57 protein-coding genes, 1 tRNA gene, 1 other RNA gene and 3 pseudogenes (1 of these 62 cut by a window edge) are annotated in these 55,489 nt (G+C 68.2%); 36 read left to right on the forward strand and 26 right to left on the reverse strand.

Annotation, left to right across the window (positions count from 1 at the left end; genetic code table 11):
* Window positions 1–534: 534 nt before the first annotated feature.
* The 7 genes from JWQ81_RS14685 to JWQ81_RS14715 all read left to right on the forward strand — a co-directional run bounded on the left by JWQ81_RS14685 (window position 535) and on the right by JWQ81_RS14715 (window position 5,933).
* A tRNA-Met gene (locus JWQ81_RS14685) sits at window positions 535–608 on the forward strand.
* Between the two features lie 446 nt (window positions 609–1,054).
* Window positions 1,055–1,555: a helix-turn-helix transcriptional regulator gene (locus JWQ81_RS14690; protein WP_297541707.1), complete on the forward strand. Its 501-nt coding sequence runs from the start codon at window positions 1,055–1,057 to the stop codon at window positions 1,553–1,555.
* 121 nt (window positions 1,556–1,676) lie between these two features.
* Window positions 1,677–2,780 (forward strand): peptide chain release factor 2, encoded by a 1,104-nt coding sequence (gene prfB, locus JWQ81_RS14695; protein WP_297541709.1) that lies wholly within the window; start codon window positions 1,677–1,679, stop codon window positions 2,778–2,780.
* A 69-nt stretch (window positions 2,781–2,849) separates the two neighbouring features.
* On the forward strand, window positions 2,850–3,539 hold the full coding sequence (ftsE, locus tag JWQ81_RS14700) for a cell division ATP-binding protein FtsE (RefSeq protein WP_297541712.1): 690 nt from the start codon (window positions 2,850–2,852) through the stop codon (window positions 3,537–3,539).
* A gap of 66 nt (window positions 3,540–3,605) precedes the next feature.
* Complete coding sequence (gene ftsX, locus JWQ81_RS14705; RefSeq protein ID WP_297541714.1) at window positions 3,606–4,505, forward strand: permease-like cell division protein FtsX; 900 nt, start codon at window positions 3,606–3,608, stop codon at window positions 4,503–4,505.
* A 55-nt stretch (window positions 4,506–4,560) separates the two neighbouring features.
* The gene (smpB, locus tag JWQ81_RS14710; protein ID WP_297541716.1) at window positions 4,561–5,040 is read left to right on the forward strand and encodes an SsrA-binding protein SmpB; all 480 of its coding nucleotides are present in this window, start codon (window positions 4,561–4,563) and stop codon (window positions 5,038–5,040) included.
* Window positions 5,037–5,933 carry an amidohydrolase family protein gene (locus JWQ81_RS14715; RefSeq protein ID WP_297541718.1) on the forward strand — a complete coding sequence of 299 codons (897 nt, stop codon included), beginning with the start codon at window positions 5,037–5,039 and terminating at the stop codon, window positions 5,931–5,933. The genes smpB and JWQ81_RS14715 overlap by 4 nt, the downstream gene beginning before the upstream one ends.
* Here JWQ81_RS14715 and JWQ81_RS14720 read toward each other — a convergent pair.
* The 4 genes from JWQ81_RS14720 to JWQ81_RS14735 all read right to left on the reverse strand — a co-directional run bounded on the left by JWQ81_RS14720 (window position 5,930) and on the right by JWQ81_RS14735 (window position 8,827).
* Complete coding sequence (locus JWQ81_RS14720) at window positions 5,930–6,157, reverse strand: hypothetical protein (RefSeq protein WP_297541720.1); 228 nt, start codon at window positions 6,155–6,157, stop codon at window positions 5,930–5,932. The two genes, JWQ81_RS14715 and JWQ81_RS14720, sit on opposite strands and share 4 nt — an antisense overlap.
* A 130-nt stretch (window positions 6,158–6,287) precedes the next feature.
* A complete protein-coding gene (locus tag JWQ81_RS14725) occupies window positions 6,288–6,932 on the reverse strand; it encodes a response regulator transcription factor (RefSeq protein WP_297541722.1) in 645 nt (214 codons plus the stop codon).
* A gap of 60 nt (window positions 6,933–6,992) precedes the next feature.
* Window positions 6,993–8,132, reverse strand: a complete 1,140-nt coding sequence (locus tag JWQ81_RS14730) for a sensor histidine kinase (RefSeq protein WP_297541724.1) — start codon at window positions 8,130–8,132, stop codon at window positions 6,993–6,995.
* The gene (locus tag JWQ81_RS14735; RefSeq protein ID WP_297541726.1) at window positions 8,129–8,827 is read right to left on the reverse strand and encodes a sensor domain-containing protein; all 699 of its coding nucleotides are present in this window, start codon (window positions 8,825–8,827) and stop codon (window positions 8,129–8,131) included. The genes JWQ81_RS14730 and JWQ81_RS14735 overlap by 4 nt, the downstream gene beginning before the upstream one ends.
* Before the next feature lie 175 nt (window positions 8,828–9,002).
* On the opposite strand from JWQ81_RS14735, the gene ssrA reads away from it, so the two are divergent.
* Window positions 9,003–9,376, forward strand: a transfer-messenger RNA (tmRNA) gene (gene ssrA, locus JWQ81_RS14740).
* Between the two features lie 211 nt (window positions 9,377–9,587).
* On the opposite strand, the gene JWQ81_RS14745 is transcribed toward ssrA, so the two are convergent.
* Both JWQ81_RS14745 and JWQ81_RS44935 read right to left on the reverse strand, forming a co-directional pair.
* Window positions 9,588–10,505 (reverse strand): MFS transporter, encoded by a 918-nt coding sequence (locus JWQ81_RS14745; RefSeq protein WP_297541728.1) that lies wholly within the window; start codon window positions 10,503–10,505, stop codon window positions 9,588–9,590.
* 82 nt (window positions 10,506–10,587) lie between these two features.
* Window positions 10,588–10,965, reverse strand: a pseudogene (locus JWQ81_RS44935) (amidohydrolase family protein); the annotation flags it as partial.
* A 195-nt stretch (window positions 10,966–11,160) separates the two neighbouring features.
* Between JWQ81_RS44935 and JWQ81_RS14750 the strand changes: the two are divergent.
* Together JWQ81_RS14750 and JWQ81_RS14755 are read left to right on the forward strand one after the other, a co-directional pair.
* Window positions 11,161–11,889 carry a class I SAM-dependent methyltransferase gene (locus JWQ81_RS14750; protein ID WP_297541730.1) on the forward strand — a complete coding sequence of 243 codons (729 nt, stop codon included), beginning with the start codon at window positions 11,161–11,163 and terminating at the stop codon, window positions 11,887–11,889.
* 533 nt (window positions 11,890–12,422) lie between these two features.
* A complete protein-coding gene (locus JWQ81_RS14755; RefSeq protein WP_297541732.1) occupies window positions 12,423–12,641 on the forward strand; it encodes a hypothetical protein in 219 nt (72 codons plus the stop codon).
* 25 nt (window positions 12,642–12,666) lie between these two features.
* On the opposite strand, the gene JWQ81_RS14760 is transcribed toward JWQ81_RS14755, so the two are convergent.
* The gene (locus JWQ81_RS14760; protein WP_297541734.1) at window positions 12,667–13,458 is read right to left on the reverse strand and encodes an IclR family transcriptional regulator; all 792 of its coding nucleotides are present in this window, start codon (window positions 13,456–13,458) and stop codon (window positions 12,667–12,669) included.
* 72 nt (window positions 13,459–13,530) lie between these two features.
* Between JWQ81_RS14760 and hutH the strand changes: the two genes are divergently transcribed.
* From hutH to hutI, 5 genes are read left to right on the forward strand one after another with little or no spacing between them, the layout of a single operon-like run.
* Window positions 13,531–15,066 (forward strand): histidine ammonia-lyase, encoded by a 1,536-nt coding sequence (gene hutH / locus JWQ81_RS14765; RefSeq protein ID WP_297541736.1) that lies wholly within the window; start codon window positions 13,531–13,533, stop codon window positions 15,064–15,066.
* Complete coding sequence (gene hutU, locus JWQ81_RS14770) at window positions 15,066–16,739, forward strand: urocanate hydratase (RefSeq protein ID WP_297541738.1); 1,674 nt, start codon at window positions 15,066–15,068, stop codon at window positions 16,737–16,739. The genes hutH and hutU overlap by 1 nt, the downstream gene beginning before the upstream one ends.
* The gene (locus tag JWQ81_RS14775; protein WP_297541740.1) at window positions 16,736–17,935 is read left to right on the forward strand and encodes an allantoate amidohydrolase; all 1,200 of its coding nucleotides are present in this window, start codon (window positions 16,736–16,738) and stop codon (window positions 17,933–17,935) included. The genes hutU and JWQ81_RS14775 overlap by 4 nt, the downstream gene beginning before the upstream one ends.
* Window positions 17,932–19,230 carry a formimidoylglutamate deiminase gene (locus JWQ81_RS14780; protein WP_297541742.1) on the forward strand — a complete coding sequence of 433 codons (1,299 nt, stop codon included), beginning with the start codon at window positions 17,932–17,934 and terminating at the stop codon, window positions 19,228–19,230. Before JWQ81_RS14775 ends, JWQ81_RS14780 begins: the two co-directional genes overlap by 4 nt.
* Entirely contained in the window at window positions 19,218–20,363 is a 1,146-nt protein-coding gene (gene hutI / locus JWQ81_RS14785) for an imidazolonepropionase (protein ID WP_297541744.1), read from the forward strand. The genes JWQ81_RS14780 and hutI overlap by 13 nt, the downstream gene beginning before the upstream one ends.
* A gap of 150 nt (window positions 20,364–20,513) precedes the next feature.
* Here hutI and JWQ81_RS14790 read toward each other — a convergent pair whose 3' ends face one another.
* Both JWQ81_RS14790 and JWQ81_RS14795 read right to left on the reverse strand, forming a co-directional pair.
* Window positions 20,514–21,203 (reverse strand): hypothetical protein, encoded by a 690-nt coding sequence (locus tag JWQ81_RS14790; RefSeq protein WP_297541745.1) that lies wholly within the window; start codon window positions 21,201–21,203, stop codon window positions 20,514–20,516.
* A complete protein-coding gene (locus JWQ81_RS14795) occupies window positions 21,200–21,418 on the reverse strand; it encodes a hypothetical protein (RefSeq protein ID WP_297541747.1) in 219 nt (72 codons plus the stop codon). Before JWQ81_RS14795 ends, JWQ81_RS14790 begins: the two co-directional genes overlap by 4 nt.
* Window positions 21,419–21,491: 73 nt before the next feature.
* Between JWQ81_RS14795 and JWQ81_RS14800 the strand changes: the two genes are divergently transcribed.
* Both JWQ81_RS14800 and JWQ81_RS14805 read left to right on the forward strand, forming a co-directional pair.
* Entirely contained in the window at window positions 21,492–22,205 is a 714-nt protein-coding gene (locus tag JWQ81_RS14800) for a dienelactone hydrolase family protein (RefSeq protein ID WP_297541749.1), read from the forward strand.
* A gap of 13 nt (window positions 22,206–22,218) precedes the next feature.
* A pseudogene (locus tag JWQ81_RS14805) lies at window positions 22,219–22,539 on the forward strand (response regulator transcription factor); the annotation flags it as partial.
* Between the two features lie 89 nt (window positions 22,540–22,628).
* On the opposite strand, the gene JWQ81_RS14810 reads toward JWQ81_RS14805, so the two are convergent.
* From JWQ81_RS14810 to JWQ81_RS14850, 9 genes are all read right to left on the reverse strand, one after another.
* Window positions 22,629–23,204: an ABC transporter permease subunit gene (locus JWQ81_RS14810; protein ID WP_366942290.1), complete on the reverse strand. Its 576-nt coding sequence runs from the start codon at window positions 23,202–23,204 to the stop codon at window positions 22,629–22,631.
* Window positions 23,205–23,417: a hypothetical protein gene (locus tag JWQ81_RS14815; RefSeq protein WP_297541751.1), complete on the reverse strand. Its 213-nt coding sequence runs from the start codon at window positions 23,415–23,417 to the stop codon at window positions 23,205–23,207.
* 5 nt (window positions 23,418–23,422) lie between these two features.
* Window positions 23,423–24,349, reverse strand: a complete 927-nt coding sequence (locus tag JWQ81_RS14820; protein WP_297541753.1) for an ABC transporter ATP-binding protein — start codon at window positions 24,347–24,349, stop codon at window positions 23,423–23,425.
* Between the two features lie 96 nt (window positions 24,350–24,445).
* Window positions 24,446–25,402 carry an NlpC/P60 family protein gene (locus tag JWQ81_RS14825; RefSeq protein WP_297541755.1) on the reverse strand — a complete coding sequence of 319 codons (957 nt, stop codon included), beginning with the start codon at window positions 25,400–25,402 and terminating at the stop codon, window positions 24,446–24,448.
* 13 nt (window positions 25,403–25,415) lie between these two features.
* On the reverse strand, window positions 25,416–25,898 hold the full coding sequence (locus JWQ81_RS14830) for a poly-gamma-glutamate biosynthesis protein PgsC/CapC (protein WP_297541758.1): 483 nt from the start codon (window positions 25,896–25,898) through the stop codon (window positions 25,416–25,418).
* Window positions 25,895–27,070 carry a poly-gamma-glutamate synthase PgsB gene (gene pgsB / locus JWQ81_RS14835; protein ID WP_297541760.1) on the reverse strand — a complete coding sequence of 392 codons (1,176 nt, stop codon included), beginning with the start codon at window positions 27,068–27,070 and terminating at the stop codon, window positions 25,895–25,897. The genes JWQ81_RS14830 and pgsB overlap by 4 nt, the downstream gene beginning before the upstream one ends.
* Before the next feature lies 1 nt (window position 27,071).
* Complete coding sequence (locus tag JWQ81_RS14840) at window positions 27,072–29,240, reverse strand: methyl-accepting chemotaxis protein (RefSeq protein WP_297541762.1); 2,169 nt, start codon at window positions 29,238–29,240, stop codon at window positions 27,072–27,074.
* 347 nt (window positions 29,241–29,587) lie between these two features.
* Window positions 29,588–32,014, reverse strand: a complete 2,427-nt coding sequence (hrpB, locus tag JWQ81_RS14845; protein WP_297541819.1) for an ATP-dependent helicase HrpB — start codon at window positions 32,012–32,014, stop codon at window positions 29,588–29,590.
* Entirely contained in the window at window positions 32,014–32,841 is an 828-nt protein-coding gene (locus JWQ81_RS14850) for a glutamate ABC transporter substrate-binding protein (protein ID WP_297541764.1), read from the reverse strand. Before JWQ81_RS14850 ends, hrpB begins: the two co-directional genes overlap by 1 nt.
* 92 nt (window positions 32,842–32,933) lie before the next feature.
* Between JWQ81_RS14850 and JWQ81_RS14855 the strand changes: the two genes are divergently transcribed.
* The 3 genes from JWQ81_RS14855 to JWQ81_RS14865 all read left to right on the forward strand — a co-directional run bounded on the left by JWQ81_RS14855 (window position 32,934) and on the right by JWQ81_RS14865 (window position 35,819).
* Complete coding sequence (locus tag JWQ81_RS14855; RefSeq protein ID WP_297541821.1) at window positions 32,934–33,449, forward strand: MauE/DoxX family redox-associated membrane protein; 516 nt, start codon at window positions 32,934–32,936, stop codon at window positions 33,447–33,449.
* Between the two features lie 5 nt (window positions 33,450–33,454).
* Entirely contained in the window at window positions 33,455–34,279 is an 825-nt protein-coding gene (locus tag JWQ81_RS14860) for a thioredoxin domain-containing protein (protein ID WP_297541766.1), read from the forward strand.
* A 265-nt stretch (window positions 34,280–34,544) separates the two neighbouring features.
* Window positions 34,545–35,819 (forward strand): trypsin-like peptidase domain-containing protein, encoded by a 1,275-nt coding sequence (locus tag JWQ81_RS14865; protein ID WP_297541768.1) that lies wholly within the window; start codon window positions 34,545–34,547, stop codon window positions 35,817–35,819.
* Between the two features lie 87 nt (window positions 35,820–35,906).
* On the opposite strand, the pseudogene JWQ81_RS14870 reads toward JWQ81_RS14865, so the two are convergent.
* Window positions 35,907–36,203 (reverse strand): annotated as a pseudogene (locus JWQ81_RS14870) (macro domain-containing protein); the annotation flags it as partial.
* 134 nt (window positions 36,204–36,337) lie between these two features.
* Window positions 36,338–37,684, reverse strand: a complete 1,347-nt coding sequence (locus tag JWQ81_RS14875; protein ID WP_297541770.1) for a hypothetical protein — start codon at window positions 37,682–37,684, stop codon at window positions 36,338–36,340.
* Here JWQ81_RS14875 and JWQ81_RS14880 point away from each other — a divergent pair.
* From JWQ81_RS14880 to bla, 4 genes are all read left to right on the forward strand, one after another.
* Window positions 37,683–37,826 (forward strand): hypothetical protein, encoded by a 144-nt coding sequence (locus JWQ81_RS14880; RefSeq protein ID WP_297541771.1) that lies wholly within the window; start codon window positions 37,683–37,685, stop codon window positions 37,824–37,826. The two genes, JWQ81_RS14875 and JWQ81_RS14880, sit on opposite strands and share 2 nt — an antisense overlap.
* A 153-nt stretch (window positions 37,827–37,979) precedes the next feature.
* Entirely contained in the window at window positions 37,980–38,129 is a 150-nt protein-coding gene (locus tag JWQ81_RS14885; protein ID WP_297541773.1) for a hypothetical protein, read from the forward strand.
* 97 nt (window positions 38,130–38,226) lie between these two features.
* Window positions 38,227–39,615, forward strand: coding sequence for an alkaline phosphatase family protein (locus JWQ81_RS14890; RefSeq protein ID WP_297541775.1), 1,389 nt, complete (start codon window positions 38,227–38,229; stop codon window positions 39,613–39,615).
* Window positions 39,616–39,724: 109 nt separating this feature from the next.
* A complete protein-coding gene (bla, locus tag JWQ81_RS14895) occupies window positions 39,725–40,642 on the forward strand; it encodes a class A beta-lactamase (protein WP_297541776.1) in 918 nt (305 codons plus the stop codon).
* Window positions 40,643–40,703: 61 nt separating this feature from the next.
* On the opposite strand, the gene JWQ81_RS14900 is transcribed toward bla, so the two are convergent.
* The 3 genes from JWQ81_RS14900 to JWQ81_RS14910 all read right to left on the reverse strand — a co-directional run bounded on the left by JWQ81_RS14900 (window position 40,704) and on the right by JWQ81_RS14910 (window position 41,698).
* Window positions 40,704–41,054: an MmcQ/YjbR family DNA-binding protein gene (locus tag JWQ81_RS14900; RefSeq protein ID WP_297541778.1), complete on the reverse strand. Its 351-nt coding sequence runs from the start codon at window positions 41,052–41,054 to the stop codon at window positions 40,704–40,706.
* A gap of 39 nt (window positions 41,055–41,093) precedes the next feature.
* On the reverse strand, window positions 41,094–41,378 hold the full coding sequence (locus JWQ81_RS14905) for a prolyl oligopeptidase family serine peptidase (RefSeq protein ID WP_297541780.1): 285 nt from the start codon (window positions 41,376–41,378) through the stop codon (window positions 41,094–41,096).
* A gap of 101 nt (window positions 41,379–41,479) precedes the next feature.
* Window positions 41,480–41,698 (reverse strand): hypothetical protein, encoded by a 219-nt coding sequence (locus JWQ81_RS14910; RefSeq protein WP_297541782.1) that lies wholly within the window; start codon window positions 41,696–41,698, stop codon window positions 41,480–41,482.
* Window positions 41,699–41,708: 10 nt separating this feature from the next.
* Here JWQ81_RS14910 and JWQ81_RS14915 point away from each other — a divergent pair, with 10 nt between their 5' ends.
* The 5 genes from JWQ81_RS14915 to JWQ81_RS14935 all read left to right on the forward strand — a co-directional run bounded on the left by JWQ81_RS14915 (window position 41,709) and on the right by JWQ81_RS14935 (window position 46,392).
* Window positions 41,709–42,407: a class I SAM-dependent methyltransferase gene (locus tag JWQ81_RS14915; protein ID WP_297541784.1), complete on the forward strand. Its 699-nt coding sequence runs from the start codon at window positions 41,709–41,711 to the stop codon at window positions 42,405–42,407.
* 51 nt (window positions 42,408–42,458) lie between these two features.
* Window positions 42,459–43,298: an alpha/beta hydrolase gene (locus JWQ81_RS14920; RefSeq protein WP_297541786.1), complete on the forward strand. Its 840-nt coding sequence runs from the start codon at window positions 42,459–42,461 to the stop codon at window positions 43,296–43,298.
* 119 nt (window positions 43,299–43,417) lie between these two features.
* Window positions 43,418–44,242 (forward strand): alpha/beta hydrolase, encoded by an 825-nt coding sequence (locus tag JWQ81_RS14925; protein ID WP_297541788.1) that lies wholly within the window; start codon window positions 43,418–43,420, stop codon window positions 44,240–44,242.
* Between the two features lie 73 nt (window positions 44,243–44,315).
* Window positions 44,316–45,737, forward strand: a complete 1,422-nt coding sequence (locus JWQ81_RS14930; RefSeq protein WP_297541790.1) for an MFS transporter — start codon at window positions 44,316–44,318, stop codon at window positions 45,735–45,737.
* Between the two features lie 64 nt (window positions 45,738–45,801).
* On the forward strand, window positions 45,802–46,392 hold the full coding sequence (locus JWQ81_RS14935; RefSeq protein ID WP_297541792.1) for a TetR/AcrR family transcriptional regulator: 591 nt from the start codon (window positions 45,802–45,804) through the stop codon (window positions 46,390–46,392).
* Between the two features lie 72 nt (window positions 46,393–46,464).
* Here JWQ81_RS14935 and JWQ81_RS14940 read toward each other — a convergent pair whose 3' ends face one another.
* Window positions 46,465–47,220, reverse strand: coding sequence for a LysR family substrate-binding domain-containing protein (locus JWQ81_RS14940; protein ID WP_297541794.1), 756 nt, complete (start codon window positions 47,218–47,220; stop codon window positions 46,465–46,467).
* Between the two features lie 58 nt (window positions 47,221–47,278).
* On the opposite strand from JWQ81_RS14940, the gene JWQ81_RS14945 reads away from it, so the two are divergent.
* Window positions 47,279–47,671: a DUF5997 family protein gene (locus JWQ81_RS14945; protein ID WP_297541796.1), complete on the forward strand. Its 393-nt coding sequence runs from the start codon at window positions 47,279–47,281 to the stop codon at window positions 47,669–47,671.
* 76 nt (window positions 47,672–47,747) lie between these two features.
* Here JWQ81_RS14945 and JWQ81_RS14950 read toward each other — a convergent pair whose 3' ends face one another.
* Window positions 47,748–47,951: a hypothetical protein gene (locus tag JWQ81_RS14950; protein WP_297541797.1), complete on the reverse strand. Its 204-nt coding sequence runs from the start codon at window positions 47,949–47,951 to the stop codon at window positions 47,748–47,750.
* A 117-nt stretch (window positions 47,952–48,068) separates the two neighbouring features.
* Here JWQ81_RS14950 and JWQ81_RS14955 point away from each other — a divergent pair, with 117 nt between their 5' ends.
* From JWQ81_RS14955 to JWQ81_RS14975, 5 genes are all read left to right on the forward strand, one after another.
* The gene (locus tag JWQ81_RS14955) at window positions 48,069–48,668 is read left to right on the forward strand and encodes an RNA polymerase sigma factor (RefSeq protein WP_297541799.1); all 600 of its coding nucleotides are present in this window, start codon (window positions 48,069–48,071) and stop codon (window positions 48,666–48,668) included.
* Entirely contained in the window at window positions 48,661–49,983 is a 1,323-nt protein-coding gene (locus tag JWQ81_RS14960; protein WP_297541801.1) for a hypothetical protein, read from the forward strand. Before JWQ81_RS14955 ends, JWQ81_RS14960 begins: the two co-directional genes overlap by 8 nt.
* A 191-nt stretch (window positions 49,984–50,174) precedes the next feature.
* On the forward strand, window positions 50,175–50,954 hold the full coding sequence (locus JWQ81_RS14965; protein WP_297541803.1) for a hypothetical protein: 780 nt from the start codon (window positions 50,175–50,177) through the stop codon (window positions 50,952–50,954).
* A complete protein-coding gene (locus JWQ81_RS14970) occupies window positions 50,951–51,676 on the forward strand; it encodes an HAD family phosphatase (protein WP_297541805.1) in 726 nt (241 codons plus the stop codon). Before JWQ81_RS14965 ends, JWQ81_RS14970 begins: the two co-directional genes overlap by 4 nt.
* Complete coding sequence (locus JWQ81_RS14975; RefSeq protein WP_297541807.1) at window positions 51,673–52,713, forward strand: LacI family DNA-binding transcriptional regulator; 1,041 nt, start codon at window positions 51,673–51,675, stop codon at window positions 52,711–52,713. The genes JWQ81_RS14970 and JWQ81_RS14975 overlap by 4 nt, the downstream gene beginning before the upstream one ends.
* Before the next feature lie 75 nt (window positions 52,714–52,788).
* Here the strand turns inward: JWQ81_RS14975 and JWQ81_RS14980 are convergent, their stop codons facing one another.
* Window positions 52,789–53,721, reverse strand: coding sequence for a DUF1996 domain-containing protein (locus tag JWQ81_RS14980; RefSeq protein WP_297541809.1), 933 nt, complete (start codon window positions 53,719–53,721; stop codon window positions 52,789–52,791).
* 250 nt (window positions 53,722–53,971) lie between these two features.
* Here JWQ81_RS14980 and JWQ81_RS14985 point away from each other — a divergent pair, with 250 nt between their 5' ends.
* Window positions 53,972–55,489: the 5' portion of a discoidin domain-containing protein gene (locus JWQ81_RS14985; protein WP_297541823.1), read on the forward strand. The gene runs 651 nt beyond the window's last position; only the first 1,518 of its 2,169 coding nucleotides appear in the window; its start codon is at window positions 53,972–53,974; its stop codon lies beyond the right edge, outside the window.

Genomic DNA, 55,489 nt, shown 5'->3' on the forward strand with positions numbered 1-55,489 from the left:
TCGGACACGTCACCGAGCCAGGCACTCCACTCACCACACTGGCCCAGTTCCACGACTACCTGACCGCTTCGGGCATCACACCGGAAGACCCCAACAAACCAACGCTTTAATTATCGGCAAGACCTTAAAGGGGGTCGGGGTGGTCGGTTCTGTCCACAGCAGCAAGGACCGGGGCGAGTGGGTGCTGGTAGCGGAACTGAGGGCCAGTCACGTCGTGCGGGTGGCGCTGGTGATGGCGATGTGACTGCTGGGGCTCCCGAAGGCACTCTCGGTAGGGCAGAGACGTCGTCAAGGCCTAGTTGAGTACGCCTTACGCCATGAAGGTGGCCTTCACGACACGTCACAACGCAGCGGAGGGGCAGTCGGGGGCGCCTCGCGTGGGCGGCTTGGCCCGCGTCCTTGCTTCTGTGGACTGGAGGTTGGGAATTCAGGTGCGGCGCGTGAACGGGGGTTTGGGCTGATGGGAAGGGGTATCGGGGGGTCGGTGGAAAGAGGTTTGGACCTCGTGTAAAGTATCTCTTGTACGGAAAACGGCGCGGGGTGGAGCAGCTCGGTAGCTCGCTGGGCTCATAACCCAGAGGTCGCAGGTTCAAATCCTGTCCCCGCTACAAAGACGGAGACCCCTATTCGCGGAATGCGCGAATGGGGGTCTTTTTCGCATACCCTGGGGGTGCGACCCCCAGACCCCGCCCAAGGAGGGCTCCGCCCCCTTGGATCCCCCGTGGGGCTCCGCCCCTTGCCCCCGGGTGACGTGGGCACCTGGGTGGGAACGTGCGGGTTGGTGTGTGGCGTGGCGCCTGGGGGGCGTCCGGCTTGGTGAGGTGGGGCACTGGGCGGGGGTGGTCGGGGCGGGGGAGTCGGGGGTGGGGGAGTGGGTTGGGCCGTTTGCGTGGGGGGTGGGGTTATCGGGTGGAGTAGTTGTGGTTGCGGTGCGTGGTCGGGTCCTTTGTGGACAGGGGTCGGATTGGGCCGAACGAGCGGAACTCACTAGCCACAATGGACAGATCCGCTGGCCACTGTGGACACAGGGGCGCAGAAGTGGGAACGTAGAGGGGTGTCCGAATTGAATGCAACTGCCGCCGCACTACTCGGTCTCCTCCACGACGGTCCCGCCACAGGTGGGCAACTCGTCGCCGGAGCGGGCGAGCGGTTCGGTGCCTTCTTCAGCGTCACTCGCAGCCAGGTCTACCGCGAGCTCCCCGCGCTGTCGAAGGAAGGCCTGGTCCGCCTCGGCAAGCAGGGCCCCCGTTCCAGCCAGCAGTACGTGATCACCGCCGCCGGAAAGAAGGCCTTCAAGACCTGGCTGTCTTCCGACCCCGGCCCTGACCACCTGCGTAGCCCGCTCATCCTGCGGCTCGTGCACGCCGCCTCGCTGACGGCGAAGCAGCGCACCGCGCTGCTCGACTCGGCCCGCGCGACCTACACCCAGGAGCTCGACGAGGCCAAAGCCTCGACGAAGGCCGCGGAGGACCCGTACGCCAAGGCGGTGTCCGAGTTCGCCCAGGCACACGCCAAGGCCGCCATCAAGCTCCTCGAATCGATCCCGCAGGCCTAAGCCCAAGAGCGCATCTCCGCCCTCTCGCCGCCGGTGGACAGCCCCCTCAACAGGGCCGTCCGCCGGCGCCGGGGTATTCCCGGATGAGATCGTCCCGCCTTTTGCCGTAATGTGGACCGATGTGAGCTTCGAGTTTGAGACAGATCTGAAGGACCTGGCGGGCAAGCTGTCGCAGGTCGAGTCCGTGATGGATCTGGACGACCTGCGCGCGCAGGTGGACGCCCTGGAGCAGGAGGCGTCGCTCCCGAACCTCTGGGACGACCCCGAGACCGCCCAGCGGGTCACCAGCCAGCTTTCCCACAAGCAGAGTGAGCTTCGGCGCGTGTCCGAGCTGCGGTCCCGCCTGGACGACGTCGGCGTGCTCTACGAGCTGGCCCAGGACGAGGGTGACGCCGCGAGTCTCGCCGAGGTTGAGGGTGAGTTCGCGCAGCTGTCCAAGGACATCGACGTGCTCGAGGTGCGGACGCTCCTCAACGGCGAGTACGACGACCGTAACGCGGTGGTGACGATCCGTTCCGAAGCCGGCGGCGTCGACGCGGCGGACTGGGCCGAGATGCTCATGCGGATGTATATCCGCTGGGCCGAGCGCCACGGGTACCCCACGGACGTCTACGACATCTCCTACGCGGAAGAGGCCGGCATCAAGTCGGCTACTTTCAAGGTCACCGCGCCGTACGTCTACGGCACGCTCTCGGTCGAGCAGGGCACCCACCGGCTCGTCCGGATCTCGCCGTTCGACAACCAGAGTCGCCGCCAGACCTCCTTCGCCCACGTCGAGGTGCTCCCCGAGGTCGAGGAGGTCGACCACGTGGAGATCCCCGAAAAGGACATCCGCGTCGACGTCTACCGGTCGTCCGGCCCCGGCGGGCAGAGCGTCAACACCACGGACTCCGCGGTGCGGCTCACCCACATCCCGACCGGCGTCGTGGTCTCTTGCCAGAACGAGAAGTCGCAGCTGCAGAACAAGGTCGCCGCGATGAAGGTCCTGCAGGCGAAACTGCTGCAGCGCAAGAAGATCGAGGAACGGGCCGAAATGGACGCGCTGAAGGACGGCGGCTCCAGCTGGGGCAACCAGATGCGCTCCTACGTCCTGCACCCGTACCAGATGGTCAAGGACCTGCGGACCGAGTACGAGGTCGGCAACCCGTCCGCGGTGCTCGACGGCGACATCGACGGCTTCCTCGAAGCCGGGATCCGCTGGCGCAAGCAGTCCACCCTCGCGTAATCGTTTGCCGGACCCCTTCGGCCCCACGCAACCAGGGCTTAACGGGCGGCATGGGTAGGATGCCGAATCGTGATCCGGCTCGAAGAGGTATCCAAGGCCTACAAGACCTCGACCCGTCCTGCCCTGGACAAAGTCTCGGTCGAGATCGACAAGGGTGAGTTCGTTTTCCTCATCGGTCCTTCGGGATCGGGAAAATCGACCTTCCTTCGGCTCCTCCTGCGCGAGGAGGTGCCCAGCAGGGGTCGCGTGATGGTGTCCAACTTCGACGTTGCCAAGATGCCCCGGCGCCGGGTCCCCCGCCTGCGCCAGACGATCGGCTGCGTGTTCCAGGACTTCCGGTTGCTGGCGAACAAGACCGTCGCGGAGAACGTGGCGTTCGCGCTCGAGGTCATCGGCAAGCCGAAGCTGACCATCCGCAAGGTGGTGCCCGAGGTCCTCGAGCTCGTCGGCCTCGACGGCAAGGCGGACAGGCTGCCCAACGAGCTCTCCGGTGGTGAGCAGCAGCGTGTCGCGATCGCCAGGGCGTTCGTCAACCGGCCGCTGGTGCTGCTCGCCGACGAGCCGACCGGAAACCTCGACCCGGACACCAGCCAGGACATCATGCTGCTGCTGGAGCGGATCAACCGCACCGGCACGACCGTGCTGATGGCCACGCACGACCATTCCATCGTCGACTCGATGCGTCGTCGCGTCGTCGAACTGCAGCTCGGCAGGGTGGTCCGCGACGACGCGCGAGGGGTCTACGGCGTCGGCCGCTAGTCCCGCTCTCCCAACCCCCGCCACCCCGCTCCACCAGCCCCCGACCCACAAGGGACATCCACCCCGATGCGTGCCAGTTTCGTGTTCAGCGAGGTCCTCACCGGTCTTCGCCGGAACATCACGATGACCATCGCGATGATCCTCACCACCGCGGTCTCGCTCGCCATGCTCGGCGGTGGCCTGCTGATCGTGCGAACCATCGACAAGATGAAGACCAACTACATGGCCGACGTCGAAGTGGCCGTGTACCTCGTCGACGACATCAGCGCCAACGACAAGAACTGCGCGCAGGAGCTCTGCCAGTCGATCCGCCAGCAGCTGGAGAACAACCCGGCCGTCGACTCCGTCGTGTTCGAGAACCGTGACGCGGCGTACGAGCGGTTCAAGAAGATCTTCGAAAGCCAGCCCGAACTGGTCGCGCTGGCCCGCCCGGAGGCCCTGCCGGCGTCGTTCCACGTCAAGCTCAAGGACCCGCAGCGCAGCGCGGTGATCGTGCAGCAGTTCACCGGCAAGCCCGGTGTCAGCAAGGTCGACGACCAGAACAAGTTCCTCGACCGGTTCTTCAACAGCCTGAACACCGTCCGCAACATCACCTTCTTCGTCGCGCTGTTCCAGGCCGTCGCGGCCCTGTTGCTGATCTCCAACACCATCCAGGTGTCGGCGTTCACCCGCCGGACGGAGGTGGGGATCATGCGGCTGGTCGGCGCGACACGCTGGTATACCCAGCTGCCCTTCCTGCTGGAGGCGGTGGTCGCCGGCCTGGTCGGTGCGGTGCTGGCGATCGTGTTCCTGGTGGTCGGCAAGCTGGTGTTCTTCGACAGCCTGCTTTCGGCGACCGGTGGCGCGATCCCGGCGATTTCGATGTTTGACGTGCTGTTCCCGGTGACACCGATCCTGCTCGCCGTGTCGATGCTCATCTCGGCCGTGACCGGTTACGTCACCTTGCGCCTTTATGTCCGGCATTAGTCCCCGGCGGTAAAACCCCTCCGCTCACTCACAGGAACTCACGTAGAGTCGTCATATGCCCAAGGAACGCGGCCAGAAGGTCATCGTGTCGAACCGCAAAGCGCGGCACGATTACTCCATCCTGGACACCTACGAAGCCGGACTCGTGCTCGTCGGTACCGAGGTGAAGAGCCTGCGCGCGGGCAAGGCATCGCTGCAGGAGGCCTTCGCCACCGTCGACGACGGCGAGGTGTGGCTGCGCAACGTGCACATCCCGGAGTACACGCAGGGCACGTGGACCAACCACATGCCCAAGCGGAACCGGAAGCTGCTGCTGCACCGCCGCGAGATCGAGAAGCTCCTTGACAAGACCAAGGCGAGCGGACTCAGCATCGTCCCGCTGTCGATGTACTTCAAGGACGGCAAGGTCAAGGTCGAGATCGCGCTGGCCAAGGGTAAGAAGTCCTACGACAAGCGGCAGGACATCGCCAAGCGCGACGCCGGCCGCGAGGTCAGCCGCGCGATGGGGCGTGCCCTCAAAGGACGGTTCGATTGACGCTCGGGCCCGCCACCGATGCCGACGTCCTGCCCTGGGTGCGTTCGCTGGGGCTGGACGGGCTCGTCGACCTGCACCTGCACTTCTTGCCCGAACCGGTGATGGACAAGGTCTGGGCGTACTTCGACCAGGCTGAGGAGCACTACGGCATGCCGTGGCCGGTCCACTACCGGACGTCGGAGGGCGAGCGGCTCGAGACGCTGAGGTCCTTGGGCGTGCGCAGGTTCGCGCCGCTGGTGTACCCGCACAAGCCGGGCATGGGCGAGTGGCTCACGACGTGGGCCCTCGAGTTCGCCGCCCGCGTGCCCGAAGCTGTTCCCACAGCGACGTTCTATCCGGAGCCTTCAGCGGCGTCCTATGTGGAAGCTGCGGTACGCGCCGGCGCACGGTGCGTGAAGGCGCACGTGCAGGTGGGCGGTTACGACCCGCGTGACGAGCTCCTGGACGGCGTGTGGGCGGTCCTCGCGGATGCCGGGGTACCGGTGGTGATCCACTGTGGACATGGACCGTTGAAGGGGCGCTACACGGGTCTCGACGTCTTCGGCGAGGTTCTTACGCGCTATCCCGAACTCACCGCTGTCCTGGCCCATGCCGGTATGCCCGAGTTCGACGACGCGTTGGCGCTGGTCGAGCGGTTTCCGCGGGTGTATCTCGATACCACCATGGTCGGCGTCCCGTTCAGCGAGCGGATGTCGCCGCTGCCCCGGGACTGGACGGCCAGGCTCGCCGACGTCGGCGACCGGGTGGCGCTGGGTACGGATTTCCCCAACATTCCGTATTCCTACGCAACTCAGCTCCGAGCGATCGCCGGCTGGGCCGCGGACGACCGCCTGGGCGACCCGTTTCTGCGTGCCGTCCTGCACGACACGCCGGCGAAACTGCTAGGGCTCTAGCTTCCGCAGACTTCGTCGGGAGTCGTCACCGTGCAAAGCCGGTATTCCCAACCGCTTTCGTTCGTGTAATCCAGCGAGTACAGTGTTTCGATTTTCGGGCCGTCGTGGAGGTGCACATGCCGCATCACGGTGCCGCGCACCGGTTCCGCGTCGCTGAGTTCCTGCACGCGGCCGTCCAATGGTCCGCCGAAGAAGCGGACGTTCTGCTCGGACGGGGCAACCATCGAAACTCCTTCCTCGGCACCCGGAGGGTCAACGTCCGACCATGGTAGGTGAGTAAGGGCTTCGTCGCCGCCGTCAGATCGGGTGACTTCCGCTAAAAAGGACCACTTTCTTTCCGGTTCAGCCGAGCTTTCAGGTTCGGCCGAGATAGGTGAGAACGGCCCGGACCCGGCGATGTTCCACCGCGCTCGCTTCGAGTCCGAGCTTCGAGAAAATGTTGCCGATGTGTTTTTCGACGGCGCCGTGGGACACCACGAGCGAGTTCGCGATAGCGGTGTTGGAGAGGCCCTGCGCCATCAGTCCGAGCACTTCGGACTCGCGCGCGGTGAGTGCGTCGAGTGGGTTCTTGCGGCCGCGGGCCATCAGCTGGGCGATCACGTCCGGGTCGATGGCGGTTCCGCCCGCCGCGACCCGGCGGACCGCGTCGAGGAAGTCGGCCACGTCGGCGACCCGTTCCTTCAGCAGGTAACCGACTCCGCCCGCCCCGCCGGACAACAGCTCGACGGCGTAGCTTTCTTCGACGTACTGCGAGAGCACCAGAACCGGCAGTCCCGGGATCTCCTGTCGGGCGCCGATCGCGGCTCGCAGGCCCTCGTCGGTGAACGTCGGCGGCATTCTGACGTCCACGATCGCGAGGTCCGGCCGGTGTTCCTTGACCGCGCCGAGCAGGTCTTCCCCGTTGTCCACCGCCGCCGCGGTTTCGATGCCCTCGTCCGCGAGCAGGCGTTGCAAACCGGCGCGCAGCAGGACGGCGTCCTCAGCGATCACTACCCGCATGCGGGGCCCCCAGTGTCGTTGGTGAAAGTGGCTTCAGGCCACTATTCACTCACGACAGGGCTACCAAGTACACGGCAGGTCCGCACGGATGACGGTCGGACCGCCTGCCGGGCTGACCACGGTGATGACGCCGTCGATGGTGGCCGCGCGGTCGGCGAGGCCGGCAAGCCCGCCGCCGGGGCGGATCTCCGCGCCACCATGCCCGTTGTCGACGATCTCGACGACGACGTGGTCATCGGTGCGCCAGACGCGTACGCCTGCTTCGGTGGCGCCGGCGTGCTTGGCGATGTTGGTCAGTGTTTCGCCGACGATGAAGTACGCCGTGGTTTCGACCGCCGCCGGCGGGCGCGGCTCGACGTTCACCTCGACGTCGACGTGGATCGGCGACTTGGCCGCCTGCGCGGACAGAGCCGCGTCGAGGCCCCTGTCGCCGAGCACAGCGGGGTAGATGCCGCGAGCTAGGTCCCTGAGCTCGGACACGGCGAGCTTCGCGTCCAGATGGGCCTCGTCGATCAGGGCTCGCAGGGCTTCCGGGTCGTTGTCCAACTTGGTCTTGGCCCGCCCGAGGCTCATCGCGACCGCGACCAGCCGCTGCTGGGCGCCGTCGTGCAGGTCTCGCTCGATCCGGCGGCGTTCGGCCTCCGCGGCGTCGACCCCGCGGGCCCTCGACGCCTGGAGCCGCTCCGCCTTGACCTCGAGGCTCTTCGTCCGGCCCGGCCCGAGCAACGTCAGCGCGAGCTGGCCGTGGGCCCAGCCGATCCACGGGACCACGAACATGGCCAGCGGAAGCAGCACGATCGACGCGATGCCGACCGCGAACTCCGCGATCCCGAGCGGGAACGAGATCATCAGGTAGACGAGGTCGCGCCAGGTCGACGGGTCGGTCAGGCGCGCCTGCCAGCGCCGCAGCAGGCCGGCGCTGTCGTCGACCGGCAGGCGCTCGGCGTCGGGCACCGGCGTGTCCAGCATCCGCCGGACCCAGCGGCGCTCGAGGTTGCCGAACGCGCGCACCATGCTGGTGGTGCCGAGCAGGATGGGGATGCCGATCCAGATCACCACGGTGCTCAGGCCGACCGAGACGCCCACCACGATCAGCACGAACTGCACGATCCGCAGGACGAAGCTGAGCACCATGAACCCGATGGTCTTGGCCGGTCGAGTCCTCGGCTGGACCAGCACCGCGGACTGTTCGATCGTCATGCCGTCACCATGTTCGTCGTTTCGGATCTCTCAGCGTAGTAGGCGAGGCGAGCGCGCTGAGCCGCTGTCGGACCGAGCAGGCTAGCCGCGAAGCGGACGTGGGTGCGGGCTAAACCCCTGGTCAACGCCACCGACACGGCAACGAAGAAGACACCGAGGGCAGCCCAGGGGAGCGCGGCGAGCGTCGAGTCGACGGTGATCCACCGGACGTCGAACGCGGGGAAGTAGTAGGCGTGCTCCGGCAGGTACCGGAAGTAGATCGGCAGGCCCACCAGCGCGAGACTGGTCGCCCAGAACGACACGACCAGGCAGAACTCGGCGACGCCGAGCGGGAAGAGCAGGAACAGGTAGACCATGTCCCGCCACGTCGAGACGTCGCGGAGCCGGGTCATCCAGCGTGACCGCTGGCCGGCGCCCTTCGGCAGCGGCAGGTACGGCAGCGGGATCAGCTCGTCGACCAGGCTGTAGATCCTGGCGCGCTCGACCTTCGCGAAACCCCTGGCCAGCAGCAGCGCCAACGCCAGAATCGGCACTCCGACCCAGACGACGGCAGTGCCCACGCCCACCGACAGCAGCGTGACCAGCAGAACGAAGCTCGCGATACCCAACGGCAGGTTCATCAGCAGGTAGAGCACGGAGCCGCCGATCGGCGTCCGGGACCGGTGTCCGTCGGCTGCGGCCTGGACCGGGATCATGGCTGGCTCCTCTCGAAGTGGTGACGGAAACCAGCATGCTCGGCGGGCCCGCGACCGGCCATGGTGCGCGCGGGCATCCCCCAGGTAGGGCTAGCCCCACCTGAACCCCCAGGCCAGGACTATGTCGCTTGCGGCGCGCGTTATGCTGTACAGAAGGTTACGTCAGCAACCCGACGGGGGTGAACGGTTTCGACTTTGGACGTTGATTCAGGAGAAGCGTGCCAGTGCAGGCGAGAGACCACTGTGAGCGTCATCGCAACTTATAAGCGCCAAGGCTAATAACCAGCGCGACTTCGCACTTGCTGCCTAAGTAGCAGTGTGAGTCTGTCGGTCCGGGAGTTCCTCCGGCTCGGGTCCCGGCATCAGCTAGGAGGATTACCGTCAGTGTCGGCCACGGGCACTGATCCGGGAAGCAAACAGCGGCTGGGCCTGTCACATCGGACTTGTTCACGTGACCGATGGGGCCAAGTAGAGACAGAGTGAACTGCGCACGGAGAAGCCCTGATGAACCGCCAGAGGACCCGGGTTCAATTCCCGGCACCTCCACCCGAGGCTTGGGCGACCTGTGTTCGCGGAACGCGCGAACCGGGTCGCCTCTGTCATGTTGGGGGGCCGAGCCCCCCAAACCCCCCACGGTGCGAGCGGTTCCTGACCCAGCGTGGAACGCGACGTGCGGGCGCTGGCGCGTCCGCCGTCGGCGGTGACGTACGGACGCGGGTTGCACGCGTGTGCAACGAGGGTGCACACGCGAGTTTCACCATTAGGGCGCCGAGTTCCGCACTCGTGATTCCACATCTACGACACGGGAGTCTGTTTGTGGAGTGGATTTGCGACGGAACACGGCGTACGCGGTGGCGGTGACAGCGCCGACGACACCGGCCACGGCTAGGACGCTCCAGACGACCTCGTAACCGTGTTCGCTGACGAACTGCGTGTGCGGCGTGGTGTGCGCGGTGAGGATCGCCGCGACGACGGCGCGACCGAACGCCGACCCGAGACCGATCGACAGCTCGTAGATGCCTTCGCCGACCGAGATCTCACCGTCGCGGAGTTCGTCCACGACGATGGTGCGCGTGGCTCCTTCGATGAGCCCGAACCCGGCTCCGGAGATCGAGTTGAGCACGATGAACGCGACCAGCGAGCGGTGGTCGAAAACGAGCCCGGCGACGCCGACGACGAACAGCACGGTGCCCAGCGCCACCGTCCGCGGGTAGCCGATCACCCGGCCGATGCGGCTGGTCAGCGCGGCCAGCACGGTCGCCGCCAAAAACGGCGACACGAACGCCATGCTGATGCCGACCGGGGTGAGCCCTAGCCCATAACCGAGCCGCGAGACGGGCAGCGCCAGGAAGGTCGCGTTCGGCACCTGTGAGCCCAGGTAGGCGAAGTACAACAGGAAGCCGATCAGGAAGATCGGTGCCAGTCGCGGCCGGAACAGGTAGCGCAGGTCCATCAGCGGCTGGTTGGTACGCAGTTCGACCACCACCCACCCGGCCAGCAGGACCGCACCGCCGACCAGCGCGACGAGCGTGCGCGTACTCGTCCAACCCCAACCCGCGCCATTGCTCAACGCCAGCACCATGCCGACCAGCCCGAGGCCCAGCAGGAGCGCGCCGGGCCAGTCCATCCGCTGGGCCGCCGCCGGGCGAGGCCCCGGTTCCGTGCGCAGCCACAGCACGACGAAGCCGATCAGTGGCGAATCCGGCGAGATCGAGTGGACCGTTGCCGGTGAGTGTTCCGGAGATGCCCGGCTCGGTCACGCTGGTGAGCCCCTCGGACAGGGCAACGTCGCTGGCCAGTGCGATCGCGCGGACGAAATCCTCCTGCGGCGAAGGCTGTATCAGCTCGCGCACGAGATCGAGTGCTCGCTCAGCTATCAGCCCGGTCGGCAAGCCGTCGGGGCGACGCTCGATCCAGCCGCCGTCGACGTCCGGGAGGTCGGCGGGATCGAGGTAGCCCATCCGCCGGATCGCCTCGGTGTTGACCACGCCGGAATGGTGCGAGCAATGGCTCACCCACACCGGCCGACCGCCGGCGACGGCGTCGAGCCCGTCCCTCGTAGCCGGTCCGTCCAGCTTGCTCTCGTCATACCTGACCGCCAGCACCCACGTGTTCACGAACAACGCATCCAGCTGCACGGAAGGTCCTCTCTCGCGGACTTGTTTCAGGAGAAGAATGCCTCCGCGCAGCCATGCCGCCCAATACCGGATTTAGCGGCATACCATGCTGTTTTGTTATAGGTGTGCGAGTTCCACGTCGGGCTGGGACGGTTTTGCGGGTACAGTTTTCGCTTTCGAAGGCACTTTTTCGCCGTTGAGCCGAGGGGGCGCACGATGGGGGAGACCAGAAAAGGCGAGTACGGATTCGATGCTCCATACGTACCACTGGGTTACGCCGTCGGCGGGACCGTCCTGGTGGTGGGCGGAGTGTTTCTCGGGGTACTCGGCTTGGTGCTCGTGGGCATCGTGCTTCTGTTGTGTGCCGGGGTGTTCCTGCACGCCACCCGGCGTGGCAAGTTCCAGATCTGGGAGAACGCGCTCGACGAACTCAAGCTCGAACCTGACGCGCGGGTGCTCGATCTCGGCTGCGGACGGGGAGCCGTGCTGCTGGCGGCGGCGCAGCGACTCGGTGCGGGCGGGCGAGCTGTCGGCATCGACCTGTGGCGCACGGTCGACCAGTCGGGCAACGCGCTGGAGACGACCCGGCGCAACGCCGTCGCCGAGGGTGTCGCCGACCGCGTCGAGCTGCACACCGGGGACCTCACGGAGCTGCCGTTCGCCGACGGCTCGTTCGACGTCGTGGTGAGCAGCCTCGCGATCCATAACATCGACGCCGAAATCGGCCGGACCACAGCGATCCGCGAGGCGGTGAGAGTGCTTGCGCCCGGCGGTCGGATCGTGTTCGTGGACCTGCGGATCGCTGCCGAATACGTCGACGTGCTCGGCGAGCGGGGAATGACCGACATCGTCGACCGCGATGAGGGTGTCAACGGCTGGTGGAGCGGTCCTTGGATGCCCACTCGACGGGTCACCGCTCGTAAACCCGCAGCTCGACGCCTGTAAACAGCGGCCGGTTACTGGCCGGAGAAGCCGTGCCGCGGCCGAGGCGGTTGCTGGACATCGGAACGGGTACCGCCGAGCTACTAGTTCTTGCGCGCCAAAGGTTTCCCGATGCCGTGCAGGACGGCGTCGAGCCGGCGGCGGAGATGCTTGCCAAGGCGCGGGGCGCTCCCGTTCATCACCGCGTTCGCGGCGCGGAAGTCGTGACGCCAGGTAGCCGTTCGCGGGTGACGCAGGTCATGACGGACGTCGTTCGAGCGGTCGCTCTGCGTTGTCGACGACCTCGTCCGGCCGAAAATCTGAAAGATCTTGGCGGCCGGTTGAACGGTGTTGTGGCGACCGGTGGATCCGCAGCTCAGAAGCTATTTTTTTGATCTACGTGTACAGTGGGTGTCAACCGGGTTCACGTGACTGTTCGAAATCAGTTCGGTTGGTGATGAGGACATATCCCACCGGAGATGTCATGCTGAGGTCCCGATCGTGGCCTTCGTCGTGACTGATCATCGGTCCCCGCGAAGGCTGGAAGAAGGTTCCAGATGACCTGGGCAAGGCATGCCAGTCGACCCAATCCCGCAGAAGATCAAAGCTGGTTGGCAGGAGTTCGGGCCGAAGAAGAGGTACGTCTCACCGCACAGAACGGTCGCGCCGCACGTACGGTCGCCGGCCATTCCTCAGACGCTCTGGACTGCGCCGAACTGCTGGCGATGCTCGGTCTGGAAGCCGAAGAGGGTCGCAAGTCGGGCGCTTCCGCCTGATCTTCTCTCTCCCCAAAAATGAAGTTCACCCGGCAGGCTGACCGCCGATGCGGGTGGTCAGCTCTGCCGCGGTGCGCCTGACCTGGGCCGCGAGCTCGGGCCAGGTGTCCCCGCAGATCTTCGTCTCGTCCGCGCAGTGATGGCGGAACGTCACGCTGATCGCTGCCATGGGCCGGCCGCCGTGATCGAACACCGGATGGGCGACGGACGCGAAACCAGGCGTCACATGGCCGTCCTCGACGGCCCAGCCGAGCCTGCGTTCCGCGCTCAGCGTCCGTCGCAGCTCGGCCAGTCCCGCCGGGCCGCGGTCCGTGCGCTGGACGAAGGCCGAGGCGGCCGGGAACAGCGCGCGCACGTGAGGTGCCGGCAGGTGGCCGAGAATCGCCCTGCCCGACGCCGTGAGGTGCGCGGGTAACCGCACGCCGACCTCGGTGACGAGCGTCTCCGGGCGCCCTGGGCGTTCCTTGATCAGGTACAGCGACTCGTTGCCGTGCAGAACGCCCAGGTGGGCGGTGTGATGCGCGACGTCGACCAGCTTGCGCAGCAACGGGCCGGCGAGGCGTTCGAGCGGGTCGTGCCGCAGGTAGGCCGAGCCGAGTTCGAAAGCCGCGATCCCGAGCCCGTACCGCCGCTCGCTGCTCAAGTGCGCGACAAAACCGGCGGCTTCGAGCTCCGCGAGCAGGTGATACGTCGTCGAGCGCGGCAGTTCCAGCTCGCGCGCGACCGTCGCGGCCGACACCGGCCCAGCGCGTCCGGCCAGCACCCGCAGGATGGCAAGCCCGTTCCGCAGCGCCGGCACGTCACTTGAAGAGCCCATGTGTCTGGAATACCAGACGGAACCCGCGATCGGGTGATTTCGCTGCCCTCGGTTGGGCTGTGCAATAGGGGCATGCCGGAAAAAGTGCTTCTGGGCTCCGATCCGCTGAGTGCCGAACAGGTACTCGCCGTGGTCCGCGGCCTCGCCCCCGTCGGCCTGACCGACGCGGCGGAAAAGAACCTCGCCTCCACCCGTCAGCACATCGACGACCTCGCGCATGCCACGGAACCCACGTACGGCGTCTCGACGGGCTTCGGCGCGCTGGCCACCCGCCACATCCCCGTCGAGAGCCGCACGGCGCTGCAGCGGTCCCTGATTCGCTCGCATGCCGCCGGCGCTGGACCGATCGTCGAGCGGGAGGTCGTGCGGGCCCTCATGCTGCTGCGCCTGCGCACGCTGGCCAGCGGATACACCGGGATCCGGCCGGCCACCGCGAACGCGCTCGCGTCGATGCTGAACGCCGGGATCACCCCGGTCGTCCACGAATACGGGTCGCTCGGGTGCTCGGGTGACCTCGCGCCGCTCGCGTCGGTCGCGCTGGCGCTGATGGGCGAGGGCCAGGTCTTCGACATCACGGGCAACCTTGTGCCGGCTGCCGACGCCCTGCGCGAGGCCGGGATCACCCCGGTCGTGCTGGCCGAGAAGGAAGGCCTCGCGCTCACCAACGGCACCGACGGCATGCTCGGCATGCTGCTGCTCGCCGCGGCGGACCTGCGACGTCTGCTCGACATCGCCGACATCACCGCGGCGATGAGCGTCGAAGCTTTGCTGGGTACCGATCGCGCGTTCGCCGCGGATCTGCAGGCGCTGCGTCCGCACCCAGGGCAGGCGCGGTCGGCGGCGCGGATGTTCGCCGCACTGGCCGATTCGGAGATCGTCGCGAGCCATCGCGGCCCCGACTGCCCCCGCGTCCAGGACGCGTACTCGATGCGTTGCTCGCCTCAGGTTCACGGTGGCGCAAGGGATTCGCTGACCCACGCGGAACTGGTCGCCGACCGCGAACTGGCGTCCGCTGTGGACAATCCCGTGGTGCTCGCCGACGGCCGCGTCGAGTCGAACGGCAACTTCCACGGCGCGCCCGTGGCGTACGTGCTGGATTTCCTGGCGATTCCGCTCGCCGACGTTGCCAGCATTGCGGAGCGGCGCACCGACCGGATGCTCGACAAGGCCCGTTCGCACGGACTGCCGCCGTTCCTGGCGTTCGACCCGGGTGTCGATTCCGGGCACATGATCGCGCAGTACACCCAGGCCGCGATCGTCAGCGAGCTCAAGCGGCTTGCGGTGCCGGCGTCGGTCGACTCGATCCCGAGCAGCGCCATGCAGGAGGACCACGTCTCGATGGGCTGGTCGTCGGCACGCAAGCTGCGCAAAGCAGTCGACGGGCTGACCACGGTCCTCGCCATCGAGCTGCTCACCGCGTCGCGGGCGCTCGACTTCCGCGCCCCGCTCAAGCCGTCCCCGGTCACCGCCGCCGTGCGGGACCTCGTGCGCACCCGCGTCGAGGGCCCGGGACCCGACCGCCACCTGGCGCCGGAAATCGCCGCCGCCGAAGATCTCGTCGCGTCGGGCGCAGTCCTGGCCGCCGCCGCCGAACATTGGGAGTACTGATGAGCGAGAGCCGTGTCGTCCGTGCCGCTCGAGGCACCACGCTGACCGCGAAGAACTGGCAGACCGAAGCCGCATTGCGGATGTTCCACAACAACCTCGACCCCGAGGTCGCCGAGCGGCCCGAGGACCTGGTCGTCTACGGCGGCACCGGCAAGGCCGCCCGCAACTGGGCCAGCTTCGACGCGATCACGCGCGAACTGACCACTTTGGACGCCGACGAGACACTGCTTGTCCAGTCCGGCAAACCGGTCGGGGTGTTCCGTACGCACGAGTGGGCGCCGCGGGTGCTGCTCGCGAACTCGAACCTCGTCGGCGACTGGGCGAACTGGCCGGAGTTTCGGCGGCTGGAGCACCTCGGGCTGACGATGTACGGGCAGATGACCGCTGGTTCGTGGATCTACATCGGCACGCAGGGCATTCTGCAGGGCACGTACGAAACCTTTGCCGCGGTGGCGAAAAAGCTCGCTTTGAATGGGCGCGGTGGTGGGACTCTGCGCGGAACGCTGACCGTCACCGCTGGGCTCGGCGGAATGGGCGGCGCGCAGCCGCTGGCCGTCACGATGAATGACGGCGTCGCGCTGGTCATCGAGTGCGACCCGGCTCGTGCGCACCGCCGCGTCGAGGGCCGATACCTCGACGAGGTCGCCGACGATCTCGACGACGCGATCCGCCGCGTCACGGAGGCGAAGAAGGCGAAGCGCCCGCTGTCGGTCGGAGTCGTCGGCAACGCGGCTGAGATCCTGCCGGAGCTGCTGCGTCGCGATGTCGAGGTCGACATCGTCACGGACCAGACGTCGGCCCACGATCCGCTGGCGTACCTGCCGAAGGGAATCAGCGTCGAGGATTGGCACGACTACGCGGCGAAGAAGCCCGACGAGTTCACCGATCGCGCGCGCGAGTCGATGGCCGACCACGTCGACGCGATGCTCGGGTTCATGGACAAGGGCGCCGAGGTTTTCGACTACGGCAACTCGCTGCGTGGCGAGGCGAAAGCCGGCGGCTGCGAGCGCGCGTTCGACTTCCCAGGGTTCGTACCGGCGTACATCCGGCCGCTGTTCTGCGAGGGCAACGGCCCGTTCCGCTGGGCCGCGCTGTCCGGTGACCCCGAGGACATCGCCGCGACCGACAAGGCGATGCTGGAACTTTTCCCGGAGAACGAGTCCCTCGCACGCTGGATCAAGCTCGCCGGGGAACGTGTTGCCTTCCAAGGGCTTCCGGCACGGATCTGCTGGCTCGGCTATGGCGAGCGGCACCTCGCGGGCCTGCGTTTCAACGAGATGGTGGCCAGTGGTGAACTGAAGGCGCCGGTTGTCATCGGACGTGACCACCTCGACTCGGGCAGTGTCGCGTCGCCGTACCGCGAGACCGAGAGCATGGCCGACGGCTCGGACGCGATCGCCGACTGGCCGCTGCTCAACGCGTTGGTCAACACGGCGTCCGGTGCCAGCTGGGTGTCCATTCACCACGGTGGCGGCGTCGGCATGGGACGGTCGATCCACGCCGGTCAGGTATGTGTAGCCGACGGAACCGCGCTGGCGGGCCAGAAACTCGAGCGCGTGCTGACGAACGACCCCGGCATGGGTGTCATCCGGCACGTGGACGCCGGCTACGAGCGTGCCGCGACCGTCGCCGACGAGCGTGGTGTCCGGGTGCCCATGCGGGACCAGGCGTGACGGCGAGCAGGCTGCTGGACGAGATCGCCGGGGTCGGTCGCGACCGGGCGCGCGGTGGTTATTCGCGGCACGCCTTCGATAAGGTCGAGGGCGAGCTGCGGACCTGGTTCGCCGAGCGCGCGGGACGGCTCGGACTGGACGTCGACACAGATCGTAACGGCAACCTGTGGGCCTGGTGGGGCACGCCGGGTCCGGACGCCGTCGTCACCGGGAGCCATCTCGATTCGGTTCCCGGAGGCGGGGCGTTCGACGGCCCGCTCGGTGTCGTCAGCGCGTTGGACGCGGTGGAAAGCTTGCAGGGCAAGGGGTTCGTTCCGGCCAAGCCGTTCGCTGTGGTCGTGTTCGTCGAGGAGGAGGGTGGTCGCTTCGGGGTGCCGTGCCTCGGCTCGCGGCTGATGACCGGGTCGCTCGACGCTGACAAGGCGCGCGGGTTGCGTGACCCCAACGGCGTCACGCTCGCCGAAGCCGCAGTGCAAGCCGGGTTCGATCCGGAGCGGTTCGGCGCCGATCCCGACGCCCTCGCGCGGATCGGGCGGTTCGTGGAACTCCACGTCGAACAGGGCCGCGGGCTGATCGATCTCGGTGCGCCGGTGGCTGTCGGTAGCACGGTCATCGCGCACGGCCGGTGGCGATTTTCCTTCAGCGGGCAGGGAAACCACGCCGGCGCGACGTTGATCGGCGACCGGCACGACCCGATGCTGCCGGCGGCCGCCATGGTCGCCGCCGCCCGGCGGCTCGCCATCGCGACCGGTGACGGCCGGGCCACTGTCGGCAGGCTGGTGCCGGTTCCCGGTGGTACCAACGCGATCGCGTCCACTGTGGACCTTTGGCTGGACGCGCGGGTTCCCAGCGGCGACCGCACGCGGACGCTCGTCGGTGAGATCACCGAAGCCGCCAAGGAAGCCGCGCGGGCCGAAGGCTGTCTCGTCGCGGTGACAGAGGAGTCCTATTCGGACACGGTCACGTTCGACTCAGGGTTGCGGGACGAGCTCAACGCGCGACTGGGTGGCGTTCCGGAGCTGCCTACGGGTGCCGGGCACGACGCGGCGATCCTTGCTGCTCACGTGCCCGCGGCCATGCTTTACGTGCGCAACCCGACGGGCGTGAGCCATTCGCCCGAGGAGTTCGCCGAGGTTGACGACGTCGACCATGGCGGACGCGCGCTGGCAGACGTCCTGGAGCATCTGTCGACATGACGACATATTGGTGCGAGTACGCGTGGCTGCCCGACGGCGTGGCGAGCGGGGTGCGGGTCGACGTCGTGGGCTCGCGGATCGAGTCCGTGACCGTCGGTGCGCCCCGCGCTGGGACAGTCCTCGAGGGACTGACCACGCCGGGGCTCGCGAATGGACATTCGCACGCGTTCCATCGCGCGCTGCGCGGACGTACGCACGACGAGCGTGGCACGTTCTGGACCTGGCGTGAGCGCATGTACACCCTCGCCGCCAGGCTCGATCCGGATTCGTACTACCGGCTGGCGCGCGGGGTCTACGCGGAGATGGTGCTCGCCGGGTACACCAGCGTCGGCGAGTTCCACTACCTGCACCACGCGCCGGGAGGGCGGGCGTACGCCGATCCGAACGACATGGGCGCGGCACTCGCGCGTGCGGCGGCGGACGCGGGAATCCGGTTGACGCTCCTGGACACTTGTTACCTGGCCGGGGGAATCAGCGTCCCGCTCAACGACGTCCAACGGCGGTTCTCCGACGGTTCGGCTGAGAACTGGGCAAAGCGGGTCTCTGGACTGTCCGAAAGCGACCTTGTGCGGGTCGGCGGCGCTGTCCATTCGGTCCGCGCGGTTCCGGCGGCTCAGCTGGCCGAAGTCGCTGTACCCGGTGATCGGCCGTTGCACATCCACCTTTCCGAGCAGCGTGCCGAGAACGAGCAGTGCTTGGCCGAGTACGAGCTGACGCCAACGGAGTTGCTGGCGGACAAGGGATTGCTCACGGAGCGACTGACCGCGGTGCACGCCACTCACCTCACCGAACGCGATATCGGGTTGCTCGGCGGAGCTCGAAGCCGTGCGTGTTTCTGCCCGACCACCGAGCGCGACCTCGGCGACGGCATCGGTCCGGCCCGCGCGCTCGCGGACGCGGGTGTCGGGCTTTGCCTTGGCAGCGACAGCAACGCCGTTGTCGACGCCTTCGAGGAGACCAGGGCCCTCGAACTGAACGACCGGCTCGCGAGCGAGTCGCGAGGCCGGTTCACCGTGTCCGAGCTGATGTCCGCCGCGGCCGATCACGGCGCGCTGGGGTGGGACGACGTCGGTGCGTTGGTGCCGGGCGCAGCCGCGGATCTTGTCACGATCGGGCTCGGCTCGGTACGCACGGCGGGCATTGAGCCTGAGGGCGTGCTCTACGCGGCCTCTGCCGCGGACATCGACCAGGTTATGGTCGCCGGGCGCTGGGTCGTGCGGGACTCCGCGCACCAGTTGATCGAACGGCCCGAACGGGTGCTCGTCGAGGAGATCGAGGCGTTATGGCGACAGTGATCACCGGGATCGGCGAGCTGACCACGAATGATCCCGAAACCGGCAAGCTCAATGACGCCGCGCTGGTGATCGAGGACGGGAAGATCGTCTGGGCCGGCCCGAATGCCCAGGCTCCGGCCGCGGACGAGCGCGTCGACGTCGAGGGTCGGGCCGTGCTGCCGGGCTGGGTCGACAGTCACACGCACCTCGTCTTCGCCGGCGATCGCACGGCGGAGTTCGAGGCGCGGATGGCCGGGAAGCCTTACCAGGCAGGCGGAATCGCGGTGACGGTCGGTGCGACGCGCGCCGCCTCCGACGCCGAGCTGACCGCGAACCTGCGTCGACATGTCGATGAGGCTGTGCGTCAGGGCACGACTTGCCTGGAGACCAAGACGGGCTACGGCCTGTCGGTGGTCGACGAGGCGCGGTCGGCGCGGATCGCGGCCTCGATCGTCGACGAGGTGACCTTTCTCGGTGCGCACCTCGTGCCGCCGGGCGCCGGTGCGGAGTCCTATGTGGACTTGGTCTGCGGCGAGATGCTCGACGCTGTTGTCGACGATGTCCGTTGGGCCGACGTGTTCTGTGAGACCGGCGCGTTCGACGAGGACCAGTCTGAACGGGTGCTGCTGGCGGCACGTGACCGCGGACTCGGCCTGCGAGTGCACGGAAACCAGCTCGGTGAAGGCCCCGGCGTCCGGATCGCCGTCGAACTCGGCGCCGCGAGCGTCGACCACTGCACGTACTTGAGCGACGACGACGTCGAGGCGCTCGCGGCGTCGGAGACGGTCGCGACGGTGCTGCCGGCGTGCGACCTGTCGACGCGGCAACCGCTCGCCCCCGCCCGGCGGCTGCTGGACGCCGGTGCCACGGTTGCCTTGGCCAGCAACGCGAATCCCGGCAGCTCGTACACGACGTCGATGGCTTTCTGTGTCGCGACGGCCGTGCTGCAGATGCGGATGACCGTCGAGGAGGCGGTCTGGTCGGCGACCGCAGGTGGCGCGCGGGCGTTGCGGCGCAACGACGTCGGTGCCTTGCGGGTCGGTGCGAGGGCGGACGTCCACGTGCTCGACGCCCCGTCCGTCACGCACTTGGCTTACCGACCCGGCGTCCCGTTGACTTGGGCAGTATGGCGTTGCGGTGAGCGCGTCTTCTGACACTCCCAGCGACCTATCGCACTTTTGCGCTTTTGCGGGGTACCGCGCGCCCGCAACGAGGACACTCTTGCACAAAAGTGCCCCGCAACTCGCCGTCGAGTTGCGGTCTCTGAGAAACTAAGACACCCCACAAAAGCGCAAAAGTGCGGGCTAGTGGAGAGGGAACCGGGCGCGGTGGGCGGGGCTGAGGTGGGCGAGGAGGTCCTCGGCCAGCGGCATGAGGTCGTGGTCGGCGGCGGCGCGGAGGACGCCCGGTAGGCGTTGTGGCGGCAGCAGGCCGATGACGTGGTCCAGCCGGGATTTGTCGTCGAGGACGAAGGCGACCTGCAGTAACGCGACGTCGGGCATGACGTCCAGGCAGGCCACGACCGTCCGGTCGGCGAGGTGGCCGACGAACCGGCCGATGGTGATCCAGTCCTCGCGGCGGGTCAGTTCGGCGGCCACGTCGACAACGGCCTTGAGCGGTATACCCGAGATGATCGCGCTCGCCCGGCGCGGGTCCAGCTCGACGGCGACGTCGGCGAGATAGCCCGTCGGGAGCCGCTTGGCGACGTCGACGCCTCGCGACGCGTCGATCACTCCGGCGATCCTCGCGCACAGCAGCGGGCCGAAGACCTTCTCGCCGATCTTGGCGAGCAGCGGCACGGGCAACAGCCTGCTGGCCAGTGCCATTCGCTGCAGCACGGCCAGGTTGGCGTCGAACAGCGTGTCGGTGACTTGCCCGCGCAGGCGTTTGAGGTCTTCGGGGTCGACGTTCTCGAGATAGGCGAAACGTTCGGGGCCGACGCTGAGGACACGCGCGAGTTTGAGGATCTCCGGCCTGGTACTGAACTCGCTCACAGGCCGACCACCTTGCGTACCGCGCCGCGCAGCAACTGCGGCACGTACCGGAGGCCTTCCTCTCCCGCCTTCGCCAGTGCGGCCGTTTGACGGTGTTGCGCGTCGTCGAGCGCTCTCGCGAGGTCCTGCTTCGCGGCGTCGTCGAGGGCTGCGATGCCTTCGGGAAGCGGTCCGCCGAGCTGGTCCGCCAACCTGCGAACGGGCCGTTCAGTCATGCTTCGCCTCCGATTGACCACGATGTCACTAGCCGATCATCATGCCTCAAAGTCGGCCACTAACGTGGTGAGCATGGCTGAGATCGAGACTTCCACAGTCGCCGTGGGCGACCTGTCCGCTTATCTGGCGCGTCCGGTGGGAGGCTCCGCGGCCGGCATGGTGCTGCTGCCGATGATCACCGGCATCGGCGAGCAGGTCCGCGAGTTCGCCGACACCATCGCCCGGACCGGTGTCACCGCGCTGACCTGGGATCCGTTCCACGGCCCGAGCGCGGACAGTCACTCGTTCGAGCAGCTCATGGCGCTGTACCGCGCGTTCGATGACGCCGTCGCTCTCCGGGAACAGGGCGAGCTGCTGGACCACCTGCTCGGCGAGCTGGACTGTGCCAAGGCCGGAGTCATCGGCTGGTGCCTCGGCGGGCGCTTCGCCCTCCTTCTCGCCGGTAGCGACGAGCGGGTCGCCAACGTCGTCGCCTATCACCCGACCGTGACGATCCCGCCGGCGCCGAACCACGACCTCGACGCCGCCGAGTACACCGCCCGGATCACCGCGCCGGTGATGATGCTCTACCCCGGTGCCGACACGCTGGTGTCGAAGGAGAGCTTCGAGCGCCTCCAAACCGCGCTCAACTCGCGGGAAAAGGGCGCCAGTATCATCCACGTCTATCCGAACGCCGAGCACGGCTTCTCGGGCAGCACCCGGCAGGCCAACCCGATCAACGCCGAGGCGTACGCCATCTCGTGGCCGCAAGCCCTGGAGTTCATCCGCGTCACGACGGCGAAGTAGTCCTTACTTTCGTCTGCTCGCCGGCATCCACGCGGTGGCCGGCGGAGCCGCGTTCCTGTCGCCGAAGGTGGCGCAGCGGGTGATCGCGCAACTGTCCGGCGGCCGCCTCAGCCGCGCCACCGCTGCCCGCGAGCTGATCGCCGCACTGACCGAGCGTGAGCGGGAAGTGCTGGCGTTGCTGGGAAGCGGACTGTCCAATGCGGACATCGCGCGTCGGCTGTTTGTCGTCGAGGGGACGGTCAAGGCTTACGTCAGCGCGATTCTCGGCAGGCTCGGGGTGAAGAACCGGGTCCAGGCCGCGATCACAGCCTACGAGGCAGGTCTGGTCGGCTGAGCGGAGCGGTTGCGGAGCCCCCTCGGGGCCACCCTTGTGGCTTTGAACGCCATCAGGGTGGCCCCGAGGGGTCTTTGGACGTGACGGGATCAGGCGTCGCGGCGGCGGAGGACGGTGACGCCGGCGAGCAGAGCGGCGGCGGTCCAGGCCGCGCAGATGAGCAGGCCGACCCAGTGCGGGTAGGGCGAGAAGGTGCCGAAGACCGGGTTCGCTTCGCCGGTCGGCGTCATGGCGTTGACCCCGGCGAACCCGGGGAAGTAGTCGACGACCTTCGCCGAGATCGCCGACGCGGACAGCAGGGGCAGCATGACGATCAGCACGATCATGGTGACGATCGAGGCGGCGGTGCTCCGCAGGGCGGAGCCGATCCCGAGGCAGAACAGCCCGAGCAGCGCGAAGTAGCCGCCCGTCGCGACCGCCATCGAGAGCGCGGTCCCGATCGACGTGCTCGGGCCGTGGTCGCCCTTCACCACGGCGGCGAGCCCCGTGCCGAGCGCGAACAACACGAACCCGAGCGCGAACAACACCGGCACCAGTACGGCGCCTTTCGCCAGAAGCAAACGATTGCGCACCGGGACCCACTGCAGTGACGCCCGGATGCTGCCGCTCGTGTACTCACTGGTGATGACCAGCGTCGCCATCGCGATGACGACGAACTGCGCCAGTTAGAACACCGCTGACACGCTCATCCCGGCGGCGGACAGTGGCCGCTGTTGCGGCTGGTGAGCCGCGGTCCCCAAGACCCCGCTGAACGCGAGCACGACCACGGTCGCACTGATCAGGCCGGCCCAGGTCGAGCGGACGGAGAACAGCTTCGTCGATTCCGCCGCGATGGCGCCGCGCAGGCCGCCATGGCGGTCAGTCGTCTGGTAGGTCATGACCTTCACACCCCTGCCTTGTGCGAGACGCCGTACTCGACCGAGCCGGCGGTCAACTCCATGTACGCCTGTTCCAGCGACGCCGTCTGCTCGGTGAGACCGTGTAACCGGACGCCGAGCTCGTACGCGAGGTCGCCGACACTGGCCACGGTCGTGCCGTGGGCGATCAGCTCGTCCTCAGCGCCGGGCTCGACGGTGACACCGCGCTCGGACAACCTCCTGCTCAGCGCGTCGAAATCACCTCGCCGGGGTAGGCGGACCGACACCCCGCTTCGGGAGTGACCGGCGATGAACTCGTCGATGGAGGCGTCGGCGAGCAGCTTTCCCTTGCCGATGACGACCAGTTGGTCCGCGGTCAGCTGCATTTCGCTCATCAGGTGACTCGATACGAACACCGTCCGCCCTTCGGCCGCCAGCGAGCGCATCAGCTGCCGTACCCAGCGCACGCCGTCCGGGTCGAGCCCGTTCACCGGCTCGTCGAACATCAGCACCCGCGGATCGCCCAGCAGCGCGCCGGCGATCCCGAGCCGCTGGCCCATGCCGAGCGAGAACTGCCCCGCGCGTTTGCCCGCGACGTCCGTCAGCCCGACGGTCGCGAGCACTTCCTCGACCCGGCGCGCGGGGATCCCGTTGCTGCGGGCCATCGCGAGCAGGTGCTTGCCCGCGCTGCGGCCGGGATGCAGCGCCTTGGCTTCCAGCAGCGCACCGACTTCCCACAGCGGATGCGGCAGTTCGGCGTACGGTTTCCCGTCGAGGAGTACCCGGCCCGAGGTCGGCCGGTCGAGCCCGAGCACCATCCGCATGGTGGTCGACTTGCCCGCGCCGTTGGGCCCGAGGAAGCCGGTGACCTGGCCCGGCTCGACGCGGAAGGTCAGGTCGTTGACGACGGTCTTTTCGCCGTAGCGCTTGGTCAGTCCTTGAAGCGTGATCATCTTCTCCCCAATGTTCGACTGGGAGAAGTCTGCGGCCGGCGGGGGTCAGCGGACATCGGTCTTCGGACCAGGCTGACCCCTGACTTTCGTCAGGGGTCAGAGGCGTTCGGCGGAGCGGAGAACCAGGCCACCACTGTCCAAGATGGACTTTCCGCCCAGATCGCCGAAGGTGGGGCCACCGGCGGCCGCGCGGCTGGACAACACCCGGTGGTGGCCCTCGCTGTCGACGCCGAGGTAGATCCCGACCTGCGGCTCGGTGCGCGAGTCAAAGAACACCAGGTCGCCGGGCTGCAGCCGGGTGTGTTCCGTGGCCTGCCGTCCGGCTGCGGAAATCACCGGAGTGCCGGTTTGGGACATCGCCGCCGCGGACCGCGGCAGACCGCCGCCCGTGTTCTCTCCGCGCAGTGGATATCCGCCGCGATAGCCGTAGACCAGGCGGATGAAACCGGGGTCGTCGACCGACCCGTAGCGGCCGGGGTCGGCGTTCTCGTGCTGGCCGTCCGGGAAGTCCCACGCGATGCCGAGGTAGTCGGTGAAGTCCGCGTTCCCGAAGGCGGCATCGCCCGCGATGCGTAGTTTCTTGTCGTTCTTGACCACCCGGGCGCCGTCGAGGTACTGCATGGCGATGGCCAGGATGTCCGGTTTGGTGCTGGTTCTGGTCTTCTCCAGCCAAGGCTGAAACCAGTCCGCCGTCTCCTCGTGCTGATTCCAGACGCGCGGTGCGAGCCGGACCGACGTCGTCGTGGTGACCGTCGACGCGGTGGCCTTCGGCTCTCGGAAGGTCCTGGCCTGACCGGTGACCACGGCCGTCCGCGAGCCGTCGGTGAACGTCGCGACCAGCGCGTCCGAGCTGTCGCGGACCTGTGTCCGCGCGGGATTCGCCAACCTGTCGAAGGTGTAGGCAGGCGGGGCCGAGGTCGCGCTGCCGATCGCGGAGACGGAGGAGACCGTCGCCGCGGCCGTGTCCTGCCCGGCGAACCGGACCGTGCCGGCACCCGAAAGGCCGATCACCAGTGTCAGCGCGGTTATCCGCAGCAGTCGTCGCTTGTTCATACTCACCTCGGTTTCAGATTGTCGGGACCAGCCCGACCAGCACGCCGCTGATCAGGATCGCGTAACTCACCGCACTGACCCCACCGGTCGCCAGCAGCGTCGCGACCGGCCGCTGGCGTACCAACTGGTAGGCGATCAGCCCCGGTACGACAAAACCGAGCGTTTCGTGTGCCAGCAGCAGTGGGAAATCGGTTTGCACGAACACCAGCAACGACGTCTGGAGCAGCACCCCGAGCAATACGACGGCGGCGAACAACCGCTTGCCGTAGAGGATCACCACGCGCTGCAAACCCTTGGTGCCCAAGTACGTCAGCGTGGTCATCAGCACGATGATCGCCGCTCGGCGGAAGTCCTCGACCATGGTCAGCGCGATCCAGCCGGGCGTGATCATGCCGCCGGGGGACAGGTTCGTGGTCAGGTAGCAGACCAGTGACAGCAGCAACCCGACGGCCAGCCCCACGGTCGCGATCTCCGGAGCCAGTTGCGTGGTGATCACGCCGCGCCCAGCTTCGCCAGCTCCGCGATGAGGAGTTCGCCCTGACCGTGGATGTTGCCGATCGCCACCACCGACGCTTCCGGGCCGATCCCGTCGATGATCCCCCGCACCACGTCCTTCGCTGTCCGCGTGCCACCGAGGTCGAGCACCTTGCCGTGCCAGTCGCCGGGGATGGCGACCCGCGCGCTGCGGGTCGGCTCGCCGATCAGCACGACCCGCTCCGGGGCGATTTTCGGGATGAGGGCGCCCATCTGCCCGTTGCGTTCGGTCCGATCCGGCCGGCAGTTGATCACCACGTGCAGCGGATCGGCGATCGCGCCCTGACCGCGCAGCCGGTCGATGTTCATCAGGGTCGACGCGGGGTCGTTCGCGGCGAACACGTTGGCGAACCGGAGCCGCTGCCGTCCGGCCTGGTAGTGGTGCACGCGGAGAACGCCCGGATCCGGTGGGGCGGCCCACATTCCGGCCAGCGCGGACCCCCTGTCGACGTTCAGCAGCGCGGCGACCGTGAGGGCGATCGCGACGTTCTCCTTGAAGGTGATCCAGCCGAAGCGCCGCATCTCCTCGTCGGTGACCGCTTCGGGGTCGACGGCGATCAGCTCGCAGTTCCGCTTGGCGGCCTCCTGCCGCAGGATGGGCAGCCGTTCGACCTCGGCGGTGACGCAGACGCCGCCGACGGGCATCGAGCGGCACAGTGAGCGGGCGACGTCGTCGAGGGTGGGGCCCATTTCGGCGAGGTGGTCCTCGCGGACGTTGCAGAGCACGCCGATGGTGGCCTGGATCAGCTTGCTCTGGTTGATCTCCTGCAGGTCGGGCAGTACGGCCATGCACTCCATGACCAGCGCGTCCGGCCGGTAGGCGGCCGCGCGGCGGACGATCCCGATCTGCTCGACGACGTTGGCGATGTCGAACTTGCGGTACACCGGTTCTTCGGTGCCGTCGGGATGGATGAACCGCGCTGCCGTACCGGTGGTCTTTGCCGTGGTGACGAGTCCGCCGCCGCGGAGCGCGCCAGCGCAGAGGCGGGTGATCGAGCTTTTCCCGCGGATGCCGTTGACCAGCACCCGAACCGGGATGATGCGCAGGTTCCGGTAGTGGCGGCGTTGCTCCAGCAGGCCGGCGGTGAACATCGCCAGTGCGGACACGAGCAGCGTCCAGTAGAGGAAAAGCACGTCAGACCTCGTTGTCTGTGCCGATGAGGCAGGGAAGGCGAGTGCTGTCCGCGGGAACGTCCTGGCCGAGCAGCGCACGGCGGCACAGCTCGAGGCAGGAAGCGATCGTGCCGATCTCGTCCTGACGCTGTGGATAGCCCACCGAGGTGAGATCACCGTCCGCGATCGCTTGAGCGGCCAGCGCGACGCGGCGTAGCGGCCGCAGCACCAGCAGGAAATGCCAGCCGTACAACAGAATCGCGACGACAGCGGTCAGCAGCGCTGCCACTCGACCGCCGTCGCGTTCGGCTGTGCCGGCCGCGTCGAGCGCGTTGATCGGCTGTTCCGCCACGACCGCCCAATGGAGGTTCGCCGCGCCACCCGGATCGGTTAGCCCGTGCGCGCCGATCACGGCCGAATCGGTCGTTTCCTTCGCGTCGTCGCCCGCGAGTGCCAGCGCGACCTCGTCCCGGGCCGGGCCTTCGGGGAGCACGGCGAAAGCCAGATAGCCCTGGGTGTCGGCGATCGTGCGGTAGCCGTCGTCGACCAGCCGGACGCGGCCGCCGGCGGGCTTCAGCAGCGTCGCCATCCACGTGACGTCGAATTCCCCGATCAGCGTCTGCCCGTCGGGCATGCCTTCGTAGGCGAAGACCACCGGGAGTCGTCCGCTCGTGTTGTCCTGCCGGATCCCTTCGCCGTTCGGCAGCGTCCGCTGGTCGCGGAACGGGTCCCGGCCGCTGTTCAGGGTGACTTTGCCGTTGGCGTCGGTGAGATAAACGCTGCGAAACCGCGTCTTTCCGGCAGTGAGCTCGCCCAGCATCGTGCTGAGCCGTCCGGGCGTCTTGCCCTCGCCGAGCCGGGCGACCTCGCGCAGTTCGTACAGGCCCTGGTCCAGACTGCGCTGCACCGTGTCGGCCGAATGGGTGACGCGCAGGTCGTGGTTGCTGACCAGCGTCGGTGAGATCGCCGTCCCGTGCATGCCGAGCGTCAGCGCGACGGTGGCGGACCAGCCGAGCAGGGCGAGGGATACCAGAGCTACCACCAGGTGGGCCGATACTCCTCGGTTTTGTCTTCGGACAAGGGGTTTTCCGTGGCGCAGCCGGATCCGGACGACTTCGAGGGCCTTGGCCGCCCGCCGCACTTCGCTGGTCCGCGATCGGCGGACCACGTCGTCCAGCCGGTGGGAGGCGACGGCGAGGGCGTCCGCGCGCAACTGCCGGATCGGGGTGACGACGACCTTCCGCAGCAGGAACGTGCTGCCGGCCGCCAAGACGAGCAGGGCCGCTGCCGGCAGCAACCCCGGATACCGTGCGGGCAAGGGTTCGAGTGGTACCTGGCTCACCGAGACCAGGGAAAGGCCAAGCGACCCGGCGATGTCGCCCGCTGTGACCGGCGCATAGGAGACCACCGGTGCGATGGTGCCCTGGGTCGGGCCGATCAGTACGCCGTCCTGCCCGGCCGCCGCCGCGGAAACAGCCTGGCTCACCAGGCCGCGGGTGCCGGGGTCGTCCTTCGCGGGCTCGTCTCCGTGGGTTTCGAGAACCTTGCCGCCGGCGGTGACCAGCCGCAGGTTCTGGTGCTGGTCGGCGTCGAGCTGCGCCGACACCGCACGCAGAGCGGTCGCGGCGACGAGCAGCTGCCCGGCGCGAGAGCCGGACAGCGGCGCGGCGGTGAGCACCATCGTCAGGCCGTCGGCCCGGGCGACCGCCTGTACCGTCACGTTTCCGCCGGAACCGCCGAGCAGCCCTTGGTAAGGCATCGGGTCCCCGCACTGGGCGAGCGCTTTTTGCGTCCGCGTGTCCACCACGGCGATGCTCCGCCAGACCGGGTAGGCCTTGCTCAGCGTCCGGACCACCGTGGGAGTGTCCGCGGTGTCGAGGACGCCGGAGGAGACGGCCACCCGGAGCTCGCCGGTGTTGCCGGTGACGGCTGTCGCCACGGCCTGTGCGAGCGACGTCGTCGTCCGGCGCTGCAGCTCGGCGACTCCCCCGGGTACCGCCTTCGACGGTGGAGTGGGGCCGAACAGCGACAGCGGCCCGGTGGTGACGAGGTACAACGCCGTGAAGGCAGTGATGAAAAGGAGCAGGACAAAACCAGTGAGGGAGCCGACGCCGGCTCCACTCGGGAAGCCGGCCTCGGCCAGTTGGTCCGGCAGGTCGATTGGCGCCCTGCCGCGGGCGTGTTTCTTCAAACCATTCACCCTGGGCCCAGGCCTTTCGGGTTTGTTTGAATAGGGTCGCGAATACCGGCTCGTGACTCTATTTCTGGTGACGGAGCGCAATTGGTCGCTCGCATCGAGACGCTACAACTATCTGCAGCAGGCTGACAAGGGGCAAGGTGACGCAGTTCGCCGGCGGGTGGTTGTCCCTCTCGGCCCTGCTGTCGCCTCCGTAGGGCTGACCCACCTTTTCCTTTCCTCGAATTCTTGCGCCTATTTCCGGAGTTTTTTCTGCGCGCGAAAGGGCAAGTCGTATCGCCACCACAACTCGGCAGCGATGTGACGTTTCGTGAAAGCCGCCGTCGCGAAAGGGCGAGTCGTTACGTACCGCGGGGTTTGAGGCGTTTGGTCGGGCTGGCGGATGTCGGGTCCTCCGGCCACGGGTGTTTCGGGTAGCGGCCGCGGAGGTCGGCGCGGACGGCGAGATAGCCGTTGTGCCAGAACGACTCGAGGTCGGCGGTGACAGCGGCGGGACGTCCGGCGGGGGAGAGCAGGTGCAGTACAACCGGCACTCGGCCACCGGCGACGCGCGGGGTCGCCTGCCACCCGAACGTCTCCTGCAGTTTCACCGCCAGCACTGGCTCGTCGGCGGTGTAATCCACCTTGACGTGCGAGCCCGATGGCACCTCGATCCGGTCGGGGGCGAGGTCGTCGAAGGCGGTCGCGGCGGGCCACGGCAGCAGTCGCCGGATCGCGTGGCCGCCGTCGATCTTGCCGAGATCGGCCGCGCGGCGGGCTTTCGACAGCTCCGGCTCGAGCCAGCGGTCCAAACCGGACAACAACGCGTCGTCGTCGACAGCGGGCCACGGTTCGCCGAGTACCCGGTGCAGGAACGCCATGCGCTGCCGGAGCCGCCCGCCGTCCTGGCTCCACCGCAGCAGCCCCAACCCCCGATCCCGCAAGCCGTCGATCAACGCGGCTCGGACCGCCGACGCGTCGGGGTTACGCAGGGATCGCTCGGACAGGACGATCGCGCCCAGTTTGCGGACGGACCGGGCGATGAGGTCGCCTCCGCTCCAGCTCACCTCGTCGGCTTCCGACACCAGGTTCGGCGCGGCCCGGACGGCCAGCGCGAGGTCCGCCCGGGCGGCGAGCCGGATGGTCCCGTTGACCCGGCCGGAATCACGGGTCGCTTCGGCCACCGCGAGCCACTCGGTGTCGCCTAGCCCGCTGCCCGGCGGGAGTTCGGCGGCGGTGCCCCCCGCCATCAGATACACCGGTGAGCCCGGCGTGCGCTGCCGGGCGAGGCGTTCCGGGTGGGCGAGGGCGACGACGAACGCGGCGTCCCCCGATCCCGTGGCGGAACCGCGTTTGACCAGGTCGGCGAGCCGTTTCGTATCGGTACGCCAGCGACGTGACGTCTCGTCGGTCACGGTCCGCAGGCGGCGCAGCTCGGCGTCCACATCGGTCAGCGACGCGCCCGTGTCCAGCAGGGCGACAACTTCGGCGGCGGTCCGTGCGCCGACTTCGTCCGCGCCGTCGAGCAGGGCGCGCGCCAGCCGCGGATGCAGGCCCAACGCCGCTATCCGACGGCCGCGCGCGGTGACTGTGCCGCTCTCGTCGGTGGCGCCAAGGGTGACGAGCAGCGCGCGACCGGCTGCCAGCGGGCCCTCGCCCGGCGGATCCCACCACGAAAGCCCGGAGCCGTCCGGAGTGGACCAGCAGGCCAGTTCCAGCGCCAGCCGCGACAGCTCCGCCGTGCGGATCTCGGGCTCGGGGTACGCGGGCAGGCTCGCCTGTTCATGCTGGTACCAGCACCGGAAGACCGATCCCGGCGCCTCCCGCCCGGCCCGCCCGGCGCGTTGGTCGGCCACCGCCGCGGAGACCCGGACGGTGGCCAGCCCCGGCAGGCCCCGTCGGTGGTCGACCCGCGGCACCCGGGCGACGCCGGAGTCGACCACCGCGCGGACACCCGGCACGGTCAGGCTCGACTCGGCGACGGCCGTCGAAAGGACCACCCGCCGCCTCGGCCCGGTCCGCAGCGCGGCATCCTGCCTTTCGGCACTGAGCCTGCCGTGCAGTGGGAAGACGTCGACGCTGCCCAGTCCGGACAACATCCCGCCGACCCGCGCGATTTCCCCGGCTCCGGGGAGGAAGACCAACAGGTCACCATCCACTTGCGACAGTGCGGTGTGGACAGTCCGGGCGACCGTCGCTTCCAGGCGCTCTCCGCGGGAAGGCGGGTGGTACGAGATCTCGACGGGGTACGTCCGGGCTTCGGCGGTGATGACCGGCGCGTCGCCCAGCAACGTCGCGAGCCGCCCGGAGGCCACCGTCGCCGACGTCGCCAGCAGCCGCAGGTCTTCCCGCAGGCCACCGCGGACGTCGAGCAGCAACGCCAACAGCAGGTCGGCGTCGAGATGGCGTTCGTGGCACTCGTCCAGCAGCACCGTCGACACCCCCGGCAGCTCCGGGTCCCCTTGCACGCGACGCACGAGCAGGCCGGACGTCACGACCTCGATCCTGGTGGCGGCCGAGACCTTGCGGTCGCCACGCACCGAATAGCCGACCGTCTCGCCGACCCGTTCGCCGAGGATGGACGCCATCCTGGCTGCCGCGGCCCGGGCGGCGAGGCGCCGCGGCTCGGCCACCACGATTCGGCCCGGCGCGTGCTCGGCCAGCGCGAGCGGCACGAGCGTGGTCTTCCCGGTGCCCGGCGGCGCGACCAGCACGGCGGTGCCGTGGACGTCCAGCTCCGCGGTGAGTTCACCGAGAACCGCGCGAATGGGCAGGTCGGGCAGCCCGATCACTGTTCGGTGACTTCGGGCGGCGGGGGAAGCTTGTAGCCCGACGGCCCGATGTTGCGGGTGAGCGAGTCTTTCCAGGCGCCGCTGCTGATCATCTTCTTGATCGCGGTGCCGAGCGCGGCCTGGCCCTGGGTGTCGCCCTTGCGCAGGCCGATCCCGTAGCGCTCGGTGGAGAACGGCTTGCCGACGATCCGCAGCAGCTCCGGATCCTGCGTGACGTACCCGGCGAGGATCGCCGCGTCGGTCGTGACGGCGTCGACCTGGCCGGCCAGCAACGCCGTGACGCAGTCGGGGTACCGGGGGTATTCGACGAGCTGCACGGCCTGGGCGAAATGGTCCTTGACCTGCTGCGCGGAGGTCGAGCCGGTGACCGAACACAGCTTCTTGCCGTTCAGGCTGTCCGGCCCGGTGATGTCCGTCGAGGTCAGCCGCACCAACAGGTCCTGGCCGGTGACGAAGTACGGGCCGGCGAACGAGACCAGCTGCTTGCGCTTGTCGGTGATCGAGTACGCCGCGACCACGATGTCGACCGCGCCCGAGGTGATGTCGGTCTCGCGGGAAGCCGAGGTGCTCTCGTGCCAGGTGATCTCAGCGGCGTCCACGCCCAGCTCGTTCGCGACGTACTTGGCGACATCGACGTCGAAGCCCACGAACCGGCCGTCGATGGTGCGTTGCGACAGCCCGGGCTGGTCGAAGCGGATACCGATGGTCAGGTGACCGCGGTTTTTCGCGCGCACGACCAGGGCATCCGAGTCCGACGCCGTCGACGAGCAGGAAACGAGGAGCAGCGCGACGGTGGCGAGGCTCGCCAGCCTGCGAAAGCGCATCCGCCCCTCCTTCGAGTCCCCTACCGGGTTGACCTCACGGTTTTCTCAGGTCTGCTGGTTAGCCTAAGCAGGTGCCTCATCCGCCTCCACGCGTGCTCGACACCGTCGGCACCCTCGCCCGGCTGGGACTGGCCGCCGTTTGGCTGGTCTCCGGTGCACTGAAGATCAGCGACTCGGGCCAGACGTTCATTGCCGTGCGAGCCTACGACGTCCTGCCTGACGGCCTCGTCCGGCCGGTGGCCACCGCGCTGCCGCTACTCGAACTCGCGCTCGGCGTGTTCCTGCTGGTCGGCCTCGGCAAGCGGATCGTGGCGGTGGTGTCGGTCCTGCTCCTGCTGGTGCTGATCGCCGCGATCGCCCAGTCCTGGGCGCGCGGGCTGAGCATCGACTGCGGCTGCTTCGGCGGCGGCGGTCATGTAGCTGCAGGTCAGACGCAGTATCCGCAGGAGATCGCCAGGGACACCGGGTTCGGATTGCTCGCGGTCTGGCTGATCGTGCGGCCGCGGACGTGGTTCTCTCTCGACGGATGGCTCCGACCGAACCGGCCGGTTGCGGACAGTGCCGATGACACCGATGACGTTCACGTTGACGTGATGGAAGGAAACTGATCGAGGTGGGTGGAGCTGAACGCAACGCTCGGAAGCGTCGCCAGCAACAGACGGCGAGCCGTCGCACGCCGGCGTCGCGTGCCGTGGCGCAGGCGAGGGGCAGCGGCGACCGGAAGAAGATCATCGCGATCGTCATCGGCGTGGTGGTGCTCGCCGCGGTGGTGATCGGCGGGGTCGTCTGGACGAACGCGTCGAAGAACGCGACCGAAGGCACCGCCATCGGCACGGCCGGCATCACTGCCCCCGCGGCCGGCGTGGTCGAGACCCGCAACGGCGTGGTCGTCACGACCGGCAAGCCGTCCGCGAAGGCGTCGATCGACATCTACGCCGACTTCCTCTGTCCCTTCTGCGGTCAGCTCCAGTCGAACTACGGCGCGCAGATCAACCAGGCGATCAACGCCGGCCAGCTCAAGGTGAACTGGCACATGGTCGACCTGCTGAACAACAACTCCGACCCGGCGGGCTACTCTCTGGACTCCGCGAACGCCGCCCTGGCCGCGGCCGACGCGGGCAAGTTCACCGTGTTCCACGACGCGTTGTTCGCCCACCAGCCCGAAGAGGGCAAGCGCGGGTACGACAAGGGGCAGCTGATCCAGCTCGGCAAGGACCTCGGCATCACCGATCCGAAGTTCGCCGCGGCGATCAACGGCAGCACGTACAACCAGCAGATCGACGATGCGTTCAACCAGGCCGCGAAGAACCCGGCGCTGCAGACCACCAGCTCGCAGGGCACCGGCTTTGCGACGCCGACGGTCGTGGCGAACGGCAAGATCCTCAACACAACGGATGCGACCTGGCTCCAGCAGGTGATAGCCGGAGGCGCGGCTTAGGTCGTTTCGCGGTCTGGCTCAGTCAGGTTGGGAGCGGGCGGGGTGGTCGCTACACGGCCGCCCTTGCCCGCCAGCACGAACGGAATCAGCCACAGCAGTGCCGCGGACGGCCACATGCGGCCGCCGCCGTACTCGCGGTTTTCGGGTAGAGCGATCGGATCCGGTGCGTTTATCAGCGAATTGGACGGTTGCGCATAGGTCCTTCTCAGGAACCTGAGGTGTGCTGGAAAGCGAACAGCCGGGTGGCCAAGGGGAGTCGACAGACATGAACGAGCACGAACAGCAGGGTCAGGCCGGGCCGCAGAGTGGCAGCCCCTGGCCGGGTTACCAGTACAGCGGTCAGTACGGCTGGCAGCCGGGCGGGTACCCGACACCGCCGCCTCCGCCGCGGCCGCGTTTCGGCCGCAACCTGGGCCTCGCGCTCGGTGCGACCGGGCTCGCCCTCGTGCTCGGCGCCGGTTTCCTCGGCTGGTCGCTCGGTTCCGGGCACGGATCGTTTGGCGCCGCGGGGAGTTCCCGGCAGGCCGGCGGTGGCGTCCAGCAGATCTGGAACACCCCGAGCGGCTCGGCCGACCCGTCGGCGGCGGTGCAGAAGGTGGTCCCCGGGCTGGTCGACGTCAACACCGAGCTCGGCCTGCAGAACGGACGTGGCGCGGGCACGGGCATCGTGCTGACCGCGGACGGCGAGATCCTGACCAACAACCACGTCGTCGAGGGCGCGACGAAGATCTCGGTCACGGATATCGGCAACGGGCAGACGTATGACGCCACAGTCGTCGGTTACGACCGGACAGAAGACGTCGCCGTGCTGAAGCTGTCGAATGCTTCCGGCCTGGCCACCGCGCCCATCGGTGACTCCGGCAAGGTCGCGGTGGGCGACCAGATCGCGGGCGTGGGCAACGCGGGTGGGGCCGGGGGTGCCCCGAGCGTCGCCCCGGGACAGGTGACCGGGCTGGGCAAGTCCATTACCGCCACCGACGACTCCGCCGGCACCGCGGAGCAGCTCGCCGGGCTGATCCAGATCGCGGCGGACATCCAGCCGGGTGACTCCGGTGGCGCGCTGGTGAACGCGGCCGGACAGGTCGTCGGGATGGACACCGCGGCGTCGACGAGCTACCAACTTGGGCAGCGGGGCGGCAACGGTGGGAACAGCGGCAGTGGCGGCAGCGGGACCGCCGCGCAGGGCTTCGCGATCCCGATCAACCAGGCGCTGTCCATCGCGCACCAGATCGAGTCCGGAACGGCCTCGGCCACCGTCCACCTCGGCGAAACCGCGATCCTCGGTGTTTCGGTGGGCAACGCGGGCGGCTCCGGCGTCGCGATCGGGAAGGTCCTCTCAGGCGGTCCCGCCGAGCAGGCCGGGCTTGCCGAAGGCGACGTCGTCACCACGTTGGATGGGCAGCCGGTGGCTTCGGCCAACGCGCTGACCACCGCGATGGACCGGCACCACCCCGGCGACAAGGTGACGCTGGGCTGGACCGACCAGCAGGGCCAGGCGCACACCGCGACCGTGCCACTGGCCACCGGCCCCGTCGGCTGACCCAGCGTGGCTCGTGAACGTTCCAGCCGGTTAGAACCGGCTGGAACAGTCACGAGTCCGAAGCGGGCGCAACCTGCTGATCGCGGACTAGGCGGGCTTCGCGGCGACGGTGGCGAAGACGTCGTGGGCATCCTGGTCGTAGAGGACGAATCGGACCAGGGTGATGGTCGATTCCGCAGTCAGGGCTTCGCGGACCGTGGTCAGCGCGATCTCCGCGGCCGAGCGCACTGGCCAGCGGTAGATGCCGGTGGAGATCGCCGGGAACGCGACGGTCTTGGCGCCGAGTTCGGCGGCCACCTGCAGGGAGTTGCGGTGGCAGTCGGCCAGGAGCGATGAGCGGTCCTCGTCGTCGGACCACACCGGGCCGACGGTGTGGACGACCCAGGCGGGGCTCAGCATAGGGCGACAGCGGACGCCGTGAACGTGGATTTCGGCGGCCTGAACGTGGGACTCGCGCACTTGAGCGTGGGACTCGCGGAGCGGGTGTGCCGCTGCCGTGAGTCCCACGTTCGTGTGCGTTAGTGCGTGACGACCAGGGTGGCGCTGCCGGCGGGGATGGTGACGGTGACGTGCTTGCCGCTCACGTGCAGCGCCTTCGGCGACGGCGTGAACGTGCCGCTCGCGTTCACGCCGGAACCGGCGATGGTGATCGACGTCGAGTCGATAGCCGGGGCCGTCAACGTGTATTGGCCGGCGCCATACGCCGCCGACTTCAGGGTGACGTTGACGGTGACCGCCGACGTGCCCTTGTTGTTGAGCACCACGTTGTTGCCGATGCCCCACGAGCTGACGCTGCTCGCGCCGGACACCGTCGCCGCATGCAGCGAGCCCGTGCCGGCCAGCTTCCACAGCAGCTCGCCGTAGTACACGCCCTGCACGCCCGTCGGGGTCAGGCCGGAGTACGCGATCGGCGAGTATTCCAGCGGGAACTGCGTCGAGGTGCCGCCGTGGAAGTTGACGCCGTCACCGTTGTGCGCGGCGATGCCGTACATGAAGTCCAGCGTCCAGAGCGAAGCCGCCTCGACGTTGCTCACCCCGGGCGTTCCGCCGTGGTAGTACGAGTTGGCCTCGCTCATCCGCCACTGCGGGATCTGCTGGGCGGTCTTCGTGGCGCCCAGCGCGGTCTGGTCGGCGTCGTAGATGCCCGAGCTGTTCGACGCGAGCATCCCGGCGATCGTGCCGGTGGTCTGGTCGCCGATGTAACTGTGCATCGTCAGTATGCCGAGGCCGTTGGCCTTCTCCTTGGTGGCAAAAGGAGTCAGCCACGCCCGCTGCCCGTTCGTGGCGCCGGGACCGTCGAACACGGCCCCGGGCACCTTCGCCCTGATCGCGCCCTCGTAGGACTCGTACGCGGTCTCGTAGGTGGCCTCGGTGTTGTAGAAGTTCGGCTCGTTGCCGATCTCGAACGCCTCCAGGCTGCTGCCCAGCACCTTCGCCGCGACCTGCGCTTCGTTGGCCGCGTTCGCCGCCGTGTTGGTCTTCAGGTTGATCCCGTAGATCACCTTCCACCCCGTCGCCTTCACAAAGGCGGCCAGCTTGGTGACGTCCGGAGGCGCGACTTCGGCGGCCGAACCGCCCGCGCCCGCCGGGTTCCAGTTCACGATGTCTACGAGGTTGCCGCCGATGCGCAGGCTGCTCGGCCCGAGCAACCGGAACAACTTGACCAGGTTGCCGTCGGCAGGGTCGAACATGCCGGCGCCGACGCGGTCCTTCTCGTAACTGAAGCCGGCGAATCCCTGGCCGACGTGGCCGTTGCTCGCCGAGCTGATCGACACGGTCACGTTCGTCGCGGCTTGCGCCGGTACGCCGACCAGGCCCGTGGCAGCCAGCGCCACCAGACCCAGCAAGGCCGAGGAACGGATCATGGGTACACCTCCAGAATCCCTGGCGGCGGGAGGGCAACACTACCTCAGCGATGATCAGCGCGGCCGCCGTCGAGCGGGTGACCCGGTATCACCAGCCGCGCATGTCGAGGGCGAGCTCGGCGTACGCGGTGTGGTCCGCTGAACCACGGCGACCTAATTATTGTCACCATCGCGTTGGAGAGCGATATCGGCCGCCGGAAGGTCGGTCCGTTCCGGATGTTCCGGCCGTTGGTGACCGCACTGCTGATCATCCCGTTCTTCTTCAAGGGAACGGATTTATCTGCTGGCGTGGCTGATGATCACCGAAGCGAATATCTTCCTCAACCTCGCGATGATGCTGGCCCGCTGCGATGTGTTCTATTTCCGCGGCATGGCGGCGGCGAAGGCCGGTGGTGCCCCGGCGCATACCTTCGCGAAGGTCGAGAAGGAGAAAGTTCGTTCTTGACAAGGTGCCGGGGTTAGGCCAACCGGGTCGACATCCTGTCGGATGCGTCGGCGAGGGGTCACAGTAATTGGCCTGGCTGTGGTGAGTGGGGAGCGCGATGAGCGGACTTGACGCGGTCGAGCACGTCGTCGTGATGATGCTCGAGAACCGGTCCATGGACCACATGCTGGGCTACCTCTACCAGGACACCGGCAACGTGTCGCCGCGCGGCCACGCGTTCGAAGGGCTTACTGGGCAAGAAAATTGCCAGGGTGTGGACGGGAAGCCGGTGTCGGTGTTCCCGATTACCACCGAGACGGCCGACGCGTATTTCATGCCGGGCGCGGACCCGGGGGAGGGCTACGCCGCGACCAACAACCAGCTCTACGGCTCGAAAAAGGCGCCCGCGGCTGGGGCGGTGGCGTCGATGACCGGGTTCGTCACCGACTACGCCGTCGCGATCAAAGCCAACCACACCAAGGGCTGGTACGTCGTCCCCGGCACCACTCCGGACATGATCATGGGTTGTTACACCCCGCAAACGCTGCCAGTGCTGAGCGCGCTGGCCCGCGGGTTCGCCGTGTGCGACCACTGGTTCTGTTCGGTGCCGACGATGACGATGCCCAACCGGGCATTCGCCTGCGCGGGTACCAGCCAGGGCCATCTCGACGACAAGACGAAGTCGTTCACCGTGCCCAGTATTTTCGACAAGCTCAGCGCACACGGCGTCCCGTGGAAGATCTACGGCGACACGGCGTCTCCGTTGACCCGGCTCGATTTCCCCGACACCTCCGCCGCGCCGCTGAGCCATATCGGCCGGTTCGCCAACTTCAAAGCCGACGCCGCGGCCGGCATCCTGCCGGCGTACGCGTTCCTCGAGCCCAGCTGGAGCTCCACCGGCAACAGCCAGCACCCGAACTACAACGTCGCGCTGGGCGAACAACTGCTGCTCGACGTCTACCGGGCGGTGAAGGACGGGCCGAAGTGGGCGGCGACGCTCCTGATCATTACTTACGACGAGCACGGCGGTTGTTACGACCACGTGCCGCCGCCCTGGGGCGCGGTCGGGCCGGACGACACGGTCGGGGAGTCCGGGTTCGACTTCGCCCGGTTCGGGCCGCGGGTGCCAACGGTGCTGGTCAGCCCGCTGATCGAGGCCGGCACCGTGTTCCGCGTGCCGGACGGCACGACGCCGTTGGACCACACCAGCATCCTGGCCACCGTCGAACGCCGCTGGTCGGTCCCCGCGCTGACCCGCCGCGACGCCGTGGCCCCGGACGTCGGCGCCGCGCTGACCCTGACCACCGCACGAACCGACGACCCGCTGGCCGGGGTCACCGCGCCGACACCTCCGGCGATCCCGGCCGCGATGGCGGCGCAGGTTTCACACCTTCAGTATGTCCACGCAGCGTTGCTCACCGAGGCCGTCGGCGAGGAGAACCCGCGTCTCCCGGCTGACCTGCACACCAACGCCGACTTCCAGCACTACATCGCGAGGCTTTCTTAGCTGCTCACAGCGTCCGGTTGCTCAGAAACCGAGCCTGCTGACCGTTCCATCACCGAGCTCGTCCGGGTGTTTTTGACGGCAGGGGCCGGCGGTCGGTTAGCTGGTGATCATGAGACTCTCTCGCCGCACGCTCATGCTCGGTGGCCCTTCGGCCGTCCTCGTCGGCTGCGCACCGGATCGGACGCCTGCCGCGGCGCCACCGCCCTCGACGACGACTGTCCCTGCTCGCGTGGTCTCCGCCGAGGCGGCACTGGCCGCGTTGGAGACCAAGTTCGGCGGGCGGCTGGGGGTGTACGCCGTGGACACCGGCGACGGCACCGCGGTGCGGCATCGCGCGGACGAGCGGTTCCTGATGTGCTCGACACACAAGGCGCTCGCGGTGTCGGCGATCCTCCGGCTGAGCGCCCGGCAGCCGGGCTTGCTGGACCGCGTGATCCATTACGACCGCTCGAAGTTGCTGTCGTACGCGCCGGTGACCTCCCAGCACGTCGCTGACGGGATGACGGTGTCCGAGCTGTGTCAGGCGGCGCTGACCGTGAGCGACAACACCGCGGCGAACCTGCTGGTAGAGCTTCTGGGCGGCCCGACGGCCATGACGGCGTTCGTTCGAACGCTCGGCGACCCGATCACTCGGATGGACCGGCTCGAACCCGACCTCAACGTGACCGCCCCCGGTGACGAGCGGGACACCTCGACGCCCGCGGCGATGGCCACTGACCTGCGTGCTCTGGCGCTCGGCAACGGGCTGGACCCGGCCGGCCGTGACCTGCTCGTCGGCTGGATGAAGGCTTGCGCGACCGGCGGGAAGCTGATCCGGGCCGGGCTCCCGGTGGGTTGGCAGGTGGGCGACAAGACCGGCAGTGGCGCTCAGGGCGAGGTGGACGACCTCGCCGTCGTGTGGCCGCCCGGCCGCGCGCCGCTCCTCATCGCCGTCTACACCTCGCCGAACGACCGGGCGTCCACCGCTGGTTCCGCGACCGTGGCCAGCGCCGCCGCGATCGTCGCCGCCGCCCTCTCGCCTGCCTAACGCAACTCGCCGTCGAGTTGCAGGGCACAAAAGTACAAAAGTGCCTCCCTGGACGGGAGGGTCAGCGGGCGGCGGGGTCGGGCACGGCGGCGACCAGGTCTTCGGGGGCGGTCAGGCGCCAGGCCTCGAAGACCAACTCGGCCAGTTCGTCGGCTTCGATGCCGGACAGGTGGACGACGACCCAGCCGAAACCGCCGGACGTGAACTGCTCCTCGAAGATGTCCGGCCGCTCGGCGACGAGTGCCAGCTGCTCTGTGATGGTCTGCTTCAGGCCGACGGTCTGCGTGCGCGGCCAGTAGTAACCGAACCGCTTGTTGTGCACGGCGAACGAGGTGAACCGCTCGCTCACCGCGCGTTCGACGTCGACGAGCGCGTCCACGATCCGGAAGAACTCTTCGCTACCTACGGTCACCGCAGTCCCCAAACGTCGGAACGGACAGTATAAGTGTGTCTACTTCGACAACCATCGGTCGAACCACGCGCGGGTCCGGCGGAGCAGGTCCAGTTGGTGATCGCGCTCCCGGATCGAGTGACCTTCGCGGGGATAGACGACGTACTCGTGCTCGACGCCGAACCGGCGCGGCGCGCGGTGGAAGAACTCCGCCTGTGCGATCGGGACGTTGGCGTCGCGCTCGCCGTGGACGATCAACACCGGCGTGCGGATCTTCGACGCGAACGAGATCGGACTGAGCTGGTCGTGCCGGTGCGGGCCGGATCCTTCCCAGCCGGTCCGCATCGGCGACGCCGTCGGCGATCAGCAGGTCGATCCCGGCGAGAATGTCGGTCCACTCGTCGAGGCCGACGGCGCCTGCCACGCGCACGGCGAACTCATGGCCGTCAGGCCGTGAGGGCTTCCACGTCACCGCCGACGGGCCGAATCCGTTGCAGCTGCGAGGTTCCGTTGTCCAAGCGATCCGACAGGAAGTAGATCCACGCCGAGTCGGACGTCCATCGCGGGGCCGAGCCCGTGGTCAGCTTTCGCGGCCGTGCGGTCCCGTCGACTGTCGCGATCCACAGCTCGTCGGTGGGCAGTTCGGGCGTCTGCCCGACCGTCACGATCCCGAAGGTGACCTATCGTCTGTCGGGGGAGATCACCGGGGTTACGGGGATGCGGCCGTCGGTAACCAGCTCCTCGGTCAGCTGCCGTGCGTTATCCCTCATGCTGGTCAGCATGGCCGAAGACGCACGGCAGTACTGGGACACGCAAGCCGCCACGTTCGACGAGGAACCTGACCACGGGCTGCGGAGCCCGGACGTCCGCGCGGCGTGGGCGGACGTCCTGCTGCCGGCGCTGGCATCGCCGCCCGGGCGCGTGGCCGATCTCGGGTGCGGCACGGGAACCATCGCGCTTCTGCTGGCAGAGGCCGGTTATGACGTTCAGGGCGTGGACCTCTCCGACGCGATGGTCGCCGCGGCGAACGCCAAGATGGCTGCCGCCGGAGTCGCCGCGGACCTGCGGCAGGGCGACGCCGCGTTCCCGCCGTTCGAACCCGCGTCATTCGACGTAGTGCTCTCGCGCCACGTGCTGTGGGCGCTCGACGACCCGGAAGCCGTTCTCGGTCGGTGGATACGGCTGCTGCGACCAGAGGGTCGTCTCGTTCTCATCGAAGGCCACTGGCCCGACGGCAGCGGAATCACCGCCGCCCGGTGCCGAGAACTGGTCGGCGTGCACCGCGACCAGGCAACCGTCCGACTTCTCGCCGACCCGCGGTTGTGGGGACACCGGATTTCCGACGAGCGCTACCTGCTCGTCAGCCAGAGCTGACGTCGAATCTCGATTGGCACCGGGTGGAGGCGCGCTGGAAAGATCTGGGCCATGCCAGCCTTCAGCTCGTATGACGGAACAAAACTCGCGTACCACGTGTCGGGGGAGGGCACGCCGGTCGTGTGCTTGCCGGGTGGTCCGATGCAGGACTCCGCGTACCTCGGCGACCTTGGCGGCCTGCCGGAGCGCGTGCGGTTGATCGTGCTCGACCACCGCGGCACGGGCGAGTCGGCGACGCCGGCGGAGACCAGTTCCTACCAGTGCGACTACCTGGTCGAAGATGTCGAGGCGCTGCGCGAACATCTCGGCCTGGATCGGCTGAACCTGCTCGGGCACTCCGCTGGGGCGAACATCGCCGTGTCGTATGCGGCTTGCTATCCCCAGCGCATCGACAAGCTTTTGTTGGTGACACCGAGTACCGAGGCAGTCGACATCGTTGTGGATATCCACGAACGACGTGGGGTTGGGCGGCTCCGCGAGGGCGAGCCATGGTTCGCGCCGGCGGTGGAGGCCTTCGAGAGACTCAACTCCGGGCGGGCGATGGACGGTGATGAGGCGGCTATCGCACCGTTCTTCTACGGGCGCTGGGACGCTGCAGCGCAGGCCCACTACGCGGCCGGCGCGCAGCAGCGCAACGCCGAGGCCGCGGCCATCTTCGGCAGGCAGGGCGCTTTCGACCCGGAAGCCACCTGCGCTGCCCTGTCCACATTTCGCTGGCCTGTCCTCGTGCTCGGCGGGGAGTACGACATGAACAGCCCGGTGGATGCCGTGGCCGAGTACGCCGAGCTGTTTCGAAATGCCACGCTCGCCCTCCAACCGGAAGCTGGTCATTTTCCCTGGTTGGACGACCCCGCGGCGTTTACCGAAACCATCGCTTCGTTCCTGGGGTGACTGCCGGCACGGGCGACGAAACCTGCGAGTGAAAACTCGTCGTGAGAGTGGACTTGCATAAGTTGACTAGAGCTGTCTATAGTCATGCAAGTCAACTCTTACGAAGGAGATTCCACCTCATGACCGCCTCCACCTCCACCAGCACCTCCCGGACCATCGACCTGGCCGACGGCCTCTCCGTCACCATCAGCGAGTTCGGTACCAACACCGACGGTCAGGCCGTGCTGCTGCTGCACGGCGGCGCCGGGCCCCGCTCGATGTTCGGTCTCGCCGGGGCGCTGTCCCAGCACGTGTACGCCATCGCCCCGACCCACCCCGGCTTCGACGGCACGCCCCGCCCGGAGTGGGCCGACAGTGTCGCCGACCTGGCCGTGGCGTACCTGGACCTGCTCGACACCCTCGACCTCACCGCGGTCATGGTGATCGGCAACTCCCTCGGCGGCTGGATCGCCTCCGAGATGGCCGTGCGCGACACCCGCGGTCGCCTCGGCTGCCTGGTCCTGCTCAACGCCACCGGCATCAACCCGGACAACGACGCCGACGTCGCCGACATCCGGGTCATCCCGCCGGCCGAAATCGGCAAGCTTTCCTTCGCCAACCCGGCGTTCCGGCCTGACTTCTCCACCTTCAGCGACGAGCAGCGGGCGGGGATGGCCGCCAACCAGAAGACTCAGGCCATCTACGCGGGTGCGGACTTCGTGTTCGACCCGAAGCTTCGTCGCCGCCTGAACCGCGTCTCCGTGCCGGTTCTGGTCGCTTGGGGCGAGCAGGACGGCGTCGTCACCGCCGCCTACGGCCGCACCTACGCCGACTCGTTCCCGAACGGCCACTACGCGCCGGTCGCCGACGCCGGGCACTTCCCGCAGATCGAGCAGCTCGGCAGCACCCTCGGCGCCATCGGCAACTTCGTCGACACCGTCGTGAAGCCGGACGAGAACGCCTGATCGCCCGCTCGTCGCGCGGCGGGGCAACCAAGCCCTGCCGCGCGGCGGTTCCACGCCACCGCGAGGAGGAAAAGTGTCAGATCCCGATCGTCGCCGCAGAGTGGTCGTCCTGGCAGTGTGCTGCTTGAGCCTGCTGATCGCCGGCCTCGACGTCACCGCCGTCAACGTCGCACTCCCGGCCGTGAGCCACGACCTCGACGCCCCGGTCAGCGGCCTGCAATGGACCATCGACGGCTACACCCTGGCGGTCGCCGGTTTCCTGATGCTCGCCGGCTCCACCGCCGATCGGCTCGGCCGCCGCCGGGTGTTCCAGGCCGGGTTGGTCCTGTTCACCGCCGGTTCCCTCGCCTGCTCGCTGGCGCCCGATCTGCCTTGGCTGGTCGGGTTCCGTGTCGTCCAAGGACTGGGGGCGAGCATGCTCAACCCGGTCGCGCTCTCGATCCTCACCACCACCTTCACCGACCAGCGCGAACGCACTCGCGCGATCGGGGTGTGGAGCGGCACGATCGGGTTGTCGCTGGCATTGGGGCCGGTGGTCGGCGGCCTCCTGGTCGCTTCGGCAGGCTGGCGCTCGGTGTTCTGGATCAACATCCCGGTCGGCGTGGCCGCGATCGTGGCGACCGGGCTCTTCGTGCCCGAGTCCCGGGCAGCGACCGCGCGGCGGCTGGATCCGGTCGGTCAAGTGCTGGTCGTGGCGGTCCTGGGCTCGATCACCGGCGCGATCATCGAGGGCTCCCATCGCGGTTACGGGAGCCCGCTGATCATCGGCCTTTTCACTCTCGGCGCCGTCGCGGCCACCGTGCTTCTCGGCTACGAACGACGTCGGGACCAGCCGTTGATCGACCCGTCGTTCTTCCGGTCCATCCCGTTCACCGGCGCCACCATCGCGGCGGTCGCGGCTTTCCTTGCTCTGTCCGGGTTTTTGTTCCTCAACACGTTGTATCTGCAGGACGTGCGGGGCTACAGCGCGCTGCAAGCCGGCCTGCTCACCGTGCCGATGGCCGGCGCCACCGCGATCGCTTCGCCGATCTCCGGCCGCATCACGGCGAGGCACGGGACTCGGCCGACGTTGGTCGGCGCCGGCCTGCTGATCGCGGTCGCCGCGATGATGTTGACCATGGTGACGCCGACGACCAGCGTGCCGGTCCTGTTGTTCGCCTACGTCGTGTTCGGCGCGGGCTTCGGCCTGGTCAACACGCCGATCACCACCACGGCCGTGGCCGGGATGCCGCGTTCGCAGGCCGGGGTGTCCGCCGCGATCGCCTCGACCGGACGTCAGGTCGGCAACAGCCTCGGCGTCGCCGTGCTCGGGTCGATCGTGACCGAGGGTGCCCCGGATCGCGACGGTTTCACCGCGGCCAGTCACCTCGGCTGGTGGGTCCTCGCTGGCTGCGGCGCTGTCGTCGCAGCCCTCGGCGTGCTGACCACCACAGGCTGGGCGACGTCGAGCGCGACGCGAATCACCGCCCGCTTCCCAGCCGAAGTGGCCCGCTGACATGCAAGCCGCCTCTCATCGTCGGAGTCAACTCGCTACCCTGGTCGCAGGCGAAAGGGGAACCATGTCCGAGCAGACCACGTCCGGCCGCGCCAACCAGAAGCTGCGCACGCACACTGCGATCGTGCAGGCCGCGGCCGAACTGAGCCGCACCGGCCGGGACGTGACCATGCCCGAGATCGCCAAGGCGGCCCTCGTCTCCGAAGCCACGGCTTACCGCTACTTCCCCGACCTGGTCAGCCTTCTGCAGGAAGCGATCGCCGGGCAGCTGCCCACCCCGGCCGAGGCGCTCGAATCGGTCGCGGATTCGACCGACCCGGTGGAACGTATCGGCGCCGCGACCGAGTTCCTCCTGCGCCACGTCCTCACTCGGCAGGGTGTGGTCCGCGCCATGATCGCGTCCACGGTGACCAAGGCGGACGCCGCCGCCCGGCCGGGGCTGCGTTTCGGCCTGATCGACCACGCGCTAGCCCCGCTGGCCGACACCCTTGACCCGGCAGACCCCGCGTTGGAGCAACTCCGCCGCGGCCTCGTGGTCGTCGTCAGCGCCGAAGCCCTGTTCAACCTGACGGATCTGTCCCAACTGGACCCCGAGGACGCGATCGCCAGCGTCGTCGCCACCGCGAAGACGCTCGTCCAGGCCTTCCTGCGCTGACTGACTCGTGAGTGTTCCGGCCGGTTCTAGGCAGGTTCTCAGCGGCTGGAACACTCACCAGTCAGCCGGCCGTCACGAGCGGCGGCGGGGCTTTCCGCGCTTGCCGCCCTTGGTCGCGCCGGTCCCTCTTGGCTGGCTCCTGCCTGCCGACTTGCCGGCTACGGGCTTCCGTCCGCCCGCGTCGGGACGTTTGAGCTTCGGCTGAGCCGGGGTCGATGCGCGTCCACGGGTGCTGTTGACGGTCCGCCCGCGCACGATTCCGATGAACTGCTCCATCAGATCCGTGGTCTCGTCTTCCAGCCATGACAGCGCGACGCGCGACTCCGGCGCGTCCGAGACGGGCCGGAACGTGAGGTCCTTGCGGTGGTGCAGCCGGGCGAGCGACTGGGGGACGACCAGAAGCCCGACCCCCGCCGCGACCAGCTCGATGGCGTCCGCCGTTGTGGCGGGGCGTTCGAGGGCCGGTTGGCCCGGCAGGCTTTCCCAGCCGAGGGTGTCGTCAAGCGGGTGCAGCACGACCTCGTCGGCCAGGTCCTCGACGGACACCTCGTCGGCCGCGGCCACGAGATGGTCCTTCGGGACCACGACCACGGTCGTTTCGGTGTAGAGGGGGATCGCGCTCAGGCCCGTCCGGTCGATCGGCAACCGCACGAGACCGGCGTCGACGTCGCGCTCCCGCACGAGTCCGACCACTTCGGTGGCAGCCGCCCCGACCAGGACCAGCGGGACATCGGGCAGCCGCTCGTTCCAGGTCCGCACCCACTTGGTGGGCGTCACCCCGGGGACGTACGCGAGCCGGAAGGAAGGAGGTACGTCCGGGCCTGTCACCGGCCCAGATTACCGGGCGTGCTCGGCGGCGCCCCATGCGCTCGTTACCCTGGACCCCATGACGTCGCAAAAGACCATCCAGACGATGAAGCCCGCGACAGCGGCGAAGAAGCTGGGTGTGTACCTCGAAGCCACCCCCGCGGAGTTCCAAGAGGGTGCCGTTTCGCGTGACGAGCTGAACGCCCTGCAGACCGACCCGCCCGAGTGGCTGCGCGAACTGCGCCGCAACGGCCCGCATCCCCGGCCGGTCATCGCGGCGAAACTGGGCGTCTCCATCGCCGGTCTCGCGCGCGGTGGCGTCACGGAGGCGCTCACCACCGAGCAGATCGACGCGCTGAAGGCGGAGAGCCCCGAGTGGCTCAAGCACGAACGTGCGACGCAGTCCGAGGTCCGCAAGGAAACCGCACGCGTCAAGGACAAGAACGTGGAGCCCCGCCGGCCGCGTTCTTGAGACTTCCCGGTGTGCTCGGAAAGGTGTGCTCTGACAGGGCGCTTACCTCGCGTTCGTCGCGGGGTAAGCGCCTTTGTCATGCCGGAGCCGGTTGGGGTGGCTGGGTGGTGTCGGTGTGGCTGGTGAGGTTCTCGAGGTCAGCGGGCGTGGTCGGCAAGTGGTGAAGGTGGGACTCGTCGGCCTGAACGTGGGACTCGCCGACGCGCTGCGCGAGTCCCACGTTCAGCGAGGGCGAGTTCCACACCCGGCTCCGGACACCGGCTTCGCCGTACACCGTCATGCCGGAGCCGGAGCCGGAGCCGGAGCCGGAGCCGGAGCCGGAGTCGGACGAGGTGTGAGCTGGGGCACTATTTGATGCCGCGGTGCAACGGTGCTCGCTTCGCGACCACAACGTGGCATGACAGTTCCCTCATTCGTGCTGGAGGCCTCCGTGCGTGACGGGCCGACGTCGGATGCCGATCTCTGGCGGCTTATCGCGACCGACGACCACCAGGCCTTCACCGAACTCTTCGAGCGGCACGCGCAGACCGTTTGGAACTACGCGTACCGGCTCACGGCCTCGTGGAGCGCCGCCGATGACCTCCTCGCGACCACTTTCCTGACCGCGTGGCGGAGACGTCGTGAAGTCCGGCTCGTCCGCGAGAGCGCGTTGCCCTGGCTGTACACGGTCACCAGCAACGTCTGCCGGGGAGAACGTCGCCGCCGCGGCAGATTTCTCCGGGTCGTCCCGAGACTGGTGACAGCCGGTTCGACGCCCGACCACGCCGAGCAGTTCGCGCAGGACAGCGCGACGCGGGAACGGCTGCATCGCGTTCTCGCCGCTATCGAGCATCTGCCGCGCGGCGAATGTGAAGCCGTGAAGGTGTGCCTGCTCGGCGGCACTTCCGCCGCGGACGCCGCCGAGCTGTTCGGCATTTCCGAGGTCAGCGTGCGATCACGGCTTTCGCGTGCCCGTGCCCGGCTGCAGGAGCTTACTCAGGAGACACCGGATGAATGACCTCTTCGACCTTCCCCCGGAGCGGGAACTGCCGGATTCCGTGCGCCACGAGGCACGGCTGCGGATCCTGGCCGAAATCCAACCGCCCGCCCGGACCCTGGGGTGGGTGCCGATCGCGGCCGCCGCGGCCGTTTTCCTGCTCGTCTTGGGCGCGGTGACCGTCGGCGTCCTCGGCGCGAACCACATCAAGTACGCCTCGCCGGCTTCCGGGGGCACTTCCGTCGACAGTTTTCAGGACCTCGGTTCCGACGGTGCGATGCGCCAACTCGTGCCCATCCCGGCTGAGCGGCTGTACAACGTCATGGACCACAAAGCACCGCCTGAGCAGGCCGCCCGGTGTGTTGCCGCCGGTGCCGCCGGCTGGCAGCCGCTGTTCACCGCGTCGGCCAGGGGAGTCGTCGACATCGTTTACCAGACCAGCGGCGGTCCGCGGTTCTGCGAGCTGACGCCGTCCACGGTCACGCTGTCGGCTCCGGTTACCGCATCGGCGCCTGGGACGATGAAGGCGACGTTCGTTTCGCAGTCCGGCACTGTCGCCGGGGTGCTCGATCCGTCCTTCGGGACCATGCAGCTGGGGCCGGGGGACCGGGACACCGGCCGTGGCCTGGTCGTCGTCCAGAACGGGATCTTCGTCGCCCCGAACAACCTGCCACCCGGCGCCAAGGGATTGGACGTCGTGCTCGGCGGTTCGCCGGAGGTCCAGGGTGGGCAGCGCTTCGTACCGGCGAACGCCCTCCCTGCACCTGCTCCGTCGACGGTCGACCGCCCGCAGCTGCCCGGCGACCCGAAGTCGGACGGCGGACGAAGGCTGACCGAGTGCTTCAACCGCAGCGACACCTTGCGCGCTGTTGATCCGGCGAACTGGAAACCCACCGAATCGGTACCGCTGGGCAACGACGAGAGCATCCAGCTCGGCCGGTACGGCGACCTGCTCGCGGTGTGCGTCTTTACCGGCAACCAGGTCAGGCTCCAGCTCGACGAGGGGGCCGACAGCAACGGCCTCCGCGAGCTGGAGGCAGCGTCGAACCCGTATCTGTACAGCACCACGGTGTTCTACGACTTCCGGCAGCGGTCTGGCGGCGGCTCCGCGAGCGACACCGTGGCGGTGAACGGGCTGGTGAAGTCCGCGGCCGTCACTTCCGTCAGCATCTCGCGGCCGGAGTCGCCCGACGTCGTCGCGACTGTCCACAATGGAACATTCGTGTTGCCGGGCATCAACCTCAACGAAGGCCCGCTCGACTCGCACGACAAGAGCGTCATCACCGCGTACGGAGCCACGGGCGCGGTGCTGGACAGGGTACCCATCCATATCTGACAAAAATGGACAACAACTCGCCGCCGGCTTGCGCACGCAGGTCGGCGGCGAGTTGCGTTACGCCGGTCGGAAAATCTGCGTGTTCACCCAAGGTTTCACATGGTCCAGACCATCTGCTCGCGCCGTTGCCGCCGTCTGTGGTAGATCTTGTCCCACTGACGCGCACGACCGAGTCCGGAAGGTGCACCAGCATGTCCATGGGTTCTCTCGCCGCTTTCCACACCGCTACCGAGGGGGACGTTCCGGAGCCGTGGCTCGTCGTTGGGGAACATTCCTTCCGATCTCGGCTCATCCTCGGCATCGAGCAGTACACCTCGCCCGAGCTGGTGGGAGCGGTGCTGGAGGCCGGCGGTTGCGACGTGTTCATCACGACCTTCGACCTGACGAACGCCAGGCCCAGCCTGCTGCTGTCCGATTTGGACGAAGTCGTCGAACTCGACCGGTTCACCTGGATCGGCACAACCTCGTTCGCGCGGACCAAGGACGAAGCCTTGCGGACGGTGCGTGCGCTGCGTGACGCGTTCGGTATCCAGGTCATGAAGCTCGACGTCCGCCCGGCGGACAACCTGCCGCACAACGCGCAGACGGTGACCGCGGCGCGCGAGCTCGTCGCCGACGGTTTCGCGGTACTTCCGTTCATCCGGCCGGATGTCGACACCGCGTTGGAGCTGCAGGACATCGGCTGCTCGGCCATTCGCGTGCTGACCTCGCCGGTCGCCAGCCATCGCGGCATCGACGACCCGGACGCCGTACGTGCGGTCATCGAGGCGGTCGACGTGCCGGTGGTCATCGAGGGCGGCCTCGGCTCGCCCGCGCATGTCGTAGCGGCGATGGAACTGGGCGCTACCGCCGTGCTGGTCAACACCGCCGTGGCGGTGGCGGCGTCGCCCGCGCGCATGGCAGCCGCGATGCGGCACGCGGTGCTGGCGGGTCAGTACGGCGTCGGGCAGGTCACCCGGCCTCAGGCGTGAGCGAAATCGCGGGCGTCCTGTTCGACATGGACGGCGTGCTCATCGACACGCACAACGCCATCGTCGGGCTCTGGCAGGCCGTCGCGGCCGAGCACGGGGTCGGGCTGACCGACGACGACGTGCGGCGGCATGTCACCGGGTGCGCGCCCGAGCACACCATCGCGGCCGTGTTCGCCGCGGTGTCCGAGCCCCGCAGGCAGCGGATCCTCGACGTCGTCCGGGCGGCCGAGCCCGACTTGGAGTTCGAGGAGCTGCCGGGAGCGGCGGACCTCATCAGCGAGCTTCACCAGGCCGGGGTCCCGCTCGCGTTGGTCACCGGCGGTTCTCGTGCTCGATGCGACCGCGTGCTCGAAAAGCTCGGCCTTGCCGACGTCTTCGACGCCGTCGTGGCCTGGGGCGATGTCGACGCGGGCAAGCCGGCGCCGGACTGCTACGAACTCGCCGCGCGGCGACTCGGTCTTCCGCCGGGTAGCTGCCTGGCGTTCGAGGACGCTGCCGGCGGCGTCCGGTCAGCTGTCGGGGCCGGGGTGGTCTGCGTCGGAGTGTCGAAGAACCGTGCGGCGCTGATGGCTTGCGGGGCGCAGGAGGTGGTCGACGACCTGTCACAAGTGCGTTGTCATCGCGACGGCCGGGTGGAGCTTTTCCACGACGGGGTGGCCGTAACCGGTTTCGCCTTTCCCGTGACCGGAGAGCGCTCTCACCGTGCTAGAAACGTGTGGTGAGAGACGAACGCTCGTCGAGCCCCACCCTCGAGGACGTGGCGGAAGCCGCCGGGGTGTCCCGTGCGACGGTGTCGCGGGTGGTCAACGGGGTCCGCAACGTCGCACCCCAACTGCGCGAGACCGTGCAGCGGGCCATCGACGAAATCGGCTACGTGCCGAACCTGGCCGCGCGGTCACTGGTGACCAACCGGACGAACTCGGTCGCGCTGGTGCTGTCCGAGCCGGAGAAGCACGTCGACGACGAGTCCTCGGGCAGCATCGTCAGCGACCCGTTCTTCGGCCGGGTGATCAATGGAGTCCTCAGCGCGTTGCGCCCGCACGGGTTGCATCCGGTCCTGATCGTGGTCGACAACGACGAGGACCGTGACGCGCTGGTCCCGCGACTTCGCCAGGACGGCATCGGCGGGGTCCTGCTGATCACGTTGCACGAGCACGATCCGCTGCCGCTGCGGCTGACCCAAGCCGGGGTCGCCACCGCGTTGTTCGCGAGGCCGACGCACCCGGTGCCGGTCAACTACGTCGACGTCGCCCATCGCGACGGCGCGGCCCTGGCTGCCGTGCATCTGCTTGACCGCGGGCGTCAGCGGGTGGCGTCCATTTCCGGCCCGCTCCACTCCGCGGCGGGACACGACCGGCTGGAGGGCTTCCGGGACGCGATGGCGTCACGCGGGTTTCCGTTCGTGCCGTCGGTCGAGGGCAATTTCACCCAGGCCGGCGGTGAGCAGGCGATGGAGCGGCTCCTGGCCGAACAGCCCGACCTGGACGGCCTGTTCGTCGCGAACGACCTGATGGCTCGCGGTGCGCTCGGGGTCCTGCGGGACCACGGACGCCGGGTGCCGGACGACGTCGCGGTGGTCGGGTTCGACGACAGCGCCGTCGCGGTCAGTTGCCGTCCCCAGCTCACCACTGTCCGCCAGCCGGTGGAGGACATGGGCGCCGAGATGGTCCGGTTGGTGCTTTCGCACCTCGCCGACCGCACTCAGCGCGTGACCTCGGTCATCTTCGAACCCACATTGGTCATCCGGGGAAGCACCTGACGCATGCGGTGAGCGACAAGGAAATGCCGCACAGCGCGGTGGTGAGCGCTGTGCGGCATTTCCACCTGGACACGGTCACGGACGGCCGGGAAGCCGGTAGTTGGCCCCGAGAACGGTGCCGCGGTCGGGTTTGTAGAGGTCGAAGCCGCGCGGGTCGCACTGCAGCCCGCCGTTGATGCAGTGGGTGACCATCGCGGCCAGGGTTTCGGGGTCCCACGCGTTGAAGAAGTCGTAGTGCCACGAATAACCGCGGCCACTCGCCAGATGTACCTGCGACATGTCCCCGCTGACCGGGAACGCCATCTTGAACTCGAGCATCGGCACGGGCACCGGGTGGTCGGCGGGGCAGGTGAGCGACACCGGGTCCGGATAGGCCATGTGGCTCTTGTGGTCGGCGGAGTCGAGGTGGACGCCGTCCCAGCAACTCGGTGCCTGGTAACGGATGTTGAGCTGGGTACCGGGCGTGCAGGTCACCGGGACGTCCCAGTTGTGGAAGCTGTCCCCGCATTCCCAGCCTTCGATCGCGCCCGGGGCGTGCTGGAACTGGTCTTCGGTGGCCATCGGGCTGCCGACGACGAACTTGAGACCGGGCGGGAACGGTTTGATCGAGGTGTAGTCGAGCACGCCGGACTTGTAATAGACGACCTGGGCGAAGTTGGGGAGTACGACCTGGGTGCCGTTGTACATCGTAGGGAACCAGTAGGCGGACAGGTCGTCCGGGGCCAGGCAGGTCGTCGCCCCGGTGCCGGCGGCCTGCAACGACGCCAGGGTCGTGTTCGCGTTGGTGGTGGTGTTGCCGAGGAAGGTGTGGTCGTGCGACGCCCCGGGCAGGCCGGGGAAGACGATGGGATCGTCGGGTTGATGGTGGCTGGGGGAGCAGTTGACCTGGAACTCGTGGTGGGTGACCACGGTGTCGGCCTGGGCGCTCATCGGGGTGGCGGCGGTCAGGAAGGCGGCCGCGAGCACCACGGATGAGGCGGAGGCGAGCAGGGTGAACTTCGATGGCACGGGATCCTCCACAGTGAGGGGCGTGACCGCAGGAGAGCGCTCTCCCAAGAGCTTGGGGACCAGCGCTCGACTTGTCAATGGTTGTCCGTTCGTCTGTTTGATGGGAAAAATCTGTCCACCGGCACTCGGCTACACCTCTTGACACTGACCTGGACGTCCTGTTGCATCGAGTGCTCAGGAGAGCGCTCTCCGGAGACGGCTCGCCTGGCTTGCCCATCCCCGGAACGTTCGAACTGGAGTCACTGTGGTCATACGGTTCACCGCCCGCGAGCGTGGGCGGCCCCATCGTGCCGCTGTCCTCGTCCTCATCGTCGCCGTGCTGGCCGGCTGGCTGGTCAGCGTGGCCGCCGCGCCGGCCGCGCATGCCGCAACGCTGCTCTCGCAAGGAAAACCGGCGACGGCGTCGACCTCGGAAGGGGCGTCGACCCCGGCGTCCGCCGCTGTCGACGGTGACGCCGGGACCCGCTGGTCGAGTGCTTTCGCCGACCCGCAATGGCTTCAGGTCGACCTCGGCACGACGTCGACGATCAGCCAGGTCGTGCTGAACTGGGAGTCGGCCTACGCGACCGGGTACCAGATCCAGGTCTCCGACAACGCGCAGAGCTGGCAGACCGTCTACTCCACCACGACCGGCACCGGCGGCGTGCAGACCATTCCGGTCTCCGGCAGCGGCCGGTACGTCCGGCTGAACGGTACGGCGAGGGTTGGCGGATACGGCTACTCGCTCTGGGAATTCCAGGTCAGCGGCACACCTGGCACCGACAGCGGCGGCGGGACCGCGGGCCCCGGGGTGACCAAGGTGACCGGGAGCCAGGGCAACTGGCAGCTGACCGTCGACGGCGCGCCGTACCAGGTCAAGGGCCTTACCTGGGGGCCGCCGGTGGCCGAAGCGGCGACCCGGATGCCGGACCTGCACGCGATGGGCGTCAACACCGTGCGCACCTGGGGCACCGACGGCACGACCAAGCCACTGCTCGATGCCGCCGCGGCCAACGGGATCAAGGTCATCAACGGCTTCTGGTTGCAACCCGGCGGCGGCCCGGGCAGCGGCGGGTGCGTCAACTACGTCACCGACGCGAACTACCGCGCGACGATGCTGAGCCAGATCCAGCAATGGGTGACCGCGTACCGGGATCACCCGGGCGTGCTCATGTGGAGCGTCGGCAACGAGTCCATTCTGGGCATGCAGAACTGCTTCTCCGGCACGGAACTCGAGCAGCAGCGCGTCGCGTACACGAAGTTCGTCGAGCAGGCCGCGCAAGCGATCCACGTCATCGACCCGAACCACCCGGTCACCTCGACCGACGCCTGGACTGGAGCATGGCCGTATTACAAGGCGTATGCACCGGATCTCGACCTCTACGCGGTCAACGCGTACAGGAACGCCTGCGGTGTCAAGCAGGACTGGATCGCCGGCGGCTACACCAAGCCCTACATCGTCACGGAGTCCGGTCCGCCCGGGGAATGGGAAATGCCGAACGACGCCAACGGCGTTCCCGGCCAGCCGACCGACGTGCAGAACCGTGACGGGTACACGGCCGCGTGGAACTGCATCGTCGGCCACACCGGCGTCGCCCTCGGCGCGACCTTGTTCAACTACGGCACGGAGAACGACTTCGGCGGCGTGTGGTTCAACCTGGATCCCGGCAACGAGAAGCGACTGTCCTACTACGCGGTCCGCAAGCTCTACAGTGGACAGACCGGCGGCAACACCCCGCCGGTGATCAGCTCGATGACGTTGAGCCGCACCAGTGACGTCCCGGCCGGT

The sequence above is a fragment of the Amycolatopsis sp. genome, from assembly GCF_025464955.1.
Classification (GTDB): domain Bacteria; phylum Actinomycetota; class Actinomycetes; order Mycobacteriales; family Pseudonocardiaceae; genus Amycolatopsis.

Excerpts from the sequence above, each read along its gene's own strand:
- JWQ81_RS14905 (WP_297541780.1), bottom strand. The coding sequence starts at position 41,378 with ATGCGGACCGGCTGGGAAGGATCCGGCCCGCACCGGCACGACCAGCTC.
- JWQ81_RS14920 (WP_297541786.1), top strand. The coding sequence starts at position 42,459 with ATGCCAGCCTTCAGCTCGTATGACGGAACAAAACTCGCGTACCACGTG.
- bla (WP_297541776.1), top strand. The coding sequence starts at position 39,725 with ATGAGACTCTCTCGCCGCACGCTCATGCTCGGTGGCCCTTCGGCCGTC.
- JWQ81_RS14750 (WP_297541730.1), top strand. The coding sequence starts at position 11,161 with ATGGGGGAGACCAGAAAAGGCGAGTACGGATTCGATGCTCCATACGTA.
- JWQ81_RS14950 (WP_297541797.1), bottom strand. The coding sequence starts at position 47,951 with ATGACGGTGTACGGCGAAGCCGGTGTCCGGAGCCGGGTGTGGAACTCG.
- JWQ81_RS14960 (WP_297541801.1), top strand. The coding sequence starts at position 48,661 with ATGAATGACCTCTTCGACCTTCCCCCGGAGCGGGAACTGCCGGATTCC.
- hutU (WP_297541738.1), top strand. The coding sequence starts at position 15,066 with ATGAGCGAGAGCCGTGTCGTCCGTGCCGCTCGAGGCACCACGCTGACC.
- JWQ81_RS14755 (WP_297541732.1), top strand. The coding sequence starts at position 12,423 with ATGACCTGGGCAAGGCATGCCAGTCGACCCAATCCCGCAGAAGATCAA.
- JWQ81_RS14825 (WP_297541755.1), bottom strand. The coding sequence starts at position 25,402 with ATGAACAAGCGACGACTGCTGCGGATAACCGCGCTGACACTGGTGATC.
- JWQ81_RS14720 (WP_297541720.1), bottom strand. The coding sequence starts at position 6,157 with ATGGTTGCCCCGTCCGAGCAGAACGTCCGCTTCTTCGGCGGACCATTG.
- JWQ81_RS14945 (WP_297541796.1), top strand. The coding sequence starts at position 47,279 with ATGACGTCGCAAAAGACCATCCAGACGATGAAGCCCGCGACAGCGGCG.
- JWQ81_RS14890 (WP_297541775.1), top strand. The coding sequence starts at position 38,227 with ATGAGCGGACTTGACGCGGTCGAGCACGTCGTCGTGATGATGCTCGAG.
- JWQ81_RS14780 (WP_297541742.1), top strand. The coding sequence starts at position 17,932 with ATGACGACATATTGGTGCGAGTACGCGTGGCTGCCCGACGGCGTGGCG.
- JWQ81_RS14795 (WP_297541747.1), bottom strand. The coding sequence starts at position 21,418 with ATGACTGAACGGCCCGTTCGCAGGTTGGCGGACCAGCTCGGCGGACCG.
- hutI (WP_297541744.1), top strand. The coding sequence starts at position 19,218 with ATGGCGACAGTGATCACCGGGATCGGCGAGCTGACCACGAATGATCCC.
- JWQ81_RS14850 (WP_297541764.1), bottom strand. The coding sequence starts at position 32,841 with ATGCGCTTTCGCAGGCTGGCGAGCCTCGCCACCGTCGCGCTGCTCCTC.
- JWQ81_RS14725 (WP_297541722.1), bottom strand. The coding sequence starts at position 6,932 with ATGCGGGTAGTGATCGCTGAGGACGCCGTCCTGCTGCGCGCCGGTTTG.
- JWQ81_RS14735 (WP_297541726.1), bottom strand. The coding sequence starts at position 8,827 with ATGATCCCGGTCCAGGCCGCAGCCGACGGACACCGGTCCCGGACGCCG.
- hutH (WP_297541736.1), top strand. The coding sequence starts at position 13,531 with ATGCCGGAAAAAGTGCTTCTGGGCTCCGATCCGCTGAGTGCCGAACAG.
- JWQ81_RS14935 (WP_297541792.1), top strand. The coding sequence starts at position 45,802 with ATGTCCGAGCAGACCACGTCCGGCCGCGCCAACCAGAAGCTGCGCACG.
- JWQ81_RS14760 (WP_297541734.1), bottom strand. The coding sequence starts at position 13,458 with ATGGGCTCTTCAAGTGACGTGCCGGCGCTGCGGAACGGGCTTGCCATC.
- JWQ81_RS14885 (WP_297541773.1), top strand. The coding sequence starts at position 37,980 with ATGATCACCGAAGCGAATATCTTCCTCAACCTCGCGATGATGCTGGCC.
- JWQ81_RS14865 (WP_297541768.1), top strand. The coding sequence starts at position 34,545 with ATGAACGAGCACGAACAGCAGGGTCAGGCCGGGCCGCAGAGTGGCAGC.
- JWQ81_RS14730 (WP_297541724.1), bottom strand. The coding sequence starts at position 8,132 with ATGACGATCGAACAGTCCGCGGTGCTGGTCCAGCCGAGGACTCGACCG.
- JWQ81_RS14925 (WP_297541788.1), top strand. The coding sequence starts at position 43,418 with ATGACCGCCTCCACCTCCACCAGCACCTCCCGGACCATCGACCTGGCC.
- JWQ81_RS14875 (WP_297541770.1), bottom strand. The coding sequence starts at position 37,684 with ATGATCCGTTCCTCGGCCTTGCTGGGTCTGGTGGCGCTGGCTGCCACG.
- JWQ81_RS14965 (WP_297541803.1), top strand. The coding sequence starts at position 50,175 with ATGTCCATGGGTTCTCTCGCCGCTTTCCACACCGCTACCGAGGGGGAC.
- JWQ81_RS14820 (WP_297541753.1), bottom strand. The coding sequence starts at position 24,349 with ATGATCACGCTTCAAGGACTGACCAAGCGCTACGGCGAAAAGACCGTC.
- JWQ81_RS14880 (WP_297541771.1), top strand. The coding sequence starts at position 37,683 with ATGGGTACACCTCCAGAATCCCTGGCGGCGGGAGGGCAACACTACCTC.
- ftsX (WP_297541714.1), top strand. The coding sequence starts at position 3,606 with ATGCGTGCCAGTTTCGTGTTCAGCGAGGTCCTCACCGGTCTTCGCCGG.
- JWQ81_RS14955 (WP_297541799.1), top strand. The coding sequence starts at position 48,069 with ATGACAGTTCCCTCATTCGTGCTGGAGGCCTCCGTGCGTGACGGGCCG.
- smpB (WP_297541716.1), top strand. The coding sequence starts at position 4,561 with ATGCCCAAGGAACGCGGCCAGAAGGTCATCGTGTCGAACCGCAAAGCG.
- JWQ81_RS14800 (WP_297541749.1), top strand. The coding sequence starts at position 21,492 with ATGGCTGAGATCGAGACTTCCACAGTCGCCGTGGGCGACCTGTCCGCT.
- JWQ81_RS14815 (WP_297541751.1), bottom strand. The coding sequence starts at position 23,417 with ATGACCTACCAGACGACTGACCGCCATGGCGGCCTGCGCGGCGCCATC.